Genomic DNA, 40,510 nt, shown 5'->3' with positions numbered 1-40,510 from the left:
CGTCAGCTGGCCCTTCCACATCGTGCCGATCCAGTTGAAGAACTTCACACCGGTCGGAACCGCGATGAGGAACGTCATGAAGGCGAAGAACGGCAGCAGCACGGCGCCGGTCGCGTACATGTGGTGCGCCCACACGGCGACGGACAGGGCCGCGATGCCGAGCGTCGCGTAGACCAGGCCGTTGTAACCGAAGATCGGCTTGCGGCTGAACACCGGGAAGATCTCCGACACGATGCCGAAGAACGGCAACGCGACGATGTAGACCTCGGGGTGCNCCGGTCGCGTACATGTGGTGCGCCCACACGGCGACGGACAGGGCCGCGATGCCGAGCGTCGCGTAGACCAGGCCGTTGTAACCGAAGATCGGCTTGCGGCTGAACACCGGGAAGATCTCCGACACGATGCCGAAGAACGGCAACGCGACGATGTAGACCTCGGGGTGCCCGAAGAACCAGAAGAGGTGCTGCCACAGGATCACGCCGCCGTTGGCGGGGTCGAACACGTGGGCGCCGAGATGCCGGTCCGCCAGCAGGCCGAGCAGGGCCGCGGTCAGGATCGGGAACGCGAGCAGCACCAGCACCGACGTCACCAGGATGTTCCAGGTGAAGATCGGCATCCGGAACATCGTCATGCCGGGCGCGCGCAGGCAGACCACGGTGGTGATCATGTTCACCGCGCCGAGGATCGTGCCGAGACCACCGACCACCAGGCCGGAGATCCACAGGTCGGCACCGACACCGGGCGAGTGGATGGCGTTGCTCAGCGGCGTGTACGCGAACCAGCCGAAGTCAGCCGCACCACCGGGGGTGATGAAGCCGGCCATCACGATCAGGCCGCCGAAGAGGTACAGCCAGTACGAGAACGCGTTCAGCCGCGGGAACGCGACGTCGGGCGAGCCGATCTGCAGCGGGAGCACGAAGTTCGCGAAGCCGAAGACGATCGGGGTCGCGTACAGCAGCAGCATCACGGTGCCGTGCATCGTGAAGAGCTGGTTGAACTGCTCCTGCGAGAGGAACTGCATGCCGGGCCGGGCCAGCTCGGTCCGCATCAGCATGGCCATCGCGCCGCCGACCATGAAGAAGGCGAACGAGGTGACCAGGTACATGATGCCGATTTGCTTGTGGTCCGTGGTGCGGAACATCCGCAGCAGGAAGGACCCCTTGACCGCAGTGCGCGTCGGATAAGGACGCGTTGCGATCGGCTGCGGGGCTACGGCCGTCACGGTGCCTCCAGGCCTTGGTGGGACCAGTTCGTTCGGGAAACTCCCCGGGATATTAGACGGAGCCGATCAGCTCCATTCGGGTGGGCCATGGCCGGTGGCCAGCGGCGTAGCGCACGTCACACGTATCCTGCCGCCGTGCTCCGATTGCTCGCTGTCGCCGCCGTCCTGTCGCTGGCCGCCTGTGGTTCCCCCGCCACGCACAACTCGGCGGACGTCGCGTTCGCCCAGGGGATGGTCCCCCACCACGAGCAGGCGCTGGAGATGACCGAGATGGTCGACTCCCGCACGTCGAACACGCACGTGATCGACCTGGCCAAGCGCATCGCTTCCGCGCAGCAGCCGGAGATCGACCGCATGAACGGCTGGCTGCGCTCGTGGAACGCCCCCGTCGCGGCGTCGTCGCACACGTCGCACGGCCACGCCGAGGACCACGGCATGGTCGATCTGGGCAACCTCGCCGACCTGGACGGCACCGAGTTCGACCGCCAGTGGCTCTCGCTGATGATCCAGCACCACCGCGGCGCCGTGGAGATGGCGAAGAAGCACCTCTCCGCCGGCACCGACCCGGAGACCCGCAAGCTGGCTCAGGACGTGGTGACGCACCAGGAGAAGGAGATCTCGGAAATGGAGTCGCTCCTGCCGCAGGGCTGATGCCAGCCTTCTTGCGGTGAGCACCTCAGCAGCAGTACGCGCCGCTGTCTCGGTCGCCGCGTCTTTCGGCGTGGTGTCGACCGATCCGGTGGTGTTGCAGGACGGCAGCAACTACATCGTCCACCTGCGCCCGGCCCCGGTCGTCGCCCGGATCGCTCGGCGCACGGCCCTGGTGCGTCCCTCTGTGGCCGATCACCTGGCCCGTGACCTGTCGGTGTCCGCTTTCCTGGCCTCGCGCGGTGTTCCGGTCGTGGCGCCTTCCGCCGAGCTGCCTCCTGGGCCGCACTTGTCTGACGGGTTCGTGCTCACGTTCAGCACTCACGTTCCGCACGACCCTTCGGTCGAGCTGACGCGGCCCGAGGTGCTCAAGCTGCTGCCCGACCTGCACGCGGAGCTTCGGTCGTACGCGGGTCCGTTGCCTTTGCGCGGCCCGTTGGACGACGTCGACAACACGCTGGCCTACCTCGAAGGCCGCGGGGTGGCGGTGGAGGAGTTCCGGGAGCGCCGGGACGAACTGCTGGAGTCGTGGGACGCGCACTACAACGACGTCCAGCCGCTGCACGGCGACTCGCACTACGGCAACGTCCTGATGACGGCTGCCGGCCCGGTCTGGAACGACTTCGAGGACACGTGGCGCGGCCCTGTCGCGTGGGACGTCGCCTGCCTGGCGGGTGCACGCGGCAAAGAGGCCGCCCAGCGCGCCGTGGAGATCTACGGCGGCGGGGCGGCCCCTTCGGACGTCGAGTTCCAGCTGGAAGCCCGAATCCTGTTCGGCACGCTCTGGGGCGTGCTCATGGAGAACTCTTAGGCGCGGCGCCTGCGCAGCACCAGCAACACGGCCGCACCGGCAGCGACGAGCGCAGCGCCCAGGCCGAGCAGCCAGGCGGACCCGAAGCCGGTGGACGCGAGGTCGTCGGTCTCAGCGACCGGCACGGGCGCGACCGTGGTGGTCGTGGTCGGCGCGACTTCCTCGCTGGAGGCGGAGGTGGAGGTCGAGGTCGGCGTCGACGAGTGCGTCACCGTCGAGGTGGACGTCGACGTGGAGGTCTCACTCGACGAGCTGCTCGTGCTGGTCGGCGGCTGCTCGTCGACGATGCCGCAGCCGTACCAGTGGCTGATCTGCGGGAGCTGCCCACCGTTGTTGAACGGCGACCGCAGGTCCTCCCACGGCAGCGTCGCGCCGAGCTTGTCCGCGAGGTAGACGTTGAACTTGTCCCCGCCCTTGACCACGATGCCCGTGACCTTGACGCCGGTGGGCAGCGCGGTGATGTCCAGGTGCTGCTGGTTGTCACCACCGGTGTACGTGAACTTGTTCGGGTGGATCGTGGTCCCGGTCAGCCCACCGACGGTGCAGGCCTCGGGGTGGTTGATGTCGACGTTCTTGAGGAACGGCGTCGCACGGGGGTCGTCCGTGGTCGGCTCGTCCGCGAAGGCGGTGGTCGCAAGGGCAAGCGTGGCCACAGCGGCCACGGCGGCCGAAGCGAGCAGGCCGGCTCTTCTCAGGGGCGTCAAACGCATCGGGTTACTCCGTGGGGGCTCGGCGGGATGCCGCGATCTAAGACGATCGACGTCGCCCGAACGGGTTAGATGACGATCAACTGCGGCCTTGTGGCCTAGTTGTTATTCGTCTGTGAAGTCGCGTGCCCGAACGACCGAACGCCGAAGGGGCCGGCGAACCGGCCCCTTCAGCAACACAGGAGAACGAAGCTCAGTCGTTCTGCTCGACCTCGGCGGGTCGCAGGAACACAGTGCCGCCACCGTTGGGCATGCGCCTGAACCAGTCGACGGGAGTCACTGGCTGCCCGACCACCGGACCGACCCCGGTCGGAAGATGGGGAAGGTGCACGCCAGGAGTCTGCGACGACTGCGGCCGGTGGAGTGGTTGGTTCGGGGTGGTCATCGGTTCCTTCTCGAAAGGGATCAAATACTCGAGTTTGTCTTTCCGAGCAGTGAGGAACGCAGAAGTTGACCTAGAACTGCGCGAAGGCGTCGATCCGCGACAACAGGATCTGCCTGCCAGTGCTCAGTCGCCTCCACCAGCATGGATTCGAACGACATTGCCGCTCTATCGCCTTGCTGCAACCTGGCTACAAGCCAGCTCGCGTCAGTGTCGAGCCAGAAGATCTCGGGCGGTTGTACCACACGAGCTCCCACCATTCGTCCGGTTTCAGCAACCCGAAACCGCACACCTGGCAATACGTGAAGATAGTCGTCATCGTTCAGTTCGACACTCTGGGCGAGACGGTCCAGATCAGACTGCCCACCCGCCTCATCTGTGGGAATGCCCGCGAGTCCGTGCAACAACCAGCGCGCGTCGGCACGCAGATCGTTCTCGTGGGCGAGCAGCCAGTCACCGATCTCGTCGGCCCGTTCCCGCGCCTTGGGCAGCAGGGAGATCGGGCCGAGTCCTTCGGTTCTGGCCGAGATGAAGAACTGCGCCAGGCAGCTGTACGCATGCCATGCCGCGAACGTCTGCTCCAGCGGCCACCTGGCGTGCGACCACGAAGTCTCGAAGCACTCGACGTCCTCGGCATGCACGTCGAGGAACTCGCGGGTGATCGCGAGATCGAAGAACTTCTCGTGCGCGCCCTCGTGCACGAGCGCCTCAGCCACTTCGATCGGAGTGGCGGGCTCGTCGATCAGCACGATGCCCGGCACGTAACGCGAAGACGCTGACACCACACCACCCGACGTCTCCGCCTTCAGCACGGCGAGCATCGACACGTGGACAAGGAGGTCGTCGGCCATCTTCGGCACCAACCGCCGCAACAGCCGAACACCCTCGGCCACGATCGAGGCCACAGCCTCGAACCGCTCCCCGTCCGCAGCGGTCAACGGAGCGGGCGCCGCACCCGGTGGAGCGACGATCCGCAACGGCGCTTCCAGCAGATCAACCGCCTTCGGGTCCTCCACGAGCAGTACACCGACGTCGCGCACCCGCAGGCCAGCGACCCGGTGCAGCACGGCCGGATCCAGGTCGCCGTGCCCCGCCAGGGATCGACCGATCTCGTAGCGCACGAGCGGGTGGTCGAGGAGGTTGTCCGACAACCCGATGCCAGGTGCGAACAAATCGACCGCGAGGCGATACAGCGCCCGCCGCTCGGCGACCAGCTTCGACGCAGGCGAGATCGCCGCATGAAGCGCATGCGTGCTCGCAGCGGGCGCACCCATCTCGGACCCCTACTCACGTCCCCCGACGCCATGGAGTCATGGGCCCGCCACACAGCGACGCGCCCTGATGGCGCGAAACCATAAAGCATACCGTGATCTGCACAACACCGGGACCCCCTACAACGGCCGGTGCCCCGGTCGGCGTCCGAAGACGCAGGCCGGGGCACCGGTCTGGCTGGTTCTGCTCATCAGCCGAACATGACGCTGGTGACGTTCACGAAGCCGACCACGGCGAGCGCGACGACCGAGACGGCGACCATCGTGAGAACGCGGCGCCAGCCGATCGCGGTGACGGCGACTGCGACGGTGGCGGCGATTCCGAGAGCACTTCCTGCGGACATCTCGATTCCCTCCCGACTAGGCGAGTACGTGATCCGGGTGTGGGCGGTCCCAGGCGCCTCGCCTGCGTAAAGGATCGCGTAGTTGTAGGTTGTCTGTCAACGGTCGCCAGGTTGCCAGACAAGTTGCAACCAGACTGCGAGAGGCCTAAACTGAACCAATGCCCGTCGACGATTCCCATCTCGGCGAGAGCTGGGCGCTCTCGCCCGACTCGCGACGGCCGCTGCCGGAGCTCATCGAGCAGAAGCTCCGCGAGCAGATCATCGGCGGCACGCTCAAGGCCGGTGACCGCCTCCCCACCGAGCCGGAACTGGCCCGCAAACTCGATGTCGCCCGCAGCTCGCTGCGTACAGCTCTGCAGCGACTGCAGCTGCAGGGCATCGTCGAGGTGCGCCGCGGCCTCGGCTGGTACGTCCGCCGCACCGACCTCGCCGCCGTCGAGGAGCACCTGGAGGGCAGGCTCGCCGCACGTCAGTTCGTGCAGACCGACCTGCTGGAGGTGCGAATCGCGCTGGAGACCACGGCCGCGAGCCTGGCCGCGGTCCGCGCGGGCGACGGTGAGCTCGACGAGCTGGCCAAGCTGAACCGCCGCTACCAGCGCGCACCGGTCGACGACGTGCAGGAGGTGATCGAGTCGGACGAGGAGTTCCACTCGGCACTGATGCGCGCGTCGCACAACGAGCTGCTGGAGCAGATGTACCAGGTGCTGGTGCCGGGGCTGCAGGACTGCAAGCGGCACGCGCACCCGTCCCGCGAGGTGCACATCCGGTCGGCGAACGAGCACGAGCAGATCATCTGGTTCCTGCGCAGGCACGACGAGGTGGGCGCGAAGAGCGCCATGACCACCCACCTGCTCGGCCTGTACAACGACCTCACCACCGACGACTCCAAAGCGAGAGCCACCCTCAACACGTACGTGGGGGTGTCGGACAACCCGATCTGGAACCCGAGACGCTGATACGGCATCGACCGAACGGGTCTGGCGCCGCTGCGACATCACTCCCACCATGTATGGACGACCGGTGGAGTGAGGGGGCGGGCGACGAGTGGTGGCGGCGCGCAGGCACAAACAGGCGCTGGCCGTCGCAGTTCTGCTCATCCTGGTCGCCGCGGCGGACCTGACCGCGGTCCTGCTCTGGCAACCGACCTCGCGCAGCCTGCCGCACGACGTGCTGGTGGTGCTGTGGCCGTTGCCCGCACTGATCGGCATCGTGATCGGCGCGTACGAACTCTTCGTGCACAGCCGCCTGGTCAGCGAGATCGGCCGGATCGCCGGCCCCGGCATCGTCGAGCACCTGCTGCCCGGTGACGTCCTGCGCACGTTCCTGACGACGATCTACGGCAGCAACGACGCGAACCAGGACGTGATCTCCGGGGTGCTGGGCGGCAACGGCCTGCGCCCGCACGGCAAGGACCTGACCATCAGCACCAACACCACGGTGAAGATGGAGCTGCAGGGCATCGACACGAAGACCTACCACCTGGTGACGACGCAGACCTACCAGTTCCGGCACAACGTCCCCGTCGACCGCTTCGTCATCTTCGCCACCAGCAACGTGCTGCTGCGCGACACGATCAGCGCTGCGTGCCGCTACCCCCTGTTCGAGCTCTACTACATCACCGACCCGTCGCTGTTCCTCGAGTCCGTCGACGATCTGCTCGGCTCCACGCAGATCGCGGTGGACTACATCGACCACGCCGGCGCCGGGCGATCCGCAGCACCGAGCCAGATCCCGCCGGTCGAGGTGCGGTTCGACCAGTGGCCGAACTACCTGACTTTCTTCCGCGAGTCGATGGGCACGATGCGCAAGCTCAGCCCGCACGATCACCTCAGCGATCTGCGCATCTTCGAGTGCGACCTCAGCGCGATCGCGGACGACCACATCGTCAGTGCCATCCAGGGACTCAGTGTTCGATCACGCACGCTCCAGCGCACCAACGAAGGTTTCTGCTACTGGCAGCCGCCGTATCCGTCCTATGTGGAGCAGATCAGCTTCGACGCCCGCAAACTCGGTGTCGACCACTCCCCTGAGCACGAGTTCAGCATCATGCCGTTCCTCTTCCGCTCTGCCACGGTGACCGGACAGTGGCTGAAGGCGGACGACCTGGACGACCTCACCGTCCGGTCGTGGCTTCTCCCCGGTCACGGGGTGGCTCTGATGTGGCGGGAAGCCCGATATTGACCGTGCCACCGTTCGGTGCGCGGCGGAACCAGTCGACTCTGTTCACTGCCTCGCCCGGCGAGCTCGGATATTCAGGAGGCACAGGAATTCCGGGGTTCGACGGCACCGCCGCAGTCGAGCTGTCGTCCTCTGGCAACGTGCGGTCGGGGGTCATCGCGTCCCCTCCTCCTCTGTCACCATGAAGTCTATCGGGAATCACGACTTCGCCGACACTGGTTGCCAGCCAACGAACTTGATCTCATATCGGTAACCGAGCTTCGTGTTCTTCGACCGCCAATGGACACCGTTGCCGTGTCGGCACGTGCTCGACTGGAGTATGGACTCTTCGCCGTCAACCTGCTCATCACGGTTCTGACTTGCTTCAACGAGGTAACGCGCAAGCGGAGATGGGTACAGCTCAAGGCTCTCCTCACCGATCAAGTGGACGTCGACTTCGTCCGTCAGGTACGAAATATCGATCATGTGCGACTCCTCCGTGAATAGAGCCGGCATGCTTTCGTTGAACGCGATCTCCAACGTGACGCGACATTTGGACTTGCCCACCTCCAGTGGTACCGGCACGTGGACCACCCATTCTTCAAAAACGAGACCGGTGTACTGCTGTCCTTCTACGGTCGACCGCCGCCTGCGGTCATAGGACTGGCGCACGTCGTGGACTCGCCCATCAACCACCATGCGACGTAGCGATGCGCTTTGCCACGCAGGGGCGCCTGACTTCGCACTGGAGAACACCGGAAACGCGATCCAGTGCACCGCGACGTCCCGCTCCGCCTCCACTTCGAGATCGACCGTGTAGGTGCCGCTGCCGCCAGGGCTGACCACAAGCCGGTCTGTGCGCTTGCGCATCCGCACGTGTCGAGACACGTGGGCTTCCAGATCGCGCAACGATCGCAACAGGGCGATCCGCTGCTGCAACGTCGTGCTGATGATCCAGAGCAACACCAGGAAAGTCGCCGCTCCCGCGGCGTACATGACCCAGTTGAGAACTTCGAAGAGCTGCTTCTTGTCAGCTTCGTTCCGGAGACTGACGAGCGTGGCGGCGACGGTCAACAGGACGCTGACGGCACCTGAGGCGAACGCGGCGACAGCGGGCGAGGTACCCGATCTGACCGGATCTGCCATCGCGTGTCCTCTGGCTCGATCAACAGGTCATCCAGGGTAAGCAGACCGGGAAAGCGACCGGCACTGTCGTCACCCGTTCGGCTCGTCGCGCAAGCGAGCGCAAGAACTTGCGTACACTTGCGCCATGACGCAACGGAGGCTGGCCGAGGTCGCGGCCAAGGTCGGGGTCAGCGAGGCCACCGTCAGCCGGGTGCTGAACGGGAAGCCGGGGGTGTCGGACGCCACGCGATCTGCTGTGCTCACGGCGCTGGACGTGCTGGGCTATGAGCGGCCCACGCAGCTCAGGGGTGAGCGCGCGAGGCTTGTGGGTCTCGTGCTCCCTGAGCTGCAGAACCCGATCTTCCCCGCGTTCGCGGACGTGGTCGGCAACGCGCTGGCGCAGCGGGGGTTCACGCCCGTTCTGTGCACCAGGACCGCTGGTGGGGTCACCGAGGCCGAGTACCTGGAACTGCTGCTTGAGCAGCACGTCAGCGGCATTGTGTTCGCGGGTGGGCTGTATGCGCAGAAGGACGCCAGCCACGGGCACTACCAGCAGATGATGAGCCGGAAGCTGCCGGCGGTGCTGGTCAACGCGGCCATCGACGACCTGGCGTTTCCGCGGGTTTCGTGTGACGACGCGGTGGCGGTGGAGCAGGCGTACGGGCACCTGCTCTCACTCGGGCACAAGCGGATCGGGGCGGTGCTCGGGCCGCCGGATCACGTGCCCAGCCAGCGGAAGCTCGAAGCCATCAACAAGCAGGGCGGGGCGGACGTCGAGCACGCCATGTTCAGCCTTGAAGGTGGGCAGGCGGCGGCGACGAAGCTGGTGCAGCGCGGGGTCACGGCGATCATCTGTGCGAGCGACCCGCTGGCGCTGGGTGCGATCAGGGCCGTCAGACGAGCTGGGCTGGACGTGCCGAAGGACATGTCGATCATCGGGTACGACGATTCGGCGTTCATGACCTGCACTGATCCGCCGCTCACGACTGTGCGGCAGCCGATTGAGGCCATGGGCAGGGCCGCCGTCGAACTCCTCGCGAACCAGATCTCGGGCAACGCGGTGGCGCCGGACGAGTTGTTGTTCGAGCCGGAACTGGTGGTGAGGGCCTCCACGGCGCCCGTCCGGTAGGGCAGTCGGCTTCTTGCGAGTTTCAGTCTAGATATTGCGTTCAGATGTAACGGCGTCTTATGGTCGCCGTCACATCGACGCGCTCGCGAGAAGGGCGGCCCCACCATGAAGAAGTCCGCTGCCGTGCTGATTTGCGGTGTCCTGGCCATAAGCGCAGTCGGCTGTGGGAGCGGTTCCACGACCGAACCGGGCGGCAAGGTCGTCGTCAACATCAACGGCCAGCCACCGCAGACCCAGCCGTTCGACCGTCAGGTGTTCGACGAGGACGTCGCGGAGTTCGAGAAGCAGAACCAGGACATCGACCTCGTGCCGCACGAGGGGTTCATGGACCCGAAGACGTTCAGCGCCAAGCTCGCCGGCGGTCAGCTGGAGGACGTCTTCTACGTCTACTTCACAGATCCCGCGTCGCTCATCGCCAGAAAACAGGCCGCCGACCTCACGGACTACGTGAAGGACGTCAAGTACTACGGCGACCTCAAGCAGGAGCTCAAGGACGTCTTCACGGTCGACGGCAAGGTCTACGGCCTCCCGACCGCGAACTACACGATGGGCCTGCTCTACAGCCGCACCAACTTCACCAAGGCCGGCCTCGATCCCAACAACCCGCCTAAGACGTGGGACGACGTGCGAAGTGCCGCCAAGAAGCTCAAGGACGCCGGTGTCACCGGGTTCGCCGAGTACAGCAAGAGCAACCAGGGCGGCTGGCACTTCACGACGTGGATGAAGTCCGTCGGCGGTGACATCGCGCGCAAGGACGGCGACACCTACAAAGCAGACTTCAACAACGACAAGGGCAAGGAAGTCCTGCGCCGCCTCAAGGAGATGCGCTGGGACGACAACTCCATGGGCGAGAAGCAGCTCCTGGAGATCGCCGACGTGCAGAACATGATGGGCGCGGGCCAGCTCGGCATGTACCTCGCGGCACCGGACAACGTCGCCACGATCGTCAACCAGTTCAAGGGCAAGTACGACGACTACGGGCTGGCGGCGATCCCCGGCCAGCAGGGCACGCTGCTCGGCGGCGAGGGGTACATGATCAACCCCAAGGCCACGCCGGAGAAGATCAAGGCCGGCCTCAAGTGGGTGCAGTGGAAGTACCTGAACCCGGACCGCCTCGAAAGCAACCTGCAGAAGTACAAGGACCGCGGCCAGCCCGTCGGACTGCCGATCCCGCCGATCGCCGACATCTGGACCGGTGAGCCGCGCAGCAAGCAGGAAGCGCTCAAGGGCAAGTACGCCACCATGCCCGTGCAGAACTTCCAGGCCTATGTGGACGGTTCCGAGCGCACGAGGGGTTCGCTCGAACCGCCGCAGGCGCAGCAGGTCTACGCGATCCTCGACAACGTCGTGCAGGCGACGCTGACGAACAAGGACGCCGACCACGCCGCGTTGCTGAAGGACGCCGAGACGAAGGTCAACGCCGTCCTGGCCCAGGTGAAGTAGGTGCGGCGCCACGTCACCGCGTACGGCTTTCTGAGTGCCGCACTGGTCGTCTTCGCGGTGTTCTCCTGGTGGCCCATCGTGCGCGGGGTGGTCCTGAGCTTCCAGCAGGTCAACTTCGTCACGAGTCCCGACTGGGTGGGCTGGGAGAACTTCGAACGGCTCTTCGCGGACCCGCTGTTCGTGGTGGCGTGGCGCAACACGTTGTACTTCACGGTCCTGGCACTCGTCATCGGCTTCGGAGTCCCGTTCCTGACGGCCGTGGTGCTCAACGAACTGCGGCACGCCAAGGGTTACTTCCGCCTGCTGGTCTACCTGCCGGTGATGCTCCCGCCGGTCGTCACGGCGTTGCTGTGGAAGTGGTTCTACGACCCGGGGCCCGGCCTGTTCAACTCAGTCCTAAGAGGACTCGGCCTGCCCACGAGCCAATGGCTCGACTCCAGCAGCACCAGCATGATCAGCCTCGTGCTGGTGATCACGTGGGCGAACATGGGCAGCGCGACGCTGATCTACCTGGCCGCGCTGCAGACCATCCCCGGCGAGCTGTACGAGGCGGCGGACCTGGACGGCGCGGGCATCCTCAAGAAGGTCTGGCACGTCACCATCCCGCAGACCAAGTTCGTGATCCTCATGCTGCTGCTCCTGCAGGTGGTCGCGACCATGCAGATCTTCACCGAGCCGTTCGTCATGACCGGCGGCGGCCCGGAGGAGTCGACGGTCACCGTGCTGCTCCTGCTTTACCGCTACGCCTTCTACTACAACGACTTCGGCACCGCGAGCGCACTGAGCCTGATCCTGTTCGCGGTGCTGGGCGTCTTCTCCTTCCTCTACCTCAAGATCACCAGGAAGGCGGACGCATGAGAACCCTCACCAAGGGCAGCGGCCCTGCCTACTGGGTGGTCCTCGCCCTCACGCTGGTCCTGTTCACCGCGGCGTTCCTGGTCCCGCTGATCTGGGTGCTGGTCGGCGCGTTCAAGCCACCGGCCGAACTCGCGCGGCAGCCACCGACGATCCTGCCGGAGACCTGGGAACCGGGCGCGTACGTCGACGCGTGGAACTACATGGACCTGGGCCAGTTCTTCCTCAACACGTTCGTCGTCGCGATCGGCGCGTGGGCCGTGCAGATGGCCGTGATCGTCCCGGCGGCCTACGCGCTGAGCAAGCTGAGGCCCTGGGGAGGCAACCTGGTCCTCGGCCTGATGCTCGCCACGCTGATGTTGCCCGCGACGGCGCTGCTGGTCCCGCTCTACCTCACGATCACGGACCTCGACCTGCTCAACAACCCGGCGGGCATCTGGCTGCCGTTCGCGGCCAACGCGCTGAACGTCTACCTGCTCAAGCGGTTCTTCGACCAGATCCCGGAAGAACTGCTGGAAGCAGCGAGGATCGACGGCGCGGGCACCTGGACCACGCTGATCAGAATCGTCCTGCCCATCTCGCGGCCCATCCTCGCCGTCGTCTCGATCTTCGCGGTCGTCGCGGCCTGGAAGGACTTCATCTGGCCGCTGCTCGTGTTCTCCGACCCGGCGAAGCAGACGCTCAGCGTGGCACTGCAGCGCTTCGCCCCCGACACACCGATCAACCTCCTGCTCGCCGGCCTCGTGCTGGCGAGCCTGCCGATGGTCGCGCTGTTCCTGGCGTTCCAGCGGCACATCCTCGCGGGGCTCACCGCGGGCGGCGTAAAAGGCTGAAAGGACTCCAGATGAGTTGGTGGCGCAACGCATCCATCTACCAGGTCTACCTGCGCAGCTTCGCGGACGGCAACGGGGACGGCGTGGGCGACCTGGCCGGCCTCCGCGCCAAGCTCCAGCACATCGCGGGCCTCGGCTTCGACGCGATCTGGCTCAACCCGTGGTACCCGAGCCCGCTCGCCGACGGTGGCTACGACGTTGCGGACTACCGCGACATCGAGCCGGTGTTCGGGTCGCTCGCCGACGCCGAGAAGCTCATCGCGGACGCGCACGGGCTCGGCATCCGGATCATCATCGACCTGGTCCCGAACCACTGCAGCGACCAGCACCCGTGGTTCAAGGAAGGCCTGTGGGATCGCTTCCACATCCGTGAGGGCGAGGAGATCCCCAACGACTGGCAGTCGCGGTTCGGCGGCCCGGCGTGGAGCAAGCTGCCCGACGGTCGCTGGTACCTGCACCTCTACGCCGCCGAGCAGCCCGACTTCAACTGGGAGAACCCGGCCGTCGAGGACGAGTTCGAGGACATCCTGCGGTTCTGGCTCGACCGCGGCGTCGACGGGTTCCGCATCGACGTGGCGGACGGCCTGGTCAAGGACTTCAGCAAGCCCGACGCCGACCAGCCCTACTCCGACCAGGACGGCGTGCACGAGATCTACCGGGAGTGGCGCCGGATCGTCGACGAGTACGACGGCGACCGGATTCTCGTCGGCGAGATGTGGCTGCCGGACCCCGTCCGGTTCGCCAGGTACCTGCGCCCCGACGAGATGCACAGCGCGTTCAACTTCGACTTCCTCTGCTGTCCCTGGAACGCCCAGGAGCTGCGCCAGGTCGTCGACGACACACTCGCCGCGCACGAACCCGTTGGCGCGCCACCGACCTGGGTTCTGTCCAATCACGACGTCACCCGGCACGTGACCCGTTATGGCCGCGAGAAAACGGGATTCTCGTTCGCGGACCGGCAGCACGGCGCCCCGACGGACTTCGAGCTGGGCACCAGACGGGCCCGCGCGGCGATCATGCTCACCGCGGCGCTGCCCGGTGGCGTGTACGTCTACCAGGGCGAGGAGCTCGGCCTGTGGGAGGTCGAGGACCTGCCCGACGACCTGCGCGAGGACCCGGTGTGGCACCGCTCCGGCTTCACCGACCGCGGCCGCGACGGCTGCCGGGTGCCGCTCCCCTGGGCCGCCGACGACGGCCCGAGCTGGCTGCCGCAGCCGGAGAACTGGCAGGACTTCTCGGTCGCGGCGCAGTCGGACGACCCTGAATCGATGCTCAGCCTCTACCGGCAGGTGTTCGCACACCGCCGCGCGCTCGACGGCGACCTGGAGTGGCTGGACCTCGGCGCGGACGTGCTGGCGTTCAAACGGGGCCAGCACACCTGCGTGGTGAACCTGTCGGAGAAGGCCATCGACCTCCCCGGCACGGCAACGTTGTCAAGCGTCCCGCTGGTCAACGGCCAGCTGCCGCCCGACGCCGCTGCCTGGTTGGGCTAGAAACGGGCCGCTGAGGTCTCACATCCGGGCATGCCCGAAAGCCGCGCCCCAGGTGGGCGCGGCTTTCGTCATGTGAAACGGGCGAAAATCGGGCAGGATCTCACTCAGTTGTGGTGGCGGCCACAACGTTACGTGGGTGTTTCATCTATGCACGGCCCGAACGGGCAACCACAGATCCGAGTGGGCAGGTGACATGCGAGCCGAGGAACGCAAGCGGCGCATCCTGGCCAGGGCCCGCGCCGACGGCCGCGTCGACGTGGTGGAGATGGCGCAGGAACTGCGCGTCGCCCCCGAGACGGTCAGACGCGACCTGCGCGTGCTCGACGAGCACGGCCTGGTGCGCCGCACGCACGGCGGCGGCGTCCCGGTCGAGAGCGCCGGCTTCGAGACCGGGCTGCGCTTCCGGGCGGGGTCGCACGTGCCGGAGAAGCGGCGGATCGCGAAGGCCGCCGCCGAACGGATCGACGACGCCGAGACCGTGTTCATCGACGAGGGCTTCACCCCGCAGCTCGTCGCCGAGGCGTTGCCGACCAGCAACCCGCTCACGATCATCACCGCGTCGCTGCCGACCGCGGCGGCGATGTCCGAACACCCGTCGTGCACCGTTCTGCTGCTGGGCGGGCGGGTCCGCGGCCACACACTGGCCACGGTGGACCACTGGACGACCAGGATGCTCGGCGAGATGGTCATCGACCTCGCCTACATCGGTGCCAACGGCATTTCCCGCGAGCACGGCCTGACCACGCCCGATCCGGCAGTCGGCGCGGTGAAGGCCAAGGCGCTCAACGCTTCCCGGCGGAAGATCTTCGTCGGCGTGCACACCAAGTTCGGCGTGTCCAGCTTCCACCGGTTCGCCGAGGTCACCGACCTCGAAGCGATCGTCACCGACAGCGGCCTCTCCGCTCACGAGGCCCACCGCTACACGTTGCTCGGCCCCAAGGTCATCAGAGCCTGACGTCCGCCTCATCTTTCGGGTGCGGTTCCCCCTCTTCAGCGCGCCCGAAATCCCCCGGAAAGGAAACGACGATGTCGTCGATCCGCACACACCTCCGCACATTCGGGGCCGCCACCGCTGTGTTGCTCCTAGCTTCCGCCTGCGCGGGCGCTGGAGGTGGTGGGGGCAGCAGCTCCGACTCGATCAACGTCCTGATGGTGAACAACCCGCAGATGCAGGACCTGCAGAAGCTCACCGCGGACAACTTCACCAAGGAGTCCGGCATCAAGGTGAACTTCACCGTGCTGCCGGAGAACGACGTCCGAGACAAGATCAGCCAGGACTTCTCCAGCCAGGCCGGCCAGTACGACGTCGCGACGATCTCCAACTACGAGACGCCGATGTACGCCAAGAACGGCTGGCTCGCGCCGATGGACGACTTCGTGTCCAAGGACAGCGCGTTCGACCAGGCCGACATCCTGGAGCCCATCCGGCAGTCGCTGACCGCCGCCGACGGCAAGGTGTACGCGCAGCCGTTCTACGGCGAATCGTCGTTCCTCATGTACCGCAAGGACATCTTCGAGGCCAAGGGCGTCACGCTGCCGGAGAAGCCGACCTGGCAGCAGGTCGCCGAGGCCGCCGCGAAGGTCGCCACGCCCGAGGTCCGCGGCATCTGCCTGCGCGGCCAGCCGGGCTGGGGCCAGGTGATGGCGCCGCTCACGACGGTCGTGAACACCTTCGGCGGCACGTGGTTCACGAAGGACTGGCAGGCGCAGGTCAACGCGCCGGAGTTCAAGGAGGCCACCAAGTTCTACGTCGACCTCGTCCGCAACCACGGCGAAGCGGGCGCCCCCCAAGCTGGTTTCGCCGAGTGCCTGAACAACATGACGCAGGGCAAGGTCGCGATGTGGTACGACGCCACGGTCGCCGCCGGTCTGCTCGAAGCCAACGACTCGCCGGTCAAGGGCAAGCTCGGCTTCACCCAGGCGCCCGTCGTGAAGACCGACAGCTCCGGCTGGCTCTACACCTGGGCGTTCGGCATCCAGAAGGCCTCGAAGAAGCAGGACGCGGCTTGGAAGTTCATCTCCTGGGCGTCCGGCAAGGGCTACGAGGAACTCGTCGGCAAGAACCTGGGCTGGTCGAAGGTGCCGGACGGCAAGCGTTCGTCGACCTACCAGCGCGCCGAGTACAAGCAGTCCTCCGGCACGTTCTCCGCGCAGGCCGAGGCCGCGATCAAGGGCGCGAAGCCGCTGAACCCCGGCGTGCAGGAACGTCCGGCGCCCGGCATCCAGTTCGTCGGCATCCCCGAGTTCACCGACCTGGGCACGCAGGTGTCGCAGCAGATCAGCTCGGCGATCGCCGGCGCCACCACCGTTGACGACGCGCTGAACAACTCCCAGCAGCTGGCGGAGAAGGTCGCCGCGAAGTACAAGGGGCAGTGAGATGGCGGTACTGACGCGGGAGCGGTCGGTCGTCGACCGGCCGCCTCCCGTCCCCCGCAAGTCCTATCCGAAGTGGGCGCGGCGGGCGCCCTTGCTGCCCGCCCTCATCTTCCTGATCGTCGTGACGCAGCTGCCGTTCGTGGCGACGCTGGTCATCTCGTTCATGAAGTGGAACTCGCTGGATCCCACCAACCGCGGGTTCGCCGGGTTCGACAACTACATCAACGTGTTCACGGACCCGGACCTGCGCTCCTCCGTGGTGAACACGATCGTGCTGACGGCGTCCGTGGTGCTGATCAGCCTGGCGCTGGGTCTGGGCCTGGCGCTGTTGCTGGACAAGAAGTTCCGGGGCCGCGGGTTCGTGCGCACCATGCTCATCGCGCCGTTCCTCGTGGTCCCGGTGGCGGCGGCGCTGATCTGGAAGCACGTGCTCTACAACCCGGAGTACGGCCTGTTCAACGGAATCCTGAACTGGCTGGGCTTCGACGCCCAGCCGGACTGGATCAGCTCCATGCCGATGAGCGCCGTGGTGCTGTCGCTGGTGTGGCAGTGGACGCCGTTCATGATGCTGATCCTGCTGGCCGGGTTGCAGTCCAAGCCGATCGAACCCGTTGAGGCCGCGACGATCGACGGTGCCTCGCCGTTCCAGATCTTCCGGTACCTGACCTTCCCGCACCTGCGGCAGTACCTGGAGCTCGGCGGGCTGCTGGGGTCGATCTACATCGTGCAGAACTTCGACGCGGTCTTCACGATCACGTCCGGGGGTCTGGGCACGGCCAACCTGCCGTACATGATCTACCAGACCTTCTACCAGGCCCACGAGTACGGCGAGGCGTCCGCTGCCGGCGTGATCGTGGTCGCCGGGTCGATCGTCATCGCGACGTTCGCGTTGCGCGTGGTGTCCTCGCTGTTCAAGGAGGAAGCGCGATGAGCCGGATTTGGGGTGTGCTCGCCTGGTTCGCCGGCATCGTGTTCTTCGCGCCGGTGGCCTGGATGTTCCTCACGTCGCTGCACAGCGAGACGGACGCGGCCACGAACCCGCCGTCCATCGCGGCGCCGCTGACGTTCGACGGCTACGCGGAGTTCTTCGACGGTGGCGCGTGGCCGCCGTTGCTCAACTCGTTCAGCGCGTCCATCGGATCGACGATCATCGTGCTGCTGCTGGCGATTCCGGCCGCGTACGCGTTGTCGATCAAGCCGGTGGAGAAGTGGACCGACGTCCTGTTCTTCTTCCTGTCCACCAAGATGATGCCGGTCGTCGCGGCGCTGCTGCCGATCTACCTGATCGCGCAGTTCTCCGGGATGCTCGACAACATCTCGTTCCTGACGTTGCTGTACTGCTCGATGAACCTGCCGATCGCGGTGTGGCTCATGCGTTCGTTCCTGTCCGAGGTGCCGCGCGAGATCCTTGAGGCCGCGGCGATCGACGGTGCCGGGCTGATCACGATCCTGCGCCGGGTGGTGGCACCCATCGCGATGCCGGGCATCGCGGCGACAGCGTTGATCTGCTTCATCTTCAGCTGGAACGAGCTGTTGTTCGCGCGGGTGCTGACCGGTGTCGTCGCCGGTACCGCGCCCGTGTACCTCACCGGGTTCGTCACCTCCCAGGGCCTGTTCCTGGCCAAGGTGTGCGCGGCCGCGGTCGTGGTCTCTCTGCCGGTGCTCATCGCCGGGTTCGCCGCCCAGGACAAGCTGGTCCAGGGCCTTTCGTTGGGAGCAGTCAAGTGAAAGCAGCAGTGATCACCGGCGTCGGGTCCGTCGAAGTGACCACTGTGGACGATCCCACGTGCGGTCCGCGCGAAGTGGTCGTCGACGTGGCTGCCTGCGGTCTCTGCGGCACGGACCTCCACATCCTGCAGGGCGAGTTCGCGCCCACCCTGCCGGTCGTGCCGGGCCACGAGTTCGCGGGCACGATCGTCGAGATCGGGTCGCAGGTGAACGAGCTGAAGGTCGGCGACCGCGTGGCCGTCGACCCGTCGCTCTACTGCTACGAGTGCCGGATGTGCCGTTCCGGCAAGAACAACCTCTGCGAGCGCTGGGCGGCCATCGGCGTCACGACGTCCGGTGGCGCGGCGGAGTTCGCGAAGGCTCCCGTGGCGAACTGCGTGAAGCTGCCCGATCACGTGCGGACCGAGGACGCGGCGTTGATCGAGCCGCTGTCGTGCGCGGTGCGCGGGTACGACGTGCTTCGGTCGCAGATGGCCTCGCGGGTGCTGATCTACGGCTCCGGGACCATGGGCCTGATGATGCTGCAGCTCGGGAAGCTCACCGGGGCGTCGTCGATCGAGGTCGTGGACCTCAACCCGGACCGACTGGAGACGGCGGTTCGGTTGGGGGTCACGGCGGTCGCGGGATCGGCCGACGAGCTGGACCGGCCGGAGGGCTGGGACGTCGTGATCGACGCGACCGGCAACGAGAAGGCCATCCAGGACGGCCTCGGCCGGGTCGCGAAGGGTGGCACGTTCCTCCAGTTCGGCGTCTCGGACTACTCGGCGCGCGTGACCATCGAGCCGTACAAGATCTACAACCAGGAGATCACCATCACCGGCTCGATGGCGGTGCTGCACTCGTTCGAACGGGCGGCGGATCTCTTCGCGACCGGAGTACTGGATCCCGAGATCTTCATCAGCGACCGGGTGCCACTGGACGACTACGCGGGGGCGTTGGACCAGTTCAAGGCGGGTAAGGGACGCAAGATCCAGGTCCTGCCCTGAGTTGGTTCGAATGTTCGTGAGCACTCGTGTATCCAGACGAGTGCTCACGACTCCTTCCTGACATGTCGAAGTCCGGGCAGAAAGTAGTACCGCCGTACTTTTCGCACATGTCCGACGAAGAGCTCCTCGCCTGGTACGCGGAGCTTCAGGCGCGCGCGGTGAACCCGCCGCCTGGGGACGTCGATTTCGACCACTCCCACAAGGCCGCCAAGCCGATGACCGTGGCACAGCTGCGGCACCGGATCATGACGTTCCAGGGGTGGCCCAAGGAGATCGCGGCCGAGGAGGTCTCGATCCAGGAGTTCACCACGTTGGACGCCGGTTCGCCCTTTCACAACCTGTGGCACTGGCTCAGCGACTGACTCGACGCGAGGTCGTCCTCGCTCGGGTCATTGGCGCGCTGGTGGCCGCTTGTGTGCTCTTCGCCGTCGTGCACACAGCGGTCACCGGCGCGGTTTCGCATCCGCGGAACTGGCTGGTCGCGATCGCCTGCACCCTGCTCGGGGTGCGGGTGATCGGCCATGTCCGCAGGTCGTCCGTCGGGTGGTTGCTGCTGGTCATGGGCGTGTTCGGTGCGGTCGCCGTGGCGGTTGCCGGGCAGCCCGCTGATCATCCCGCCCGCTGGGTCGAGGCGTGGGTCTGGTGGCCCACCTACGCGTTGTTGCCTGCCGTGGCTCTCGTTTTCCCCAACGGTCGGCCGTTGAGCAACCGCTGGTGGATCGCCATCGGTGCGTCGCTGTTGAGCGCTGTCCTTGGTGTCGTCGGGATCGCGTGGGGGTCGTGGGGTGATCCCGTCGGCTTCTGGCAGGGCGGCGGTTCCGGGCCGGCCAAGACGATCACGATGATCGCCGTGTTGGCGGCCGGTGTCGCGGTGCTCGCGGCCGTGGTGTCGTTGGTGCTGCGGTGGCGGCGTTCAGAGGGCGACGAACGTCGGCTGCTCGTGTGGGCGGTGGCGCTGTTGGCGTTGGCCGGCGTTGCGACCGTTGTGGAGACGACGGACGGTCACGTCGCATGGCTCGTTGGTGTGCTGGCGTTTCCTGCTGCTGCGGTCATCGCGATCGTGCGGTACGGCTTGTACAACATCAGCCTGCTGATTCACCGGTCGTTGCTCTACGGCTCGCTGACCGTGGTGCTGCTGCTGGTCTACATGGGCGTGATGCTCGCGGGCGGGCAGCTGTTCGCGGACGACGCCGAGGTCATCGGGGTGGTCGCGGCGGGGCTGGTGTTCGCGCCGATCCGCAGCTGGCTGCAGCGCAAGCTCGACCGGTGGCTGTTCGGCGTCCGTGCCGATCCCTATGCCGCTTTGTCGACATTGAGCGAGAAGCTCGAACGGTCGCAGGACGTGCTGCCGACGGTGGCTCAGACGGTCGCCGAGTCGTTGAAGCTGCCCTACGTGGCGATCCGGGGCGGGTCGGTGCTGGCCGAGCACGGGCGCAGCCTCGGGTGGCCACAGCTGCGTTTTCCCATGACGTATCGGGGTTCTCTGGTCGGCGATCTCGTCGTCGAGCCTCGTGCTCCTGACGAGCGGTTGAGCGATCGTGAACTGGCCCTGCTCGTGGATCTCGCCCGGTCCACTGCGCCGGCCGCTCAGTCGATCAAGCTGACCGCTGATCTGCAGCTCGCTCGCGAACGGCTCGTGCGTGCGCGCGAAGAAGAACGGCTGCGGTTGCGGCGCGACCTGCATGACGGCGTTGGGCCGGCGTTGGTCGGGATTCGGTTGCAGCTCAAGGCTTTGCGGCGGTCTCTGGGCGACGTGCTCGATCCTGTTCTGGGTGACGTCGACTCGACCGCCGGGGAGGTGCGGCGGCTCGTGGACGGGTTGCGGCCGCCGATCCTCGACCAGGGTCTGGCTCTGGCCGTGCGCGATGAGGCCGCGCGGTTCAACGGTGAGCTGACGGTTCGGGTCGAGGCCGAGGAGATCGACGGGCTGTCCGCGGCTGTGGAAGTCGCGGCCTATCGGATCGTCGCGGAGGCGTTGACCAACACCGCGCGCCACTCCGGTGCTTCTACGTGCGTGATCACGGTTCGTGCTGATGGCGATCTCGTCGTGGAGGTCGTCGACGACGGGCACGGGGTTCCGGCTGACGCACGGCCTGGCGTCGGGCTCGGCTCGATGCGGGAGCGCTGTGCGGAGCTGGGAGGATCGTGCACAGTGGAACCGGCTTCACCGCATGGGACGCGGGTGGTGGCGCGGATTCCGTTGGAGGCTCAATGACGCGGGTCGTGATCGCGGACGACCACCCGGTGTTCCGGCGCGGGCTCAAGGCGTTGCTGGACGGCGAGGACGGGCTCTCCGTGGTCGGTGAGGCCGCGGACGGGCTTTCGGCCGTGTCCGTTGTGCTTGAACTGGAGCCGGACGTGGTCGTCATGGACCTCCACATGCCTGTTCTGGGTGGTGTGGAGGCGGCCAAGCGGGTCCTGGAGGCGTTGCCGTCGTTGGGTGTGCTGGTCTTGACGATGCACGAGGACGACGAGCTGGTGTTCGCGGCGATGAAGGCCGGCGCTCGCGGCTACCTGGTCAAGACGACCGACGACGACGAGATCGTGCGCGCGGTGCAGGCGATCGGGGCCGGTGAGGCGATCTTCAGCGCCACCATCGCGCAACGGATGATGGGCTACTTCACCGCGATCTCGTCGTCCAAGGCCGTGGTGTTTCCGCAGCTCACCGACCGGGAACGGGACGTGCTGGAGCTGATGGCGTCCGGGCTCGACAACACCTCGATCGCGCACCGGTTGTCGTTGTCGGGCAAGACCGTGCGCAACCGGGTGTCCGCGATCTTCACCAAGCTGCAGGTGGCGGACCGGGCGCAGGCGATCGTCCGCGCGCGTGAGGCGGGGTTGGGAAGTCCCTCCTGATTTGGGACACCGGTCACCTGACGGCGGGACAGGTCCTTGAGTTCGATCGGCGCATCCGCCGAGCTTCAGGGGGCTTGACCGCATGGACATCACCTGGGACGTCGCACACGCGCGGCTCAGTCACGAACGAATGCTGCACATCACCAAGGCGCTGATCTCGATGCGCCCGGAGACCGTCACGCTGGGCGGAGGGGAGCCTCTCAGCGTGCCGGGGTTGTTCGAGATCCTCGACCAGTTCCGGGTAGCGGGCATCGACGTCGTACTGCGCACCTCCGGCAAGTCGCTGCACCCGTCGATGGTGCGGACGCTGCTGACCTCGTGCGCGCGCATCGAGGTGTGCGCGATGGCGTTCACCCACGCCCTGCACGCGCTGCACCTGTTCGACATCGGCGCCGCCAAGCTGGACCGGCACGCGGTGTTCGGACTGGACGCGACCGGCATCCGGCGCGGGTTCGACCGGCTGGAGGACTTCTGCGCCACCACGGCGTTCGAGCTGCCGCACCTCGGGTTCATCGCGTTCAGCGACACGATCGGGCCGGACCACACGCAGTACCTGCAGTCGCTGGCGCCTCAGACCGTGCGGGTGACGGTGGAGACGCCGAACACCTCGGTCGTCAGAGCCAGGTGATCAGGGCGCGCCAGGACGTCGTGGAGAACGCGAGAACGTCACCGCTCGCGTTCTTCTAGGCCGCTCCTGTGCTGGGAACGTCAAAATCGTCTCGCAGTCCGTTGACGTACTCCGTCAGCATGCGCCGCGACTGTTCCTCGTCCAGGGCAAGGGCATCCAGCCGCTGGAAGTACTTCGTCGCCCGCGTGACGGCCGTGGTGTCCTGTGCGAACACCTGAGCCATGTCCGTCTCGGTGTACACCACCGGGGACGCCTTGCCGAACTCGAACAACTGGAACGGAGAGCGGAACGTGCTGACGCTGTCAGGCACGATCCGCAAGACGTGTGTGCGGTGGAGAAGGCGCAGGTGCTGCTCTTTCATGAGCTGCGCGTCGCCGAGCCGTCTGCGCAATGCGAGTTCGTGCACGTAGAACACGCATTCGGGGCGGTACGGCCGCCTCAAGATCGTCTGCCGTTCCATGCGCGCCTGGACGTACTTTTCGATCTCCTCCGGCGGTTCGAGGTTGGCCTCGATGAACAACGACCGTGCGTAGCGTTCTGTCTGCACGAGCCCGTGCAGATTCATGACTTCATAGGAATAGATCTTCGTGGCCATCGCCTCGGACATCACGATCATGCGCAGGTTGTCAGCCCGCGGCACTACGCACGGATCGAAGGCGTTGCGGTAGCGGTCGCGAAAGTCCTCGAAGTAGCGGAGGTTCTTGTCGCACGTCGCCATGAACTGCACGAGATCGACCTCGGTCGCGCGCACCTTGCCGAGCTCGATGTTCGACACCTTGCTCGGATCCCAGCCGAGATGAACGGCCATCTCGCGACCGGTGAACGTGGTGCAGGACTCCCTCAACCGGCGCAGTTCGTCCCCGAGAAGCCGGCTGTAGGCCGTGGAAATGATCGCGGTCATGTCCACCGAACGTAGGGCTTGGAGGAACTCCAAGCACCCGCTCATTCGGGTGAAAACGGGCTAGAAAACACCCCCGCGAACAGCGAAAACGTCCTCGATAGGCTGCATCGCGCCGATAGCGAGCCGCAGCAGCACACGGGCCTTACGAGCGCATAGCCACCCGGCCATCACCGCACCGCGCTTGATCAGATCCGACTCGGACCCGACGAACCCGTAGGTGTTCCGGAACGTGGTGCCCGCACCGGTCCGTGTGGCCACCACGACCGGGAACTGCGCGCGAGAGATCGCCTCAGCCATCCCGACCGACACGTGACCAACGCCGGTAGCCGCGACAACCGCACCACGAACGTTGAGCCAGTCGAGGATCGAGCCGTCGTCGTCCAGCGTGGCCTCGATGAGCGGAACCGTTGGCACGTCAAGGGGGCGCGGCAGCGCGGGCAGCTGGTGCGCGGGGTGGAAGTACTGCGGCGCGCCCTCGACGCACAGGCCGAGCGGGCCGGGGAACGACTCGAATGCGTTCGGCAGGCTGCTGTGCGCCTTCCGAACCCAGCGGGCGGCGTGCACCGAGTCGTTGATCACGAGCAGGGCGCCGCGGCCGCGTGAGTTCTGAGCGCCGGCGACCGAGACGGCGGCGGCTAGGTTGGCCGGGCCGTCGGCGCCGGGCAGGCCGGGGTGGCGCATGGCGCCGGTGACGACGACCGGTTCCTCGTGCGGCCACAGGCAGTCGAAGAAGTACGCGGTCTCTTCGAGGGTGTCGGTGCCCTGGATGATCACGACGCCGCGAGCGCCCTCGCGCACCTGACGGTCGGCCCAGTCGAAAGCCTCCAGGAGGGTCTCGAACGTCAGCGAGGCGCCCGGGATGGTCGCCAGGGTGACGATCTCCCCCACGTCCAGGCCGCCGACCAGGTCCTGGGCGCCCAGTGTCGGCGCCACTCCCCCGGACCCCGTCATCGTGATCGTGCCGCCGAGCGAGGCCACCGCCACACGTGATTCCATGCACGTCACCTTAGGGCCTCCCAGCAGGCGGAACGATTTGTCCCGGATGGATCAGGCCCTGAGCATGGGGCGCGTGTCCACCGTTGTCATCCGCTCGGCCGCCGACGTGAACGCACTGGTGAACTCTGGTGCGGCGCGAGGCAGCAACGCCCGTGTGATCGTGTTCCTCGCGCTCGGCGGGATCTTCCTCGACGCGTACGACTTCAGCTCTCTCGCGTACGGGATGCGTGACATCACGCAGCAGTTCGGGCTGTCGCCGGTGTGGGCCGGGATCGTGAACGCGTCGATCATGGTGGGCGCGGTGGTCGGGGCGTTGTTCGGTGGCGTGCTGGTCGACCGGATCGGGCGCTACCAGGTGTTCATGGCGGACATGTTGTTCTTCGTCGTTGCCGCGGTCGGGTGTGCGTTGGCGCCGAACGAGTTCGTGCTCGTGTTCTTCCGGTTCCTGATGGGCATCGGCGTCGGGATGGACCTGCCGGTGGCGATGGCGTTCCTGGCCGAGTTCTCGCGGCTGACCGGGCGCGGCAGCAAGGCCTCGCGCACCGCCGCGTGGGCGCCGGCGTGGTTCACCGCCACCTCCGCCTGCTACCTGGTGATCCTGGGGCTTTACCAGGTCGTTCCGCACGAGCACCTGTGGCGGTTCACGGTGGGGTTCGGCGCGGTTCCCGCGATCGCGATCCTGTTGGTGCGCAAGAAGTACATGAACGAGTCGCCGTCGTGGGCCGCGCAGCAGGGTGACCTTGAAGGTGCGGCACGGATTCTGCGCGAGTCGTACGGGGTGGACGCGGTCGCCGAACCTGGACCGCCGGAGCCCAAGAAGGCGAGCGGGTCGTTCCGGCCGTTGTTCAGCTCCAGGTACCGGCTGCGCACGACTTTGGCGCTGGCCGTCGCGTTGGCGCAAACGTTCGCCTACAACGCCGTCGCGTACGGGCTGCCGGTGATCATCGCGTCGTTCCTGGCGCAGGGGCCGCTGACCACGATCACCGCCTCGCTCGTCTTGAACCTCGGTTTCGCCGTCACCGGCGGTCTGCTGGGCATCCGGTGGGCGCGGCGGGGTGCATGGCGCATGACCGTGCTCGGGTTCGCGGTGCAGCTGGCGTCACTCGTGGCGTTGGCGGTGATCGGCAAGCCGACGGGTTCACTGGCGCCGGCCGCACTGCTTTCGTTGGGCGCCTTCCTGTTCGCGCAGGCGTGGGGGCCGGGCGCGCACTACATGACGTTCGCGTCGCTGAGCTACCCGACGTCGCTGCGCGGGGTCGGCGTCGGGTTCAACCAGGGCGTGCTGCGGATCGGGTCGACGCTGTCGCTGTTCCTGTTCCCCGTGCTGGCTTCCGCGCTGGGGACCGGGGTGTTCTGGGTGATCGCGGCAGCGCCGGCGGTGGGGCTGCTGGCGCTGCTGCTGATCCGCTGGGAGCCGGTCGGTTACGACGTCGACGCCGAAGACGCTCTTACTGCGTCCAGTACGTGATGTTGCGGAAGCGGGCCTCCGCGCGGCCGCTGCCGTGGTGGTAGACGCCGTTCTTGAAGTGGCGGGTGGCCCTGCCGCGGTCGTTCACGGTCGCCTTGAGGGCGCCGTTGGCGAAGACCTTGATCTTGCCGGTGCCGCCCGCGACCGCGGTGTGCTCGATGCGGATGCGCGTCCACGTGTTGTAGATGCCGGTCGCGACGACGGTGCTCGTGTAGTACCGGAGCGTGCCGCCGTTGGCGTTGGTGACGTTGAGCATGAAGTCGGTGGCCGGGGTGCCGGGGTCACCGCCGCGCACGCGCAGGATCTGCATGACGGTGGGGCCGTTGACGCCGCTCGGCACGTAGATCTCGGCCTCCAGCGCGTGGCCGCCGCTGGAGTACTCCTGCAGGTAGCGCATTTCCGTGCGCGGGTCGGTGTTGCTGCCCTGCGTGTGCGGCTCGTCGGTGTCGAGCACCCAGCAGGTGTGGACGCCGCCCGAGTTGCTGTACCTGGCGCTTTGCGGGAGGTTCCACGGCTTCTGGACCTTGAACGTGTAGGGCGTCCGGGTCCACGCCGGAGCTGCGTGCGCGGGCGTCGCGAGCAGGGCCACGGCTGGCAGGGCGAACAGGGAACGACGGGGCAGGGTCACGGGAGCCTCCGGCCTCGGTAAGTGGTCTGGACCAGCATGACCACACCGAGGCCGGACTCCGCAACGTCCGGGCTAGCCCGAAAATCCGGTTACTGGCGCCAGTAGGTGATGTTGCGGAAGCGGGCCTCCGCGCGGCCGCTGCCGTGGTGGTAGACGCCGTTCTTGAAGTAGCGGTTGGCCGGGCCCTCGTCGGCGTGGGTCAGCTTCAGCGAGCCGTTGTAGTAGGTCCGCGTCGTGCCGCGGCCGTTCGCGACGGCGGTGTGCTCGATGCGGATGGTGAACCACTTGTTGTAGATGCCGGTCGCGATGACCTGGTTGCTGTCCTTGCGGAGCGTGCCGCCGTTGATGTTGGCGACGTTGAGCATGATGTCCGTGGCACGGGTGCCGGCCGGGCGGTTCTCGCGCAGGATCTGCACGACCGTCGGGCCGCTGACGCCGCTCGGGATGAAGATCTCACCCTGCCAGGCGCGGGAGCCGCTCGTGTACTCCTGGTTGAACCGCAGCTCGGTGCGCGGATCCGTTGGGCTACCAGGGGTGTGCGGCTGGTCGTAGTCGTAGACCCACATCGTGTGCACGCCGCCCTCGAACTTGTAGCGGGCGCTCACGGCCAGGTTGTGGGGCTTCTGCACGGTGTAGCTGTACGGCGTCGACACCCACTGCGCGGACGGCGGCTGAGCGAGGGCCTGAGCCGCCGGGGCCACGAGCAGGGGTGCGGTCAAAGCGAGGGCGAGCGCAGAGCGTCGCGTGTGGAGAGCAGGGGTTTCCACGTTGAATCCCTCCGACCTTCGATAAGTGGTCTGTACCACTTTGAGGGCACGAAGGTGGAGGGATCAATAGCTGGTTCAAGTTCCGGAACTAGATTCAGATAGGCGAACTTTTCACATTCCTGAACTGAGCTCGTCGAAGGTCGGGAACTTCGTGGCGATGTCGCTGCCGGTGAAGTTGCCGATCCAGCCGTCGTCGTCGTGGAAGAACCGGACCGACACGTAGTCGGGCGTCGTGCCCATGTCGAACCAGTGCGTCGTGTTCGCCGGAACGCTCAGCAGGTCGCCGGCCGTGCACAGCACCGCGTAGACCTTCGAGCCGATGTGCAGGTAGAAAACGCCTGCGCCACGGGCGAAGTAGCGGTCCTCGTCATCGTCGTGGGTGTGCTCGGCGAGGAACTTGTTGCGGAACTCGACGGCCTTCGCGCGGTACTCGTCGGTGTCCGCCGGGGTCATCTCCATCGCGTCGACGTAGGAGTAGCCCTCCGTCTCGCTGACGCGGGCGATGTCGGATTCGTAGACCTGCAAGGCGTTCTCGGCCGTGACACCGTCCACAACGGACCAGCGCAGGAACCGCACGCCGTGCTCCTTGAGCTCGGTGGCGATCACGTCGGGGTCGGTCGTGCGGACGAGGGTCTCCTCGGGGCCGGAGTCCGGCCACACCGTCAGCAGCGTCATGAGTGCCTCCCCGTAAAGATGTCTCGCGTCTCCACCTTGAAGCGCAGCAACCACTCCAGGCATTCCAGCCGGTGCCGGGCCTGCACCAGGTCGTCACCCCACACGTACACCCCGTGCCGGGCCACGAGCAACGCCGGAACCTTCGGGTCGAAGCCCTTCTCGAAGGCGTCGCCCAGTTCGATCATGTCCTGCGAGTTGCGGACGACCGGGATCACGACCTCTTCGTGGTCGTACCGGCCGAAACCCTTGAGCATCTCCAGGTCCTTGAGCACGACACCGTCCGGCCAGTGCTCGGCCGCGACGACCGGCGCCAGCGCGTGGACGTGCACGACCGCGCCCGCCCCGGCGACCCTGGCGATCCTCGCGTGCAGGCCCGCCTCCGCCGAGGGGACCTTGTCGGAGTCGACGGCGAGGCCCTCGGAGTCGATCACCACAGAGTCCTCCGCGGTGATCTCACCCTTGTCGACGCCGCTGACCGTGACCGCGAGCCGGAGCGGATCCCGTTGCAGGACAACGGAAAGATTGCCGCTCGTGCCACGCATCCAGCCCATCGCGGCGTAGCGGGCACACTCGCGCGCGAGCTCCGCCGTCACGACAGCTCCCACACGGTCGGATGCGGCGTGAAGTCCGCGTTGCCGTACGGCTCACCGGCGCGCGCGACGCCGACCGTCTTCCAGCCCGCCTCCTGCGCGGCGTGCAGCTCGGCCGGAACATCGCTGTAGAACGTGATGTCGTCGCTCTGCAGGGTTTCCGCGATCTTGTGGTACGACGCGGCTTCGCGCTTCGGGCCTGCGTTGACCGTGTCGAAGTGGTGCTCCAGCAACGGGGTCAGGTCGCCGTCGGTGGTGTGCTTGAAGAACGCGATCTGGCCCGCGACCGAGCCGCTGGAGAAGATCGCGAGCTTCACGCCGTCGTCGTGCCACTTGCGGATCGCGGGGACGACGTCCGGGAAGAACTCCGCGACGAGGTCACCCTGCGCGTAGCCCTGCTGCCAGATCAGGCCCTGCAACGTCTTGAGCGGCGTGACCTTCTGGTCCGCGTCCATCCAGTCGTGCAGCGCTTTGACAACGTCGTCGTGCCCTGCGAGTTCCTTGATCTGCTCGACCGCGTCGGCGACCACGGGGTCGTCACCGTGCTGCTCGATCCACGGCCCGAGCCGCGGCCGGGCGTAGTCGTACAGGACGACCAGCACCTGGTCCGTCGCGCTCAGCGTGCCCTCGATGTCGAGCACGACCCACTTGCTCACCGCTGTTCTCCCTCGTAGTACTTGTCCAGCTCCCCGGCGCCGTACACGCCTCTGTCCGTCACCACGTTCGTGACGAACCTCGGCGGCGTCACGTCGAACGCCGGGTACAGGCCCTTCACCCTCGGCGTGGCACTCGGTCTGCCTCTGACGTGCAGCAGTTCCGCGCCGTCCCGGTGCTCGATCGGCACGTCCTGCGCCGTTGGTGCCTGCTGGTCCGGTGCCTGCACCAGGGCGTGAAACGGTACGCCGAACGCGTGCGCCGCCACGGCCAGCCCCAGTGTGCCGACCTTGTTGACGACGTGCCCGTCCATGGTGACCCGGTCCGCCGCCGTCACCAATGCGTCTACCTCGCCGGATTGCAGCACGGCCGCGCCCATGCCGTCGGTGATGAGCGTGGTGTCGACGCCCATCTCCAGCAACGTTTCGGCGGTGAGCCGTGCTCCTTGCAGGTAGGGCCTGGTCTCGGTGCAGAAGAACCGGAGCTGCTTGCCTTGTCGTTGGGCGGCTCTGACCGTTTCGGTCAGGTAGAGATCCGCCCAGCAGTGGGTGAGGACGGTCGCCTGCTGTGGCAGCAGGTTCGCCGTGTGCTCGCCCAGCGCCTGGCTCTTGGCGCGGTACCTGCGGTCGCCTTCTTGGGCGCCTTTCATGGCTTGGGTGATGTCCTGGGTCGCGTCGACGTGCTCCAGGACGATCTTGGTGGCTTTGCGCAGGGCGTTGTTGGTGCGCCTGGTGTTCTCGAGCAGCCGGGCGGTCTTGGCGAGCTCGTCGCGGGCTTGGGCGAACGGTTGGCGCTCAAGGGTTCTGGCCTTGAGCACCATGCCGTAGAGGACCGCGAAGTACGGGCCGGAGGACTGGGTGACCATGTCCTCGATGGCCCGCGCGACGTCCTCGACCGTCCGGCAGAGCACCCAGTTCCGTTCGAACGGGAACTCGCGGCGGTCGAGGATCAGCACGCCGTCGTCGGTGAGCTTGACCGAGTCGGCGAGCACCGGCTGCATCAGCTGTACCCGGTGTAGGCGGGGCGGGCGCCGGTCAGGAAGTGCTCGCCGACCTCGCGGGCCTTGTAGACGACCGGGTCGTGCAGCGTGAGCGTGCGGGCGTTGCGCCAGAAGCGGTCCACGCCGTACTTGGCCGCGGTGCCGCGCGCGCCGACCTGTTCGAAGATCCGGCTGGTGACCTCGTTGACGAGCTTGGTGCTGACGACCTTGGCCGCGGAGATGGCGACGGCGACCTCGGCGCGCTTGGCCGACGTGAGGTGGCGGCCGAGCTCGGTGGCCTCGTGGAGCTGCTTGCCGGCTTCGTCGGCGAGCAGGCCGGCTGCCTTGGTCTGCGCGACCATCTCGCCGTACGCGGCAACGATGTACGGGTCCTCGGTGGCGTGCTCGACCCCGCTGACGAACCACGGGCGGGTCTTCGTGCGGGTGTAGTCGGCGGCCTCTTCGAGCGCACCCTCGGCGATGGCGACGTAGAGCTGGGCGAGGACGAGCTGGAAGCCGATCGCGGCGAGGCTGATGCGCGGGTCCTCGTTCACCGGCTGGACGCCGAGGATCTCGGTGACCTCGACGTTCTCGAAGACGACGCCGCCGGACGCGGTGAGGCGCTGGCCGATGTTGTCCCAGTCGTCCAGGTAGGTGATGCCGTCGGCCTTGCCGTCGAGCAGGAACGTGAGCTTCTCGCCGTTGTCCGTGCGGGTGGCGCTCACGACGATGCGGTCCGCCTGGGAGGCACCGGTGGCGAACGTCTTGCGGCCGTTGAGGAGGAAGCCGCTGCCGTTGGGCGTGAGCTCCAGCGCCGCGTCGAGCGGGTTGCTGACACCGGCCCAGAACTGGTCGGGCTGGACGGTGAACGGTGCGTCGAACAGCCCGCTGCGCCAGATCTGCAGGTAGTGGTACCCGAGGAGGTGCCCGGCGTTGGCGTCGGCGGCCCCGATGATCCGGTTGATCTTCTGCTGCTCGGCCCAGTCCTTCACGTTGAGCAGGCCGCTCTGACGAAGCAGTTCCACCTCTTTGGCGGGTGGCTGGTTGGCCCGGTCCCGGTCCGCCGCGTCGGACCTGAGCGCCGCCGCCACCTCGTGCGCGACGTCCAGCCAGTTCGTCATCCCTGCTCCTCTCGGTGGTACCCGGTTCAACTTACTTCGTCACACCACCGGGCTAACCACGATGTGAGAGAGACCGTCCGCTGGCAGACTGCCCGCGCACCCCGCTCGACGGGGACATGAACGCTAGGGAGCAATTGGTATGGCGCAGGGCACCGTGAAGTGGTTCAACGGCGAGAAGGGCTTCGGATTCATCGCGCAGGACGGCGGTGGTCCGGACGTTTTCGTGCACTACTCGCAGATCGAGGGCAACGGCTTCAAGTCGCTCGAGGAGAAGCAGCGGGTGGAGTTCGAGATCGGTCAGGGCCAGAAGGGACCACAGGCGCAGGCTGTCCGCGCCGTCTGAGTTGTTTCCGGGGCCCGCTCGGTCTTACGGCTGGGCGGGCTTCTTTTGTGCCCAGACGGATTTCCGCCCAGCAGAGCCAGGTGCGCGACTTGCCTCTGAGGGCAAGGATGCCGATCGCGTTGTCGACGACGTAGACGCAGCCCACCGCTTGAACGCGGTCAGGAAACCTGGCTGCGGGTCGGCTCCCGCCAGTTCGGATCCGAGATCGCCCTGACACCGCCCCTGAGCTGGGCTTCCAGAATTGTCAGACCTGTCTGTCATCGTGAGGTCACACAGAGTTCCATTGGTGACCGATGATGATCGAGAGGCTGCCGTGCACCCCTTCTCCGCTGCATTCCGCCGTGAACTGCAAGGTCCGGCAGCTCGCCCGCTGGACTCGGCGCGATGCGCGGGAGGTGAACCTCGACCTGAACCGCCGGATCGGGGTGCGGACCCGCCGGTCGGCAACCGAAGAGCAGCTGCGGGCGGCGTTGCGGTGGGTGCAGGAGCGGTTGAACGAGGCTGTGCCCCTGAACGGGCACTGCGGTGAGCCGCGGAAAGGCCGCGTCCCGGACGGCCAAGCAGTCGTTGCGCAGCTCACTCAACAAGGCGGCGTTCGTGCTGACCAAGGAAACCCAACGCCATCCGGGCTCGGTCAACAGGGAGCTGAACGACCTGATGGGCGTTGACCGTCGGGCCGAGGCCACTGCGGACCAATTGCGCGAGGCCCTCAAATACGCCGGCGACCGGCTGCGCGCCCTCGGAAGGCGTCAAGGCGCCTCAGGACCACGAGGCTCCGGCGAGGAACAGGCCGACTTCGCGTCGGGCGGCGATCCGCCGTTCTGAGTCGAAGCGGGCGCCGCGGTCCGTCGACCGCGACGCCTGCGCTTCTCGCCGCGGGAACGGACGATGAAGATCGTGGCAACCGAGGGAGTCGAACCCTGCGCGGCTTGTGAAGGCGGCGCTCAAAACCGGCCCGAGCCCTTCGGCTGGGCGACGGCTGCCCGTGGAGTTGTCGTACTACCGATGAAGAGGCTTCGACGAGGTGTGGGATACCCACAGTGTTAAACGTCCAAACGGCTGAGGACGTTTCATGTTTCACTCAGATGGGTGACCCTGGTCACCGTGCGATACCTCCCTGCCGTCGCAGCCCTGCTGCTACTTCCCCTGGTGCCGACCACCGCGAACGCGGCTCCGTCGGGCACGTACTACGTCACCAGTGTCCGGACCGGCCTCAACGTCGCCCAGAGCGGCAGTGGACTGGCCCTGCACCGCCCCAAGGGCAACGAGGACCACCAGCAATGGCGACTGAGCGACGGGAGGTTCGAGAACACCGACGCGCCCGGCCAGTGCATCACCCGTCAGCTCACCATGGGTTCGTGCTCACAGGGGGATACGGTTCACGAGCCGCGTCAGTTCGGTGATCAATGGGAATTCTTCAGCCTGAATGGCGAGTCCCGCTGGTACCTGACGCCGGTCACCAACCAGACCGAGCCGATGCCACAAGACCCGCGGCTCGACCAGATGACGTTCCTGACGGCCCACAACGCCTATGCGAACGGGGTCGACGGCGGGTTCGCGCCGCCGTTCGTCAACCTCGCCAAGAATCAGACGCGCGGCATCGTTCAACAGCTGAACGACGGCGTGCGGGGCTTCATGCTGGACATCCACCAGACGCCGGACGGCGCGATCCTGTGCCACAACAGCTGCACGCTGGTGAGCCGGCCGGTGGCGCTCAACGTCGACGTCCAGCGGATCGTGGACTTCCTCAAAGCCAACCGCAGCGAGATCATCACGGTCTTCCTGGAGGACTACGTCGACGCGAGCACCCTGCGAAACGAACTCCGCAAGGTGCAGGGGCTGAACGACGTCCTGTACCGGGCGGAAGGCGTGCAGCAGAACGGGTGGCCGACCCGCAGCCAGATGCAGAACACCAACAAGAGGCTCCTCATCTTCACCGATCACGGAAAGGACGGCCGCGAGGACTCCGGCGTGCTCTACCAGAAGGACTGGACGGTCGAGAACTACTGGTCGATGGGCGGCGGCCTCGGCAGCTCCGACTGGTCCTGTTACAGCCGATGGGATGAAAAACCGCTCACTGCCACGGGAAACTTCCAGCCGTTGTTCGTCATGAACCACTTCCGCGACATTCCGTTCACCAGCACGGCCACGACGGACAACAGCAAGCTCGGCAACCGTGCGCAGCAGTTCTGTCAGCCTGCGGCCAGGAAGAAGCCGAACTACCTGTCAGTTGATCTCTATCACCTGGGCAACGCGGCGCAGGCGGTGAGCCAGCTGAACTCATACGTATATCGGCCGTAGCCCAAATTGTGGGAGTTGTACGCTCCGCGCATGGCCTCGATCCTGTTCACGCGCGGAGCGCCCTCTCTCGACATCATCGACCAGGAAGGCCTGCGCGAAGCGGCGCAGAAAGCCTTCACGGACGATCCCGGCGGCACCTTCGCGTACGGCACGAGCGTTGGCTACGTGCCGTTGCGCGCATGGCTTGCGGAGCAGCACGGTGTTGCGCCGGAGCAGGTGCTCGTCACCAACGGCTCGATGCAGGCTGACGCCTTCCTCTTCGAGCTGCTCGTCAGCGAGGGCGACGACGTCGTGGTCGAGGCGCCGACCTACGACCGCACGCTGCTGAACCTGCGCCAGCGCGGTGCCAAGATCCACGCCATCGAGCTGGAGACCGACGGCATCAACGTCGACGCGCTCGAGAAGCTGCTGGAGAGCGGTGTGCGGCCGAAGCTCGCGCACATCATCCCGAACTTCCACAACCCGGCCGGCTACACGCTGTCCGAGGCGAAGCGCGCGCGGCTGCTGGAGCTCTCGGCCAAGTACGACTTCGTGCTGTTCGAGGACGACCCGTACGTCAAGGTGCGGTTCGAGGGCGAGCCGCTGCCGACGATGCTGTCGCAGGACAAGAACGACAAGGTCGTCTACGCGTCGTCGTTCTCCAAGACCATGGCGCCCGGCATCCGCTGCGGTTACCTGGTGGGCCCGCAGGACACCATCAAGGCCATCCAGAACATCGCCACCACCACGTACATCTCGCCGAACATGGTGGCGCAGTCGATCGTGAACTCGTACTGCCGCTCCGGCCGTCTCGAGGAGTCGGTCGCGAACGTCCGCACCGCGCTGCGCGCCCGCAAGGACGCCCTCGTGGCGGCGCTGCAGCGGGAGCTCCCGGAGGCCGTCTTCACCGCGCCGCAGGGTGGCTACTTCATGTGGGTCGAGCTGCCGGGTGTGTCGATCGAGAAGCTCTTCCCGGTCGCCAAGGAGCACGGCGTCGAGTTCGTGAAGGGCTCCGACTTCCTCCTGGAGGGCGGCGACAACGAGATCCGCCTCGCGTTCTCGGGCGTCACGCCGGAGCAGATCGACGAGGGCATCACGCGTCTCGCCGCGGCGGTCCGCTCGCTCTAGTCACGCGAAACTGGGCTGTCACCGCCGGAATCTCCGGCGGTGACAGCCCTTTTGGTTACGTTGGGGCTCGTGGACCTCGAAGGCCTGATCACCGATCCCGCCACGCTCGCGAACCTGAGCCACGACGAAGCCGAGTGGGCACCCGCGGGCACCCCGTTCGCTGCTCTTCGTCCGCGGTCCACGGAGGACGTCCAGCGAGCCGTGCGGGAATGCGCCGCCCAGGGCGTGCCGATCGTGCCGAGGGGCGCGGGCACCGGGCTGTCCGGCGGCGCCAACGCCACGGACGGCTGCCTGGTCCTCGACCTCAGCCGGATGAACCGGATCATCGAGATCGACCCCGACAACCTCCTCGCCGTCGTGCAACCGGGCGTGGTCAACGACGACCTGAAGAAAGCCGTTGCCGCGCGAGGACTCTGGTACCCACCGGACCCGGCCAGCTCACCGTGGTCGACGATCGGCGGCAACGTCGCGACCAACGCAGGCGGCCTCTGCTGCCTCAAGTACGGCGTCACGCGCGACTACGTGCTCGGCCTGGAAGTCGTGATGGGCGGCCCCGTCGAGTACGGCACCGCGGTGAAGCTGGGCCGGCGCACCAACAAGGGCGTCGCCGGCTACGACCTGACCAGCCTGCTCGTCGGCTCCGAAGGCACGCTCGGCGTCGTCACCGAGATCACCCTGCGCCTGCGCCCCGCCCCAGGCCAGCAGGGCACCGTCGTCGGGGCCTTTCCCGGCCTGGTCGAGGCAGGCGAGGCCGTCGCCCTGTGCACGAAACGCGGCCTGCAGCCCGCCGCGCTGGAGCTGATCGACCGCGCCTGCCTGCAAGCTGTCGAGGACTGGAAGCACCTCGGCATCGAACCGGACACCGAGGCCATGCTGCTGGCCCGCACCGAGACGTCCGAGGACGCCGACGGCCTGGTCAGCGCCTTCACCGACGCGGGCGCCGTGTGGACCGAGCGCTCCACCGACTCGGCCGAGGCCGAGGCGTTGTTCGCCGCCCGCCGCCTCACCTACCCCGCCCTCGAACGACTCGGCCCGCTGCTGACCGAGGACGTGTGCGTGCCGCGGTCTCTCGTGCCGGTGATGCTCGCCCGCATCGAGGAGATCGGCGCGAAGCACAGCGTCCAGATCGCCACCATCGCCCACGCCGGCGACGGCAACCTGCACCCGTTGCTCATCACCCCGCCCGGCGACGACAACGCGCGGATCGCCGCGCAGGCTGCGTTCGAGGACATCATCGACCAGGCCCTGGACCTGGGCGGCACGGTCACCGGCGAGCACGGCGTCGGCCTGCTCAAGCGCGACGGCATGATCCGCGAGCTCGGCCCGGACGCGCACGCCGTGCAGCGGGCGGTCAAGAGCACGCTCGACCCGTTGGACATCTTCAACCCCGGCAAGGCCTGAGAGAGCGTCTGATGCGCCACACCTCTTGGTCCTGAGCACGCCCGCGAGTTACTGTGTACACAAATGATTAGTACACCAAGTATCCCGGAGAACCCGCTCGAACTGGAGCGACAGGTCTGCTTCGCCCTCGCCGTGGCCTCACGCACGGTGATCGCGGTGTACCGCCCGATCCTGGAGCCGCTGAACCTCACCCACCCGCAGTACCTGGTGATGCTGGCCCTCTGGGAACGGTCCCCGCGCACGGTCAAAGACCTGAGCAACGTGCTGCAGCTCGACCCCGGCACCCTCAGCCCGCTGCTCAAGCGGCTGGAGGCGATCGGCTACGTCCAGAGGCAGCGCGACAAGGCGGACGAGCGCGCGCTCGCGCTCACGCTGACCGAGACCGGGCAAGAGCTGAGAAAAGAAGCGCTGAAGATCCCCTTCAAGGTCGTGGAGCAGCTGGACATGACGTTCGAGGAGCTCGCGCAGCTGAACGAGGTGCTGCACAAAGTGATCGCCAAGGCCACGAGATGAACCCGTTGCTGAAGGTCTGGTACTACGCGGGTGGTCGGGTCCCGAACGAACACAGGCAGTTCGTCTACAACGACGTGACCGGGCCGAAGTGGTTGCTGCGCTTCACGATTCGGAGTCTGGTGCAGGTCACGCCGCTCACGACGGCGATCACGCTGGCGCTCGTGTTCGGGCTCGGGTCGCCGTGGCCCCTGGCGATCGCGTGCGGTGCGCTCGGTTTCGTTGTAGGACTGTACTTCGCGTTGTCCTACGCACCGGAAAGTGTGGATTACCGGCTCACCAAGTACGGGTACCCACGAGGGTCGGCGACTGAGGGGCGCCGGGAACGAAACGCCGTGCAGGACCGCGAACGACAAGCGAAGTACGACGCGGTCTGGCGGCGAACCGAAGGGTAGAAACGATGGCCTTGTTGAGCGACGAACTGGAGTTCACGAGGCCGCAGATCCTCACACTCACCGCCGGGTTGTTGCAGCTCGCGTTCGGGTGGTTCGACGTGTTCGGGCTGGACCCCGACTACCACGTGATCCAGGTCGGGATCGGGGCGCTGGGCGTGGCCTGCGCGTGGCGGCACGACCTCGCGCGCATGTACGGCCTTCTGCTGTTGATCAGCTTCGGCATGCTTGCGTTCTCGCTCAACGACGTGACCACCGAGAGCTTCCTGGAGGTCCGCACGGCGTTGATCGGACTGATCATCACCCTGGCCAGGCCAGGGAAGGCAACTCGGGAGTAGCGCGCTCGACGGAGCTCAGCGGCGTCAGGGTGGCGAAACCCCGTGCCAGCAAGGCGACCTCGGTGCCCGGCACGGCTTCCAGGCCGGAGTCGAACGCGGACAGCTTCAGCTCCAGGTCGTCGACGCGCTCCACCCGCACCTGGATCGGACTGGCCGGCGCGATGTCCGCCCACTCCAGACCGCGCACCTCACCATTCGGCACGTTCAGGTTCAGCACGGTTCCGGTCGGCATCTCCAAAAGCGTCGGCAGCACGACGCGGGTGACCTCGGTCGCCTTGACCCACAACGGTTCGGACAGTGGTTCGGACCCGTTCCACCCGATGTCCAGCGACACCGCCAACGCGGACACGCCGCGCACGCCGGCCGTCAGGGCAGCGCCGACCGTGCCCGAGTGCAGGATGCCGTTGCCGGTGTTCGCGCCGTAGTTCACGCCGGACAACACCACGTCCGGGCGGGCGCCGAAGCCTTCGTGGCAGGCGAGGAACGAGATCAGCCCGGGGTGCGCGGGCACGGCGTACGCCTCGAAGCCGTCGAGATCCCGCCGTTCCAGGCGTATCCGGCTGCGGCCCTCCGTCGAGGCCAGCGAGGTTCCGGTGCCGCTCGCCTCGGTCGAGGGTGCCGCGATCAGCACCTCCCAGCCCAGGCCGGCTGCCGCCCGCGCCAGCGCGAGGAGGCCGGGCGAGTCGATGCCGTCGTCGTTCGTGATCAGTGCCCGCACTGCTCAGACGTACCCAGACTGCGGGCGCTTGGCAACCCCCGAGGTCGCCTGCAGCCCGTGAGCAGGTACCCAGCCCCCGGTGGTCGCGGTGGGTCACACTGTGGCCCACCGCCACCACCGAGGCCCTGGTGGTGCTAGCGGTCGTGTTGCCGGCGATCAGCACACGCCGTCGTCACGCCACACTCCCCACTGGCCGGTGGTGCCGGGCTCCTCGCCCTGCGTCCACCACTTCGCGGTCCACTTGTGGCCGTTGTGCGACACCACGTCGCCGCCGTTGTAGACCTTCGAGCGCTCCCACGCCGGCTGTGAGCACTGGCCGGGCGGCGGGCCGCCGGTGTCCCACGGGACCTGGGGCGAGGCGTAGAAGTTGATGCCCTGGGTGGTCCAGCGAGGGGCCTGGTTGCCCAGGCGCACCTTGAACTGGTCCCAGTTGTGCGTCGACCACGGCGACCAGCCGAGCTCGGCGTGCACGGCGAGGCGCGGGAACGCCATGAACTCGATGTCTCGCGAGGTCACGATCGTTTCCGTCCACAGTGGAGCCTCGATGCCGCGGACCGCCGACTCCGGAACGCCGCTCACGTGCGTGCCGGGGTTCCACTCGTACGCGGTCTGGACCTCGATGTAGCCGGCCCACGAGAGACCCAAAGGCGTGCTGGCGTTGTACTTCATGTCCAGGTACGCCTTGTTCGCGGGCGACATGATGACCTTGTTGCCGCGCGCCGCCGCTGCCTGCACCACCGCGTTGGACGTCGAGGTGCCCCAGTACTGCGGGATGGCGGTGGTGTCGGTCGTGGTCTTCACGAACTCGTGCCAGCCGAGCACGGTCTTGCCGTACTTCTTCACGATCGGCAGGGCGCGGTCCATGAACGCCTGGTAGTCGGCGTCGGAGGTCGCGTGCGCCTCGTCACCGCCGATGTGGAAGTACGGGCCGGGCGTCAGCGCCGCGATCTCGCGCACCACGTCGTCGATGAACTGGTAGGTGATGTCCTTGTTGACGCACAACGAGGAGTAACCGACCTCGATGTCCGTGCGCAGCGGCGGGGCCTGGTTGTTGCAGTTCAGCTCCGCGTACGACGCCTGCGCGGCGTTGGTGTGGCCCGGCATGTCGATCTCGGGGATCACCGTGATCTTGCGCGCGGCCGCGTACTGCACGATCTCGCTGTACTGCGCCTTGGTGAAGTAGCCGCCGGGACCGCCGCCGACCTGCGTGCTGCCGCCGTACGTCGCGAGCCGCGGCCAGCTGTCGATCACGATCCGCCAGCCCTGGTCGTCGCTCAGGTGCAGGTGGAAGTAGTTGATCTTGTAGAGGGCCAGCTGGTCGATGTAGCGCTTGACCGACGCGACCGGGTGGAAGTGCCGTGCCACGTCGAGCATCGCGCCGCGGTAGGAGAACCGCGGGTAGTCGACGATCAGCGCGCCCGGCACGGTCCACGGACCGGGTTGCGTGGTCGCGCTCTCCGCCGCGGCGGGCAACAGCTGCCGCAGCGTCTGCACGCCCGCGAACAAGCCCTCCGATGTGTTGGCGCGCAGCACTACGGCGTTCGTGGCCGAGTCGAGCTGATAGCCCTGCTGGCCGACGGGACCGGGCGCCCCCGAGAGCAGCAGCGAGATGCCGTTCGTCGGCGCT

General features: G+C 66.9%; 44 protein-coding genes and 1 pseudogene (1 of these 45 running past the window's edge). 27 read left to right on the top strand and 18 right to left on the bottom strand.

All coding sequences use genetic code 11. The annotated features are described in order from the left end of the window. Positions 1-213: cbb3-type cytochrome c oxidase subunit I (locus LFM09_RS35175; protein WP_414100908.1), on the bottom strand; the 213-nt coding region annotated here is incomplete at its 3' end. Positions 214-289: 76 nt separating this feature from the next. Further along, a pseudogene (locus LFM09_RS35170) lies at positions 290-1,222 on the bottom strand (cbb3-type cytochrome c oxidase subunit I); the annotation flags it as partial. Positions 1,223-1,357: 135 nt separating this feature from the next. Between LFM09_RS35170 and LFM09_RS35165 the strand changes: the two are divergent. Both LFM09_RS35165 and LFM09_RS35160 read left to right on the top strand, forming a co-directional pair. Continuing rightward, positions 1,358-1,873 carry a DUF305 domain-containing protein gene (locus LFM09_RS35165; protein WP_414100901.1) on the top strand — a complete coding sequence of 172 codons (516 nt, stop codon included), beginning with the start codon at positions 1,358-1,360 and terminating at the stop codon, positions 1,871-1,873. 16 nt (positions 1,874-1,889) lie between these two features. Continuing rightward, complete coding sequence (locus LFM09_RS35160; protein ID WP_414100900.1) at positions 1,890-2,681, top strand: phosphotransferase family protein; 792 nt, start codon at positions 1,890-1,892, stop codon at positions 2,679-2,681. Here the strand turns inward: LFM09_RS35160 and LFM09_RS35155 are convergent. From LFM09_RS35155 to LFM09_RS35140, 4 genes are all read right to left on the bottom strand, one after another. Further along, on the bottom strand, positions 2,678-3,391 hold the full coding sequence (locus LFM09_RS35155) for an LPXTG cell wall anchor domain-containing protein (protein ID WP_414100899.1): 714 nt from the start codon (positions 3,389-3,391) through the stop codon (positions 2,678-2,680). The genes LFM09_RS35160 and LFM09_RS35155 overlap by 4 nt on opposite strands. A gap of 190 nt (positions 3,392-3,581) precedes the next feature. After that, positions 3,582-3,773, bottom strand: a complete 192-nt coding sequence (locus LFM09_RS35150; RefSeq protein ID WP_414100898.1) for a hypothetical protein — start codon at positions 3,771-3,773, stop codon at positions 3,582-3,584. 20 nt (positions 3,774-3,793) lie between these two features. Next, positions 3,794-4,786 carry an aKG-HExxH-type peptide beta-hydroxylase gene (locus LFM09_RS35145; RefSeq protein ID WP_414100897.1) on the bottom strand — a complete coding sequence of 331 codons (993 nt, stop codon included), beginning with the start codon at positions 4,784-4,786 and terminating at the stop codon, positions 3,794-3,796. 446 nt (positions 4,787-5,232) lie between these two features. After that, complete coding sequence (locus LFM09_RS35140) at positions 5,233-5,385, bottom strand: hypothetical protein (protein ID WP_414100896.1); 153 nt, start codon at positions 5,383-5,385, stop codon at positions 5,233-5,235. 158 nt (positions 5,386-5,543) lie between these two features. On the opposite strand from LFM09_RS35140, the gene LFM09_RS35135 reads away from it, so the two are divergent. Both LFM09_RS35135 and LFM09_RS35130 read left to right on the top strand, forming a co-directional pair. Continuing rightward, positions 5,544-6,341, top strand: a complete 798-nt coding sequence (locus tag LFM09_RS35135; protein WP_414100895.1) for a FadR/GntR family transcriptional regulator — start codon at positions 5,544-5,546, stop codon at positions 6,339-6,341. 91 nt (positions 6,342-6,432) lie between these two features. Beyond that, positions 6,433-7,566: a hypothetical protein gene (locus tag LFM09_RS35130; protein WP_414100894.1), complete on the top strand. Its 1,134-nt coding sequence runs from the start codon at positions 6,433-6,435 to the stop codon at positions 7,564-7,566. 195 nt (positions 7,567-7,761) lie between these two features. Here LFM09_RS35130 and LFM09_RS35125 read toward each other — a convergent pair whose 3' ends face one another. Continuing rightward, entirely contained in the window at positions 7,762-8,688 is a 927-nt protein-coding gene (locus tag LFM09_RS35125) for a hypothetical protein (RefSeq protein ID WP_414100893.1), read from the bottom strand. Between the two features lie 124 nt (positions 8,689-8,812). On the opposite strand from LFM09_RS35125, the gene LFM09_RS35120 reads away from it, so the two are divergent. The 14 genes from LFM09_RS35120 (at position 8,813) to LFM09_RS35055 (ending at position 22,994) form a co-directional block, all read left to right on the top strand. Next, positions 8,813-9,796 (top strand): LacI family DNA-binding transcriptional regulator, encoded by a 984-nt coding sequence (locus LFM09_RS35120; RefSeq protein ID WP_414100892.1) that lies wholly within the window; start codon positions 8,813-8,815, stop codon positions 9,794-9,796. Positions 9,797-9,901: 105 nt separating this feature from the next. Next, a complete protein-coding gene (locus LFM09_RS35115; protein ID WP_414100891.1) occupies positions 9,902-11,239 on the top strand; it encodes an ABC transporter substrate-binding protein in 1,338 nt (445 codons plus the stop codon). Continuing rightward, a complete protein-coding gene (locus tag LFM09_RS35110; RefSeq protein ID WP_414100890.1) occupies positions 11,240-12,097 on the top strand; it encodes a carbohydrate ABC transporter permease in 858 nt (285 codons plus the stop codon). It abuts the gene before it with no gap. After that, on the top strand, positions 12,094-12,927 hold the full coding sequence (locus LFM09_RS35105) for a carbohydrate ABC transporter permease (RefSeq protein ID WP_414100889.1): 834 nt from the start codon (positions 12,094-12,096) through the stop codon (positions 12,925-12,927). The genes LFM09_RS35110 and LFM09_RS35105 overlap by 4 nt, the downstream gene beginning before the upstream one ends. A gap of 11 nt (positions 12,928-12,938) precedes the next feature. Further along, positions 12,939-14,420, top strand: coding sequence for a glycoside hydrolase family 13 protein (locus LFM09_RS35100; protein WP_414100888.1), 1,482 nt, complete (start codon positions 12,939-12,941; stop codon positions 14,418-14,420). Positions 14,421-14,613: 193 nt separating this feature from the next. Next, a complete protein-coding gene (locus LFM09_RS35095) occupies positions 14,614-15,375 on the top strand; it encodes a DeoR/GlpR family DNA-binding transcription regulator (protein ID WP_414100887.1) in 762 nt (253 codons plus the stop codon). Between the two features lie 71 nt (positions 15,376-15,446). Next, on the top strand, positions 15,447-16,796 hold the full coding sequence (locus tag LFM09_RS35090) for an ABC transporter substrate-binding protein (protein WP_414100886.1): 1,350 nt from the start codon (positions 15,447-15,449) through the stop codon (positions 16,794-16,796). A gap of 1 nt (position 16,797) precedes the next feature. Continuing rightward, on the top strand, positions 16,798-17,727 hold the full coding sequence (locus LFM09_RS35085) for a carbohydrate ABC transporter permease (protein WP_414100885.1): 930 nt from the start codon (positions 16,798-16,800) through the stop codon (positions 17,725-17,727). Then, positions 17,724-18,524: a carbohydrate ABC transporter permease gene (locus LFM09_RS35080; RefSeq protein WP_414100884.1), complete on the top strand. Its 801-nt coding sequence runs from the start codon at positions 17,724-17,726 to the stop codon at positions 18,522-18,524. The genes LFM09_RS35085 and LFM09_RS35080 overlap by 4 nt, the downstream gene beginning before the upstream one ends. Continuing rightward, positions 18,521-19,510: a zinc-dependent alcohol dehydrogenase family protein gene (locus tag LFM09_RS35075; protein ID WP_414100883.1), complete on the top strand. Its 990-nt coding sequence runs from the start codon at positions 18,521-18,523 to the stop codon at positions 19,508-19,510. Before LFM09_RS35080 ends, LFM09_RS35075 begins: the two co-directional genes overlap by 4 nt. 107 nt (positions 19,511-19,617) lie before the next feature. Beyond that, positions 19,618-19,872: a hypothetical protein gene (locus tag LFM09_RS35070; protein ID WP_414100882.1), complete on the top strand. Its 255-nt coding sequence runs from the start codon at positions 19,618-19,620 to the stop codon at positions 19,870-19,872. A 53-nt stretch (positions 19,873-19,925) separates the two neighbouring features. Next, on the top strand, positions 19,926-21,725 hold the full coding sequence (locus tag LFM09_RS35065) for a sensor histidine kinase (protein WP_414100881.1): 1,800 nt from the start codon (positions 19,926-19,928) through the stop codon (positions 21,723-21,725). Continuing rightward, on the top strand, positions 21,722-22,366 hold the full coding sequence (locus LFM09_RS35060) for a response regulator (RefSeq protein WP_414100880.1): 645 nt from the start codon (positions 21,722-21,724) through the stop codon (positions 22,364-22,366). The genes LFM09_RS35065 and LFM09_RS35060 overlap by 4 nt, the downstream gene beginning before the upstream one ends. A gap of 82 nt (positions 22,367-22,448) precedes the next feature. Next, a complete protein-coding gene (locus tag LFM09_RS35055; protein ID WP_414100879.1) occupies positions 22,449-22,994 on the top strand; it encodes a hypothetical protein in 546 nt (181 codons plus the stop codon). Positions 22,995-23,049: 55 nt separating this feature from the next. On the opposite strand, the gene LFM09_RS35050 is transcribed toward LFM09_RS35055, so the two are convergent. After that, a complete protein-coding gene (locus LFM09_RS35050) occupies positions 23,050-23,895 on the bottom strand; it encodes a helix-turn-helix domain-containing protein (protein ID WP_414100878.1) in 846 nt (281 codons plus the stop codon). 60 nt (positions 23,896-23,955) lie between these two features. Next, on the bottom strand, positions 23,956-24,891 hold the full coding sequence (locus tag LFM09_RS35045) for an asparaginase (protein WP_414100877.1): 936 nt from the start codon (positions 24,889-24,891) through the stop codon (positions 23,956-23,958). A gap of 64 nt (positions 24,892-24,955) precedes the next feature. Here LFM09_RS35045 and LFM09_RS35040 point away from each other — a divergent pair, with 64 nt between their 5' ends. After that, positions 24,956-26,359 (top strand): MFS transporter, encoded by a 1,404-nt coding sequence (locus LFM09_RS35040; protein WP_414100907.1) that lies wholly within the window; start codon positions 24,956-24,958, stop codon positions 26,357-26,359. Here LFM09_RS35040 and LFM09_RS35035 read toward each other — a convergent pair. The 7 genes from LFM09_RS35035 to LFM09_RS35005 all read right to left on the bottom strand — a co-directional run bounded on the left by LFM09_RS35035 (position 26,340) and on the right by LFM09_RS35005 (position 31,773). Further along, positions 26,340-26,987, bottom strand: a complete 648-nt coding sequence (locus LFM09_RS35035; RefSeq protein WP_414100876.1) for a polysaccharide lyase family 7 protein — start codon at positions 26,985-26,987, stop codon at positions 26,340-26,342. The genes LFM09_RS35040 and LFM09_RS35035 overlap by 20 nt on opposite strands. 89 nt (positions 26,988-27,076) lie before the next feature. Further along, a complete protein-coding gene (locus LFM09_RS35030) occupies positions 27,077-27,754 on the bottom strand; it encodes a polysaccharide lyase family 7 protein (protein ID WP_414100875.1) in 678 nt (225 codons plus the stop codon). Positions 27,755-27,865: 111 nt separating this feature from the next. Beyond that, the gene (locus tag LFM09_RS35025) at positions 27,866-28,429 is read right to left on the bottom strand and encodes a 1,2-dihydroxy-3-keto-5-methylthiopentene dioxygenase (protein ID WP_414100874.1); all 564 of its coding nucleotides are present in this window, start codon (positions 28,427-28,429) and stop codon (positions 27,866-27,868) included. Further along, positions 28,426-29,022 carry a methylthioribulose 1-phosphate dehydratase gene (gene mtnB / locus LFM09_RS35020; RefSeq protein WP_414100873.1) on the bottom strand — a complete coding sequence of 199 codons (597 nt, stop codon included), beginning with the start codon at positions 29,020-29,022 and terminating at the stop codon, positions 28,426-28,428. The genes LFM09_RS35025 and mtnB overlap by 4 nt, the downstream gene beginning before the upstream one ends. Next, the gene (gene mtnC / locus LFM09_RS35015; RefSeq protein WP_414100872.1) at positions 29,019-29,675 is read right to left on the bottom strand and encodes an acireductone synthase; all 657 of its coding nucleotides are present in this window, start codon (positions 29,673-29,675) and stop codon (positions 29,019-29,021) included. Before mtnC ends, mtnB begins: the two co-directional genes overlap by 4 nt. Then, positions 29,672-30,673 (bottom strand): s-methyl-5-thioribose-1-phosphate isomerase, encoded by a 1,002-nt coding sequence (locus LFM09_RS35010; RefSeq protein WP_414100871.1) that lies wholly within the window; start codon positions 30,671-30,673, stop codon positions 29,672-29,674. Before LFM09_RS35010 ends, mtnC begins: the two co-directional genes overlap by 4 nt. Continuing rightward, complete coding sequence (locus tag LFM09_RS35005; protein WP_414100870.1) at positions 30,673-31,773, bottom strand: acyl-CoA dehydrogenase family protein; 1,101 nt, start codon at positions 31,771-31,773, stop codon at positions 30,673-30,675. The genes LFM09_RS35010 and LFM09_RS35005 overlap by 1 nt, the downstream gene beginning before the upstream one ends. Positions 31,774-31,912: 139 nt before the next feature. Between LFM09_RS35005 and LFM09_RS35000 the strand changes: the two genes are divergently transcribed. The 8 genes from LFM09_RS35000 (at position 31,913) to LFM09_RS34965 (ending at position 38,165) form a co-directional block, all read left to right on the top strand. Further along, positions 31,913-32,116, top strand: coding sequence for a cold-shock protein (locus LFM09_RS35000; RefSeq protein ID WP_167970994.1), 204 nt, complete (start codon positions 31,913-31,915; stop codon positions 32,114-32,116). Positions 32,117-32,641: 525 nt separating this feature from the next. Further along, a complete protein-coding gene (locus LFM09_RS34995) occupies positions 32,642-32,941 on the top strand; it encodes a hypothetical protein (RefSeq protein WP_414100869.1) in 300 nt (99 codons plus the stop codon). Positions 32,942-33,220: 279 nt separating this feature from the next. Then, positions 33,221-34,417 carry a PI-PLC domain-containing protein gene (locus tag LFM09_RS34990; protein WP_414100868.1) on the top strand — a complete coding sequence of 399 codons (1,197 nt, stop codon included), beginning with the start codon at positions 33,221-33,223 and terminating at the stop codon, positions 34,415-34,417. A gap of 30 nt (positions 34,418-34,447) precedes the next feature. After that, on the top strand, positions 34,448-35,524 hold the full coding sequence (locus LFM09_RS34985; RefSeq protein WP_414100867.1) for a PLP-dependent aminotransferase family protein: 1,077 nt from the start codon (positions 34,448-34,450) through the stop codon (positions 35,522-35,524). 69 nt (positions 35,525-35,593) lie between these two features. Next, positions 35,594-36,925, top strand: coding sequence for an FAD-binding oxidoreductase (locus LFM09_RS34980; protein WP_414100866.1), 1,332 nt, complete (start codon positions 35,594-35,596; stop codon positions 36,923-36,925). Positions 36,926-36,988: 63 nt separating this feature from the next. Continuing rightward, positions 36,989-37,438 carry a MarR family winged helix-turn-helix transcriptional regulator gene (locus LFM09_RS34975; protein WP_414100865.1) on the top strand — a complete coding sequence of 150 codons (450 nt, stop codon included), beginning with the start codon at positions 36,989-36,991 and terminating at the stop codon, positions 37,436-37,438. Beyond that, on the top strand, positions 37,435-37,830 hold the full coding sequence (locus LFM09_RS34970) for a DUF5313 family protein (RefSeq protein WP_414100864.1): 396 nt from the start codon (positions 37,435-37,437) through the stop codon (positions 37,828-37,830). The genes LFM09_RS34975 and LFM09_RS34970 overlap by 4 nt, the downstream gene beginning before the upstream one ends. Before the next feature lie 5 nt (positions 37,831-37,835). Then, on the top strand, positions 37,836-38,165 hold the full coding sequence (locus tag LFM09_RS34965; protein ID WP_414100863.1) for a hypothetical protein: 330 nt from the start codon (positions 37,836-37,838) through the stop codon (positions 38,163-38,165). Here LFM09_RS34965 and surE read toward each other — a convergent pair. Both surE and LFM09_RS34955 read right to left on the bottom strand, forming a co-directional pair. Beyond that, positions 38,128-38,883, bottom strand: coding sequence for a 5'/3'-nucleotidase SurE (surE, locus tag LFM09_RS34960; RefSeq protein WP_414100862.1), 756 nt, complete (start codon positions 38,881-38,883; stop codon positions 38,128-38,130). The genes LFM09_RS34965 and surE overlap by 38 nt on opposite strands. 156 nt (positions 38,884-39,039) lie before the next feature. After that, positions 39,040-40,510 carry the 3' portion of a family 20 glycosylhydrolase gene (locus tag LFM09_RS34955; protein WP_414100861.1) on the bottom strand. Its footprint extends 257 nt past the window's final position, so only the last 1,471 of its 1,728 coding nucleotides appear in the window; its start codon lies off the right edge, out of view — the gene reads right to left on this strand; the stop codon is at positions 39,040-39,042.

The sequence above is a fragment of the Lentzea alba genome (genome assembly GCF_047445655.1).
Taxonomy (GTDB): Bacteria; Actinomycetota; Actinomycetes; order Mycobacteriales; family Pseudonocardiaceae; genus Lentzea; species Lentzea alba_A.
The sequence above is the reverse complement of the archived record's forward strand: the minus strand, read 5'-3'. Positions and strand labels throughout refer to the sequence as shown.

Bases quoted from the DNA above. Each gene is read 5' to 3' on its own strand.
- LFM09_RS35155 (WP_414100899.1), bottom strand. From the start codon at position 3,391: ATGCGTTTGACGCCCCTGAGAAGAGCCGGCCTGCTCGCTTCGGCCGCC.
- LFM09_RS35150 (WP_414100898.1), bottom strand. From the start codon at position 3,773: ATGACCACCCCGAACCAACCACTCCACCGGCCGCAGTCGTCGCAGACT.
- LFM09_RS35140 (WP_414100896.1), bottom strand. From the start codon at position 5,385: ATGTCCGCAGGAAGTGCTCTCGGAATCGCCGCCACCGTCGCAGTCGCC.
- LFM09_RS35135 (WP_414100895.1), top strand. From the start codon at position 5,544: ATGCCCGTCGACGATTCCCATCTCGGCGAGAGCTGGGCGCTCTCGCCC.
- LFM09_RS35125 (WP_414100893.1), bottom strand. From the start codon at position 8,688: ATGGCAGATCCGGTCAGATCGGGTACCTCGCCCGCTGTCGCCGCGTTC.
- LFM09_RS35120 (WP_414100892.1), top strand. From the start codon at position 8,813: ATGACGCAACGGAGGCTGGCCGAGGTCGCGGCCAAGGTCGGGGTCAGC.
- LFM09_RS35115 (WP_414100891.1), top strand. From the start codon at position 9,902: ATGAAGAAGTCCGCTGCCGTGCTGATTTGCGGTGTCCTGGCCATAAGC.
- LFM09_RS35105 (WP_414100889.1), top strand. From the start codon at position 12,094: ATGAGAACCCTCACCAAGGGCAGCGGCCCTGCCTACTGGGTGGTCCTC.
- LFM09_RS35100 (WP_414100888.1), top strand. From the start codon at position 12,939: ATGAGTTGGTGGCGCAACGCATCCATCTACCAGGTCTACCTGCGCAGC.
- LFM09_RS35095 (WP_414100887.1), top strand. From the start codon at position 14,614: ATGCGAGCCGAGGAACGCAAGCGGCGCATCCTGGCCAGGGCCCGCGCC.
- LFM09_RS35090 (WP_414100886.1), top strand. From the start codon at position 15,447: ATGTCGTCGATCCGCACACACCTCCGCACATTCGGGGCCGCCACCGCT.
- LFM09_RS35085 (WP_414100885.1), top strand. From the start codon at position 16,798: ATGGCGGTACTGACGCGGGAGCGGTCGGTCGTCGACCGGCCGCCTCCC.
- LFM09_RS35080 (WP_414100884.1), top strand. From the start codon at position 17,724: ATGAGCCGGATTTGGGGTGTGCTCGCCTGGTTCGCCGGCATCGTGTTC.
- LFM09_RS35070 (WP_414100882.1), top strand. From the start codon at position 19,618: ATGTCCGACGAAGAGCTCCTCGCCTGGTACGCGGAGCTTCAGGCGCGC.
- LFM09_RS35060 (WP_414100880.1), top strand. From the start codon at position 21,722: ATGACGCGGGTCGTGATCGCGGACGACCACCCGGTGTTCCGGCGCGGG.
- LFM09_RS35055 (WP_414100879.1), top strand. From the start codon at position 22,449: ATGGACATCACCTGGGACGTCGCACACGCGCGGCTCAGTCACGAACGA.
- LFM09_RS35050 (WP_414100878.1), bottom strand. From the start codon at position 23,895: ATGACCGCGATCATTTCCACGGCCTACAGCCGGCTTCTCGGGGACGAA.
- LFM09_RS35045 (WP_414100877.1), bottom strand. From the start codon at position 24,891: ATGGAATCACGTGTGGCGGTGGCCTCGCTCGGCGGCACGATCACGATG.
- LFM09_RS35040 (WP_414100907.1), top strand. From the start codon at position 24,956: ATGGGGCGCGTGTCCACCGTTGTCATCCGCTCGGCCGCCGACGTGAAC.
- LFM09_RS35025 (WP_414100874.1), bottom strand. From the start codon at position 28,429: ATGACGCTGCTGACGGTGTGGCCGGACTCCGGCCCCGAGGAGACCCTC.
- LFM09_RS35010 (WP_414100871.1), bottom strand. From the start codon at position 30,673: ATGCAGCCGGTGCTCGCCGACTCGGTCAAGCTCACCGACGACGGCGTG.
- LFM09_RS35005 (WP_414100870.1), bottom strand. From the start codon at position 31,773: ATGACGAACTGGCTGGACGTCGCGCACGAGGTGGCGGCGGCGCTCAGG.
- LFM09_RS35000 (WP_167970994.1), top strand. From the start codon at position 31,913: ATGGCGCAGGGCACCGTGAAGTGGTTCAACGGCGAGAAGGGCTTCGGA.
- LFM09_RS34985 (WP_414100867.1), top strand. From the start codon at position 34,448: ATGGCCTCGATCCTGTTCACGCGCGGAGCGCCCTCTCTCGACATCATC.
- LFM09_RS34975 (WP_414100865.1), top strand. From the start codon at position 36,989: ATGATTAGTACACCAAGTATCCCGGAGAACCCGCTCGAACTGGAGCGA.
- LFM09_RS34970 (WP_414100864.1), top strand. From the start codon at position 37,435: ATGAACCCGTTGCTGAAGGTCTGGTACTACGCGGGTGGTCGGGTCCCG.
- LFM09_RS34965 (WP_414100863.1), top strand. From the start codon at position 37,836: ATGGCCTTGTTGAGCGACGAACTGGAGTTCACGAGGCCGCAGATCCTC.